This window comes from Flavobacterium sp. ZB4R12 (assembly GCF_048276375.1).
Lineage (GTDB): Bacteria > Bacteroidota > Bacteroidia > Flavobacteriales > Flavobacteriaceae > Flavobacterium > Flavobacterium gawalongense.
Genome location: NZ_JBLNKS010000021.1, coordinates 1 through 56,130, shown reverse-complemented (window position 1 = coordinate 56,130; position 56,130 = coordinate 1). Strand labels below are relative to the sequence as shown.

Sequence of the window (56,130 nt, the reverse complement as noted above, 5' to 3'; positions counted from 1 at the left end):
GCAAATGGGAATGATTGCCGTTTTGCATACTTGGGGACAGCAATTGAGCTTGCATCCGCATCTGCATTGCATTGTTCCGGGCGGTGGCGTGGACAAAAACGGACAATGGAAAAATAGTCGAACCGATGGTAAATTTCTGTTTCCAGTCAAGGCGTTGTCTAAAGTTTTTAGGACAAAATATTGTGAAAAGCTCAAGGCAAAAAACCCGATCGGCTACGAGCAAATCCGTCAGGAATTATGGCAGAAACCGTGGGTCGTTTTTGCCAAACGTCCTTTTGGAAGTCCAAAATCGGTGGTGGAATATTTGGGAAGATACACTCACAAAATTGCCATTAGTAACCACCGAATCAAAAATATTGATGGGCAGAATGTCACTTTTGACTACAAGGATTATCGAATGGCGGGAGCTAAAAAGCAAATGACACTTACGCATCGGGAGTTTATCAGGCGGTTTGCATTGCATATTTTGCCCAAGGGATTTGTCAAGATTCGTCATTACGGTTTTTTGAGCAGTACTTGGAAACGACAAAAACTCAAACTTTTGCAGGAGAAACTCCAAGTGAAAGTACTGGAAAAAGCAGAAAGAAAGCCTTTTTTACCCAAATGTCCTTGTTGTAAAACAGGCAATTTACACCGAATAGCGGTTTTTGATCAGCGCGGTCCGCCTGCTTGGTATCTTGGCGGTAGCCAAAACCCAATTACCTGTAAAAGCTAAATTATGGGTAAGGGCAATTGTGCCCAAAAGTGAAGGAAAACACCAAAAAAACCAATCTGAAACCACTCCAAAAAAAAAGGATGCAAAATCCTTTTGATATTCTATCCAAAAACTTTACGAAAACTCCATAGTGTTAATGGCAGGTACTCCGGTTCCGTTCAACACGGGTTCCTATGTAAAGCAACTAAAGTTATCAACAACTTTTATAAACTGAGCGATATGTCGTTATTTTTTGAGTATAAAAATGCCGTTTCAACAGCTTGTTGAAAAAGTTGGAAACAACTTTTTGTCCGCCGAAGGCTTAGGACATGAAAAAGTTGTTCTAACTTTTTCAATAATGCCACGAATAATTTTCTACTCTTTTATTCCATATTTTTTCTTTTGGTAATCTTAAATCTCAAGCTCCTATTTGTGGTCTAAACTAATAGCCACCAGCACCGGTTTGGTTGTAAGATTGATAAAAAATAGCTGCCTGCTTCATGATGTAGCTTGTCTATTTTGCAACTACCACCTGTGTTTTGCAGTCTATTTCTCTTGTTGTATTGTGAGACTTTTAAGATGATTTTGTATTATCTTTTTAGTTTTTAGTTTTTTTTAAAGAAAATCAGCTACCTGCTTGGCGATGCGGCTTCCAATGGAGTTGGATCGGCACCGTGTTTTGAAGTTGAATTTTCTGGTGTTTTAGGCTGACTTTTTTTCATTTTTTTCTAAAACTAAATTCACATTTACTTGATAGGGTGTTTGTTTTTTGATGACCGACAAAATTCTTCGAGTCATTTTATGACTCACTTTCACAATAATATTTTTTACGTTTTTTCCGTGATGTTTCCTATAATACTGTTGCATCTCGGCATCTTTCCGTATCGCTATCCATGCGGCTTCTATAAGATAACTTCTCAGTTGTGAGCGACTTCTAGGAGTTATTCCTAAACATTTTTCGCCTCCGCCACTGTTGTACATTCCAGGAACAATACCCACAAAACTGGCAAATTGTCCTTCAGTATTAAAGCGTCGCAAATCGCCACATTCGGCAATAATTACCGCTGACAAATAGCCTCCAATTCCCGGAATACTTTTCAATAAATAATAATCTGTTTTATGTTCTTTGCGACAATAAGCACGCATTTGATTCGCTATTTCTAAATATTCAGATTTGATAAATTTGAACATTCTTATTTTTCCTTGCATTGCCAAATCACCGCAATTAGTGCTGAATTTCAAATTTTCAAGCCATTCTATAAATCCATTTGCCCAATTAGAATTGTCATATTCTGCTGGAATTTCGATACCATGGAAAAGCAATAAACTCTTGATATGGGACTTTGTTTGACGCAATTTTTTTGTAACTTGAGTACGATGACGCGCCAAGGAAGTAAACTGATCTTCGGCTTCGGTTGGAATATTTATACCAATTAAAGTGGCTGCTTTGAGTTGATTAGATAAATTTTTAGCGTCAAGAGCATCTGTTTTTTGGTATTTTTGCTTGTCGCCTGTTTTTACGTCAGCAGGATTTACAACCAATACATTCCAGCCCAAATTCAAGAAATAGCGAGCCACGGAAAAGCCACAACAGCCTGCTTCATAAACCAAATTCACTTCATGTTTTGGGAAATTCTTCTCTACATAATCAAACAAATCCGATGATTTTGATGGCATAGAATAAGTTTTATGGAAAAAAATATCCGTTTGAATAGAAACAGTCCATGTTTTTTTGTGGATATCCAAACCAATATATATCTTTGGATTTGCAGTAATTTGAGTATTCATAATGATTAAAGATTTGGCAGCCATTTTTTGGACTGCAGTTAATATTTAACGATTTTTATTTGATGCTCAAATTTACTGCTTTTACATAGGTGCTTCTTTGTTCGTGCTTCGCACGCAACGAAACCCTAGCTGTTCTAGCTGTTCTAGCTGTTGTAGGTAGTGTTTTTATTAATATAGTTTTGGTTCTTTCATTCCTTGTTTTAAAAAATAATCTTTATTCATTTCAAAATGACTTGTCGTCATCCAATTATAATATTCTTTAAACGGAGGTAAATTATATTTAATTCTCAAATTATCAACATTTAATGAATCAAGTAATCCGTTCTTTGGAATTGCTTGTCCTACTTTATTGTAAGTAACTTGCGAACCAAATCTCTGCTTTTGGTTTAGGTTAATTGAAATTCTGTCTTCAAGCATTGCATAATTAGATTTTTCTGCGTTATTTTTCTCGATTTCTTTTCCTAATTCTTTAAGCATTTTCTGTTGGAACTTAATATCATTGTCAGCGTGTTGGATAGTAATCCAAAATTTTTTCGAGTATTCTTTACCAATCTTATCATATCCAAAATAACCATATTCTGAATATAATTTTTTAATTTTTTTTTGATTATCAAGACCAACACTATCTCTTTTCATTTCAAAAATTTTCCACGCTTCTTTTTTCTCAAATTTTTTAAATAGGTCTTCAGAAGGAGTTCCTGTACTATATTTTTGGTCAATATTAAATATGTAATCCAGTTCGGAAGTTATTTTTTCTTTTTCTAAATTCGATATTTCTTTAGTTGAATTACAACTAATCATAACTAAAATTAAGAAAATTAATGCTTTTTTCATATAATTCGATTTTTTTGGCAACATTGCCTACAACTTGTATATATACGCCACTCGCTTACTCATATACAGCTAATTTGGACGTATACACGCCATAAGAGGCTTTTTTATTGTTGCGCTAATTTATAATTTTAATCCCTATAGTGTGTCAAATGGCGAAATTATTTTCTGAATACTTTTCGTACTTACATGGGTGTATATTTCGGTAGTTTTACTGCTGCTATGCCCTAAAATTTCTTGAATGTATCTCAAATCGGTTCCCGCTTCCAGTAAATGGGTTGCATAGCTATGGCGTAACCAGTGTAATGTTACCGGTTTATTAATTTTAGTTTTCTCTAAAGCTTGTTTTAATACGTTTTGTAAACTTCTCGCAGTATAGGCTTCTCCTGCTATTTGTCCTTCAAAAAGATATTTTGTTGGTTTAAATTCTTTGTAATAGTCACGAAGCATTGCTATAATAAGTAAACTCAAAGGGGCAATTCTGTCTTTATTGCCCTTTCCTGATTTTATTATGAGCACGCCTCTTTTTGAATCGATGTTTTCTGGTTTTAAATTTAATAAATCGCCACATCTTAAACCACAACTATAGATTAAGCAAAGCATTGCTTTATGTTTCTTGTTATTTAATGCATAAAGTAAATCTTTAATTTCCTCTTTACTTAAAACATTCGGCAAAATGTGTCCTCTTTTTGGTCGATGAATTTTATCGACTTCCATTTTAATATTTTGTATCGTTCTGAAAAATAGTTTAATGGCATTAACAATTTGGTTTTGATACGATGCCGATAAATTGTTCTTTAAAATAAATTCATTATTGTAAATAATCACATCCTCGTTTGTAATTTCGGTAATTTGCTTTTCACGGTAAAATATTAAAAATGATTTTAGCGCTTCGCTATAGGTTTTTATCGTGCTGGGGCTATATCTTTTGGACGATAGCCATTGGATGAATTTTTCTATATGAGCAATTCCTTCGGTTGAAGGGAACGAATTTGCAAGCGACTCTATTTTAAAGCGTTCTCTGTTTTCGATTGTATCGGGAATATGCCAAACAGTTTTTTGTTGGCTCCATCGGGCACCATCCACTTGTTTGATTCGTGCAATTAAGTCAGTATTTTTTTTCAAAATAAACAGCGATTCTGTTCTCGTTATTGTGTTTAATGGGTTTTGCTGTCCAGATCATATTATTAATTTTGTGAACTAAAGATAATTATTATTTTAATAAGGGATGTTTTATTATAGTATTGATTATTGGGTTATTGAAGCTATCATTATTATTATATGACAGTCCGCAATATGTTCCAAAGGATAAAATAGGACACACAGATAACACGGATTGAACGGATTTTGCACAGATTTAAATAACAGTTTGATTCACCAAGTAAAAAAATCCGTGTAAATCGGTATAATCTGTACAATCTGTGGGCTAATATTTATGCTTTATAAATGTACAAACGACGAAAATTGTATTCGAAATGATTTTAGTCCGCATTACGGATAGTCATATATTATTATTGCGTGAAGGATGGCAGTGAAAATCCTCCCGATTTTTCTTCGGGAGATTACTTCACCTAGTCGTTATTTTTAATAGGTGTTCAGTGAACTTCGTTTGCAACGTACAGCCTGACCTTGTTGCTGAAAAAACAGTGTGTTTTATACAATAGTACTGCAACGAGGGCACGCCCATAAAAAAAATCGTATTGTAAAATAACGAGACAAATTTTGCTTGAATGTTGTTCGGTTGCTATTCTATTGCTGAAACAGATTTGAACTTTTTCATATGATGATTGGAGATCATTTCATTGATGATTGGGGGCAACAACTTGTCTGCCAGCAAAAATAATTTGTTGATTCGTCCGGGTATAATAATCTCTTTTCGGTTTAATAAACCTTTAATGGCTATTGGCGCGACGTCTTCCGGGTCCATTATTGACATGCGCAACAACCAGTTATTTGATTTATTGGTCGCCATAACGGATGCATTTGTGTTCATACCGCCAGGGCAAATTACACTTACATTTATACCATCAGATCTCAATTCCCTACGCAGGCTTTTTGAAAAGAAATAGATATACGATTTGGTGGCTCCATACACTTGTTTTTTTGCCAGAAAAAAGAAACTGCACAGGCTGCCTACATTTAAAATATGGGAAGGTTTATTACTCTTTAACATGTCAAGAAACAGGCTGGTGAGCAGGGTAGTGGCAATCACATTTAATTTTAGCTGCTTTTGATAAAAAGAGACACTTCCTTCGCTGAATAACATGGTGCTTCCTATTCCTACATTATTGATGAGCATATTTACGGAGAGCCGAAGTTGCTCTACTTCTTTAAATACCCAAATGCAATTCTCTTCAATTGTAAGGTCTTTTTCAAGAGCTATTACATCAACTTTGTATTTTTGTTTTATGAATTCGGCCAGCGCATAAAGTTTAGAGTCGGGTAGTGCCACAAGGATTAGATTCATCTTTCTATTGGCACACTCTATTGCCAATGCTTTTCCAAATCCTTCACTGGCTCCCGTTATCAAAGTATAAAAATGGTTATGCATGGGATTGATTTTTTAAAAATTGGATTGTTTCTTGAAGCCCTTCTCTTAAAGGAGTAATTTGATATCCCAATTGACGGATTGCTTTCTCACTGCTAAAAATTTTGTTGCAGAAAATTTGTCGGATGCCTTTTTCTGTCACATAAGGTTCTTTATTGGTTGTTTTGTACTGTATCCATTGTAGCGCAGCCCATGTTTTTATAAAAAATTCATGTGTCTCTATAAGTCTGGCTTTTGTTCCCGAAAGAGAACGAACGGTTTGAAAAAAATCCAAAAAAGATATATTTTCTCCCCCCAGTATATATTTTTCTCCTCCTGTCCCATTAGCCATCGCAAGAATATGACCATTGACTACATCGTCAATATAACAGTAATTGGCTGTCAGGCTGCCTGGTTTGGGAATGAAGGTGAGATTCCCTTTGATGAATTTTTTTATTACCGTGTTTACACTGATAGGATGGGTTTCAATACCGGGACCAAATACTTTTGAAGGGGACACAATGACCGTAAACAATCCTTTATGGACATAATCAGTAACGAGGTTTTCGGCCAGGAATTTTGTGATATCATAGTCATTATCAAACGAAGTAATACGTGAATTATCTTCGCACATAGGCTCTTTCAAGGATGGTCCTATTACACTGCAACTACTGGTGAATACAAATTTTTTAACGCCCGTTTCAAGGGATTTTTCCAGCATATTACGAGTTCCCTCTACGTTTATTTCATGAAAAAGGCTGGGGTCTTTATCAAATATTTTTACCAGAGCAGCCGTATGATATACTTGTTCGCATTCCTTAATAGCAGCTGTGATGGATTGTTTGTCAGTAATGTCACCAGTAAAGGCCCGAATGTTTTTATGCATAGGAACATGGACTGAATCAGGGTTTCTGACCAATACATTTATGTCATTTCCACGTTCGGCCAGGGTAAGTGCAAGTTGATGTCCAACAAATCCTGTTGCGCCTGTTATTAAAATTTTCATAGTCTTGCTATTTTAGAGGGATATAAATAAGACCGATAAATAGTAAGTTCGTAAACTAATGAAACACCAATATGAAGAATGATAGCTGGCCATGCGGCATTAAATAGGATACTTAAAAAACAAACCAATATTCCAAAAGGGATGCAAGCTAACATCTCTTTTTTGCTGTTAAAAATGTGTAGTAATACATAAAGAAAAACATTTCCCGTAACAGCTGCATTTATTCCTATCCAACCGATACTGTCAAAAAGTAAAAAACCTCTAAACCATAATTCATAAACAAACAGGAATAAAACCCGGACGATGAAATAACTGATAAAAAAAGAGGAAGATAAATGAACAGTGCTTTTAGAGGGCTCTTGTGTTTTTTGGGAAGCATATTTACTTTGTTTGAATACAATGGTTAGGATTAGTATAAAAATTAAAATGTATAAGAAAACAAAAGAGCGGTCCAAGATTTCATTACCGATTAAAACTTTCCAAATGGAATGTTTCAACAGTACGATAGGAATAATCCCGATCCAAATTATTCCCATGATGTGAAAGCCGATAAGATTCCTTGGATTTGACGTGAAGATCCCTTCATCATTAATTAATCTTTGGCTATTGTTAATTTTACTTATCCAACTGAATAAAAAAAACGTAACATAACAAAAGAGATATACCATAATGTTTGTTGTTTGCATGGGAATTTTTTTAAGGTTCATGAATTATTTCAATTGAATAAAACGAATTGTTGATCTTTATTTTGGTGCAAATTCCACCTTCGTAATAAAAGCTATTACTGTTACCATCCGGAAGCTTGATTTTATATCCGCCATCATGCGTTTTCGTTACTTTGGTAAAGCATTGTTGTTTGTCACAATACACTAATTGTGTATCTATTGGTTCTAAAAAATACATGCTTAACAGGTTTGTACCAATAAAAGGGAAGCTTAGTTTTTCCTTTTCACCATTTTCCATTACTTCGTATTTATCCGTTACAAAGCTTGTTTGTTTATCCAGTTTTGTTATGCCGTTGGTTTTTCGGAATTGGGAAGAATGAATAAGTTTTCCATTTTCAAAAGTTGATGATTCTTTTACCGATACAGTAATCAAAAAAAAGAGATGGGTTTTTATTTCAGAAATCAATAGTAGGTTTGATTTATTGCCAACAATTTTTTTTTCAAGTTGCAATCTGCCAATATCATTTCCACCCCGTATTATTTTATAATTCAATTGTAGATTTTGAGCTTTTGATACTATTGAAACAAGGAACAAAAGACTTAACATAAAAATCGAAAAATTCCTATGGATATGGGTTTTTAAAAATTCGTTTATTTGTAAAATTTTCTTTACCCAAGTTTGGTTGTGGTATTTTTTTAATAAAATATAAATCAGAAACGGTATCATGACTGCTATTTTAAGTTGATGAATGATGTCTAACCTTTCAGCAAGACTAAAGAAGGTAACAATCGTTACAAATTTCATTCAATTCTAAAATTTCACTACTCATATGGCATTTGGTTATGCTTCCTTTTTTTTAGTAGCCGATGGTCGTCTACTATTTTGTGAGTTGGAATTGTCAAAAGCGGTTTGTCTGAATTAGTATTACTTTTGCTTGTCCATCTCCGCTATGTGTTTTTAAACGAGTATTTGCCCTGTTATAAGGACCATTAGTTTTGCTAATCAATCCGTTTTTTGAATAAGAAAGGACAAAAAATACACGTCTTAAACTATACTGCTAATTTACTAAAAAATAAATTTAAAAAACTCAAATAAAAATATTTTTAATTATTAAAGTATTGTTTATTAATGTCTTATGATTTGTTTTCGAGTGAATGTTAATACTGATAAAATCATTATTGTCCGATATAAATTTGGTATAGTCCCTACGGACAATTTATGGGTTTATAATTATTTTACTACCAATATATAACCCCTACGGGGTATGCTCCGTTAGGAGCTAAATGTTGGTAGAAAAATAATTGGGCCCCACCGTATGAAAATGTCCCGTAGAGACTATACTTGTTGAGATGTAACATCATTTACAGTTTATTACCGGACAACAATGTAACAAAACGCCAAAAATCAGTACTCATCAAAAATCCGTTTTGCCTCATTTTTTGGAATAAGACAAAACGGATTTAGTCTTTCAATTCATAATCAGCGCCCATCCTCAATAACTATCGGGTTGATCCCATTATTATTATTATTATTATTATTATTATTATTATTTAGGATTGAAGTTTAAAGGCTGAAAACGGGTCTATTGAATTTTAAATATTGATTCAATAGTAAAGTCTTCATTTTGTAATTGTTTTATTGTACGTAGCAGTTCGTTTTGTTAGCTAACCAAGTTTTTAATTTTTACTAAATGTTAATAAGTCTGTTCTGCCATTGACACCGATAACATCTCTTAATTTAATATAACTTTGAGATTTATCAATGACTTCCCATTCATTTATTGTTTCTACAAAATTTATTGGGGACGTTAAAGTAATATCGAATTTTAAATCTGATAAATTCTCGATATAACCATTAGTGTCTGTAATTGACCAGGTTCCGTTATAAGTATTTGTTCCGTCAGTGGCAGTTAACATGTTATTTGCTTCAAAACTAAAATTTAATCCGTTGAAATTAATTGTTTCATTGAAATCAGTGTCCCAATAAAAAGTTATTTTCAGAGTTCCATCAGTAACAACAATAGTAACATTATTTTTGTTGTCTATTGGAGTTATACCATTTAAATGATTACCGGTCTCTAAACCATCTAAACTGGGAGCGCAAGCAGGAGTAATTAAAATAATGATCAATACCGGCTTTAAGCTGAATTGTCTTAGTGTTTTCATAGTAAATAAATTAAATGATTAAATTTTAACATATTTCCATATAAATAGCGCGCAATACAATCAAATTTACGAATTAATATTAATTTATTTGTTAAAATATTAATATTTTTTTAATAGGATTGATGTTTTTTTATTTGATTAAAAAGCATAAAAAAATCCGACTTGCTTACACAAATCGGATTTTATAATAATGTAAAGACGCACTGCAGTGCGTCTCTACGCGTTGTTTATTTACAAATGAATTACTTCACCATACGCATCAGCCACAGCTTCCATAACGGCTTCGCTCATCGTTGGGTGTGGGTGAATTGATTTTAGGATTTCGTGTCCTGTAGTTTCCAGTTTTCGTGCCACAACTGCCTCAGCAATCATATCGGTAACACCAGCCCCAATCATGTGACAACCCAACCATTCGCCATATTTTGCATCAAAAATTACTTTTACAAAACCATCGGGTGTTCCGGCAGCTTTCGCTTTTCCTGAAGCTGAGAATGGGAATTTACCAATTTTCAATTCGTATCCTTTTTCTTTAGCTTGTTTTTCAGTCAAACCTACTGAAGCAATTTCAGGAGTCGCATAGGTACATCCCGGGACATTTCCGTAATCGATAGGTTCTACGTGAAGTCCCGCGATTTTTTCTACACAATTGATTCCTTCAGCCGAAGCCACGTGAGCCAATGCTTGTCCTGGTGTAACATCACCAATGGCATAATAACCCGGAATATTGGTTTGATTGTATGCGTTTACTAATATTTTATCTCTGTCAGTAGCAATTCCTACTTCTTCCAGTCCTATGTTTTCAATATTGGTTTTAATCCCAACAGCCGAAAGTAAAATCTCTGCTTCCAAAACTTCTTCTCCTTTGGCCGTTTTCACAAATGCTTTTACACCTGCTCCGGTAGTGTCAATTTTCTCTACGTTAGCGTTTGTCATGATTTTGATACCTGCTTTTTTCAATGAACGTTCCATTTGTTTTGAAATGTCTTCGTCTTCTACAGGAACTACGTTTGGCATGAATTCTACAATGGTAACCTCAGTTCCCATCGAGTTATAGAAATGTGCAAATTCTACTCCAATCGCTCCAGAACCTACAATAATCATAGATTTAGGTTGTGTAGGTAAAGTCATTGCTTGACGATATCCTATTACTTTTATACCATCCTGTGGTAAGTTTGGCAACTCACGAGAACGGGCTCCAGTTGCAATGATTATATGATCTGCACTGTATTCGGTAACTTTATTGTCTTTGTCTGTAACATCAACTTTTTTTCCTGGTTTTAGTTTTCCAAAACCATCAATCACGTCGATTTTATTTTTTTTCATCAAGAATTGAACCCCTTTGCTCATTCCGTCAGCTACACTTCGACTGCGTTGTACAACAGCTGGGAAGTCTTTATCAAATGATGAAACAGTCAATCCGTAATCAGAAGCGTGTTTTAGATAATCAAAAACCTGAGCTGATTTTAGTAACGCTTTGGTTGGGATACAACCCCAGTTCAAGCATACTCCGCCTAAGTTTTCTTTTTCAATCACGGCTACTTTAAAGCCTAATTGTGATGCTCTAATGGCTGTAACATAACCGCCTGGGCCACTTCCTAAAACTATAATATCGTATTTCATTTTTTAAGTATTTATTTTTTAGTTGTAAAAATGGAATTAGCAAAAGCCTATTTCATTTTTGTGTGTTTCTCTTATTTAATTGATTGGGCGAATTTAAGGATTTATTCTGTTTTGAGAAAGTTTCAATGAAATAAAGTAGTAAACTAACAAATTTTCAAAAAAACACCGTTATTTTAAATCGAATTATAGGATTGTTAATATTAGTATCTAACTTATTTTTTGCCACGAATTACACTAATTTGTCACGAATTTTTAATTAAAATTAAAAAATAATTAGTGATAATTAGTGTAATTTGTGGCTGTATTTTGGTTTAGGTCGTTAAAGGATAAGCATAAAAAACTTAATTAGCCACGAATTTAAAGAAAGTTGGGTACTTTGACAAATAGTTGCTAACTCAGAAAAACGTTGTCAACCGTAAGCAGATGAAATAGGTTCGCTAAAGCGAAATACTGATAAAAAACAGATTTTCCACAACACTAATCTGCTGAATCTGCAAAATCTGCGTGAAAAATTTTTAGCACGCAGATTCAGCAGATTTTATAGTGCCGTAATACTATTTCGAATTCTTAATACCAACCATTTGAAAAGAGTTAGATAGAATTCACGAATTTTTAATTGAATTTATAAAATTAGCGCCTTATCAACAAAAAAAACTTAGCGTCTTAGCGGCAAAAAAAACTTAACGGTAAAAAAAAATTACGCTCCTTACGTCAAAAACTTAGCGCCTTTGTGTCTTAGCGGCAAAAAACCTTTATAATCTTAGCAGTAAAAAAAACTTAGCGGTAAAAAAAACTTAATTAGCCACTGAGAACTGGGAATCATACAAGTTCTTGTAATACCCACTTTCACGGTTGATTAACTCTTGATGCGTGCCTTGCTCCACAATCAATCCTTTGTCCATCACCACAATTTTATCTGCATTGACAATGGTTGCCAGACGGTGTGCTATTACAATGGATGTCCTGCCTTTGGTAATGGTTTCGGTGGCACGTTGAATCAATTCTTCGGAATACGTGTCTATTGATGAAGTGGCTTCGTCCAGAATCAAAATACTTGGATTACTTACATACGCTCTCAAAAAGGCAATTAACTGGCGCTGTCCTGACGATAGCATTACACCGCGTTCTTTTACATCAAAATCATAATTATCAGGTAAACTCATGATAAAATCATGGACGCCAATTTTTTTGGCTGCGACCAAAACCTGTTCCCGACTTATAGCTGGATTATTTAATGTGATATTATTGAAAATAGTATCGGCAAAAAGGAAAACATCCTGTAAAACCACCGCAATTTGTGTGCGTAGGGAGCTTAAAGTGTAATGTTCGATGTTGTGATTGTCTATATAAATGGAACCGCTGTTGATTTCATAAAAACGGTTTAACAAGTTGATAATCGTTGATTTACCTGCGCCCGTAGAACCCACAATGGCGATAGTTTGTCCGGCATTTACCTGAAGGTCAATTCCTTTGATAACATCTTCTTCAGGAATATAACCAAAACGAACGTTTTCAAATTTTATATTTCCCTTAAAAATTGGCGCTTCAATAGTTCCTGTATCCTGAATTTGATCTTGGGTATCCAAAATATCAAAAACACGATTAGCAGCAATCATTCCCAGTTGCATCTCGTTGAATTTATCCGCAATTTGACGTAACGGATTAAAAAGCATTCCTATAAACATGGTATAAGAAAATAAATCTCCAAAAGTGGTAAAATTATCTCCGTTTAATATCTTGATTCCGCCATATAAGACAATAAATCCTAATGTCAGAGATGAAATAATATCAGCAATAGGGAAGAAGATGGAGTTGTAAAGAATGGTTTTTATCCAGGCTTTTTTGTGTTTGTCGTTGATGCTTTTAAATTTTTCATACTCAATATCTTCTCTGTTAAAGAGTTGTACAATTTTCATTCCTGTAACACGCTCTTGTACAAAGGAGTTCATGTTGGCAATTTGTGTACGCACTTCCTCAAAAGCCACTTGCATTTTCTTTTGGAATATTCGGGTGAAGAAAACCAGAATAGGCATAGCCACAATTACAATCCAAGTCAGCGTCCAGTTCATGTAAAACATAAAAATAAGCACAACAAACATTTTCATCAAGTCACTGATAATCATAAACAATCCCTGACTGAAAATTCGGGCGATAGATTCAATATCCGAAACGGAACGGGTTACCAGTTGGCCCACGGGAACATGATCAAAATATTTCATTCGGAAACTCAACAAGTGTTTGAATAATTTTGTTCGAATGTCTTTCACAATATCCTGACCCAGCCAGTTCGCCCAATACACAAAGTAAAATTGGGAGAATACTTCGAGTAAAAGTACTATTCCCATCAAGATTACATACATTAATAATCCCTGTTGGTCTTGGGTTGCAATGTAGCCATCGACCGTTTGTTTCAATAAATACGGACGCAATGCCGCAAAGATAGACAACGAGATGGCGAAAATTATTACACCGTTAAAACGCCATTGGTACGGTTTTGTGTATTGTAATATTCGTTTGAATAATCGGGTATCAAATGCTTTTGCTTTCATTTTTTTTTCTTTAAGCCTTATGCTTTATGCTTTAGGCATAATGCTTAAAGCTTGTAGCCTAAAGCTATAAATAATCGTACTCTATTTTGGTTAAATATAAGCCATGTGCCGGAACCGAAAAACCAGCTTTGTCTCTGTTTTTGCCTTCTATAATGGCAGTAAAATCCGCCAATGTAATCTTATATAAACCTATGTTAACCAATGTTCCCACAATGGCACGAACCATATTGCGTAAGAAACGATTTGCCGAAATCGTGAAAATCAGATTGCCGTTTTCTTGTTTCCAATAGGCTTCAAAAATCGTGCAGTCAAAAGTATTCACATCCGTATTTACTTTAGAGAAACATTGAAAATCAGTATGATTAAATAATAATTTTGCGGCTTCGTTCATTAAATCTACATCTAATTTTTGATGGAAATACCAACTTTGTTCTTGCAAAAACACATCTTTAAACGTGTTGATCTGGTATTCGTACGTTCTTTTTACAGCGTCAAAACGAGTGTGTGCTTCATCAGATACGGGAATTATGTCATAAACAACAATGTCTTTGGGTAAGTAGGAGTTGAGTTTGTGAACTAAATTTGGAATATCAAATGGCGTTTCAAAATCAAAATGAGCATACATTTCCTTAGCATGAACACCGGTATCTGTGCGTCCGGCTCCCATGAGATTGATCTCCGTATTCAATAACACCGAAAACGCTTTGTTCATCGTTTCCTGCACTGACGCAGCATTGGGTTGGTATTGCCAGCCGTGATAATGGGTTCCGTTGTATGCTAATTTTATGAAATATCTCAAGGTTTGTTTGTCGCAAAGTTTCAAAGTAGCAAAGGTACAAAGTTTTTATGTGGAGTAAAGGTTAAAAGTTTAGGTTGTAATTGGTTTTGTTTTAATAATAGGAGACTAAACTCAGCAACTTTGTACCTTTGCTACCTTGTACCTTTAAAATAATGAAAAAAATACTGCTCCTTTCGGATACGCACAGTCACATTGACGATACCATTTTAAAATATGTTGCGCAGGCTGACGAAGTTTGGCATGCGGGTGATATTGGTGATTTAGCTGTAACTGATGCGATAAAAAAATTAAAACCGTTGCGTTGTGTTTATGGCAATATTGATGACGCAAAAGCCAGATTGGAATTTCCTTTGCACAACCGGTTTATGTGTGAAGGTGTTGATGTTTGGATTACGCATATTGGCGGTTATCCGGGGAAATACAATCCCAATATTAAAGCGGAGATGGATGCGAATCCTCCAAAACTATTTATTTGCGGGCATTCTCATATCCTGAAAGTGATATTTGATAAAAAGCATAATTTATTACACATGAATCCCGGTGCGGCAGGAAAAAGCGGTTTTCATCAGGTGCGCACGATGTTGCGTTTTGTGATTGATGGGGACAAAATAAAGGATTTGGAAATTATAGAAATTGAAAAAAAGGGGTGATTTTTATTTATGTGCTATAGGCACAACGATATAAATCGAGGTTCCGGATTTTTGCTTGGAATCGATAGAAATGCCTCCTTTTAAGTTGTTTATCCTCGCCTGAATCTGATTGAGTCCAAAACCCTCAAGGATATGAAAATGAGCGGGATCAAAACCTTTTCCGTTGTCATAGACATGAATTTGCAATGTACTATTGTTTTCCTGAATGGTAATCTTTGCAGTGTTTGCCTGACTGTGTTTGGTTATATTATTCAATAGTTCGCTGATGATAAAATAAATTTTCATTTCAAATTCTTCATTATAACGCTTTTTTGTCGGTACCGGACTTGAATATTTAAATTGAATTACAGAGTTTGAATTTTTTTCGCATAAATCTTCCAGGGCATAAAACAAACCAAACCGTGCCAAAAGTGTAGGCATAAGTTCATGTGATAGATCACGAACTTTATCATGTGCTTCTACTAATATCGCTTTAGTTTTTAATATTTCTTGTGGTGGGGATTGATTTTGGGAAGTAAAAACATTTAAATGTAATCCGGCAGAAGACAGCAAAGCACTAATGTTATCATGTAAAAAAGAAGCAATTTTTTTTCTTTCCAATTCCTGTCCATTTATAGACGCGTTGATTATGTTTTCCTGAATTTTGCTTTGCAGGTCTTTGAGTTTATTGTTTTGTTTTAGTTTGGTATTCTGAAATAAAAAGTAAAAGAGAATGATGATTAAAAGCAATAACGAAATGACTACAAGGCTAATTTTTTTATTTTTAGACTGCTTTTCTAATAATAAATATTGTTTGGTTTTGTATTTGGTTTCTATGTTGTCAATCTCTCTTTTGTACCCATCGATTTCGAGATTAATTCCTGCAACATTGGCTTTTTTTAGTTTCTCTTCATAATTAAGTTCGGCTGTAATGGAGTTGTAAAGCGCCAGATTTTCATATGCTTTTTGAAATTTACCATTTTTTAATAAAAATTTGGAATATTCTTGGTGCGAAAAGGATAAATCTGATTTCTCATTCCCTTCATTTCCTAATCGTATAGCATTCTGGAAAAAGAAGTTGGCTTTTTCGATATCATTTTTATAACCATGATACATGCCGTTAAGCATGTTTAGTGCCACTAGAGTAGATGCATCACCATATTTTTTGTGGTATTGATTAATGTAATTTAAATAAGGTATTCCCTTGTCAAAATCACCAATGTCAAAATAGGCCCAAGCTATATTGAGTTTTGTAAAAACAGTTTGGCTAAAATCACTTGTTTTTTTACTGTATTCCAGTGATTTTTTATAACAAACAATTCCTTTTTCATATTGTTTTTTATCAAAGCAATAAATGTTCCCTAAATTATTATAAAGCCAGTTTTTTAATTGATTATTATTGGTTTTATTAGCATAAATTAAGCCTTTGTTGTAGTAAAAAAAGGCTTTGTCAAATTCAGTTAATTCATCAAAATTGGCGCCAATTGTGTTGTAAATTGAGGCTATAAGATTATCATCCTTAATAGCAATGGCATAATGTAAAGCGATTCTGGCTTTTATCAGAGATTTTTCAAAATGGCCCTTCTTCATGTATTGATTTGCCTCTTTTGCCAATTGCGTGATTTCTTTTTTAGAAGGCGTTTTTTCTTGAGCAAAAAAAACAGTACTAAAAAAAAGTAGCAGTAAAATGGACACTATATTAATTCGAAATTGAGACATAAAAAAGGACTTTTACTGCTTAATTTATGATTTAATCAAATTGTTTTTAATGGCATATTTGACTATGCTGATAGTATTCTTTGCTTTTAGTTTTTTCATTATGTTTTTGCGGTGCGTTTCAACGGTATTTGTACTGATAAACAGTTGCTCGCTAATTTCCTTACCGCTGTATTCTAATGAAATCAAAGTGATGATTTCCAATTCGCGTCCTGTCAAAATCGAATTTGAAACCGGCTCGTATTTGTTTAGTTTTGGATTGTTCTTTGTGAAAGAATTAAATATTTTTTCTCGAACTGGTTTGCAAAAATATTCTTCTCCTCTCGAAATTGCCTCAATGGCTTCGACGATATTTTCACCGGCACATTGTTTTGTTAAATAACCACTAGCACCAAGTTTCATGATTTCTTTTATCAATTTCAAGTCGTCATAACTGGAAAGAATAATAACCTTACAAGGAAATCCTTTTTCTGCGAATTCTTTAATGACCTCAATTCCATCTTTTTCAGGCATATTAATGTCCAATATGAGAATGTCAGATTTATTATTCGTAACATCATCATAAATGGTGCTTCCATTTAGCGAGAAACCCACCACTTCATAATTAGGAATGGTTTGCAGTAAAGTAGAGATTCCATCAATAAGTATTTGATGGTCGTCTGCTAGATGGATTCTGATTTTTGTTTTCATAATGGAATTACTAGGTCCAAATTTATAAAAATTAACGAGTCATTTAACAAGGTTTTTATTATTTTTAGAATATTATATGCATAAAAAAACCCGAACTGTTACATTCGGGCTTTCTCCGCACTAATAAATTAAGTTTATAGGTTTACCTCAATCTGTCCACAGATTTTACAAGATCTTCATCCTTTTTGATGGCCTTATTAGCCAAGACTAATAATACGATAGCAACTATAGGTAGAAACATCCCAATACCTTTCTCCGAAACAGCTAGTGTTTCTCCAGATAAATTTAGTGAACGATATACAAACAATCCTAATAAAATTAAATTTAATATGATGTTCAATCTGCCAATAACAAATTGATTTTGTCTTTTCTTATAAGATACAATACTCAATAAAGTCAGCGTAGTGCTTAACCCGAATAATACAACATACACTTGGTCTTGCATAAAAAAATAATCCGAACCGTTATTCATTGTCCATAAAGGAATGAAAAATGGTAAAATTCCTGTAACTACAAAAGCAAGAAATAAATAAATGGTTTGAATTCTTTGTATCATGGTTTGAATTTGTTCTACAAAAATATATTTTCTTTTTTATAAATGCTATTGTATGATTAAATTTTATTCGTATTATTGCATAACAATTCCGTAAGCACTTCATACTGCGGTTGATTCAAAATAAAAAAGTTTACTACCTATCTTTACAATTTTCCAAATTAATTAAACTCAAAGAACATTCATGTTTGATATTTCTGCATTAAAAGAAATGAAGCTATCTGAGCTTCAAGAAATAGCTAAATCAGCTAAAACCATAAAGTTTAACGGTGTAAAAAAAGAGACATTAATTAGTCATATTTTAGAGCATCAAGCGGCTAACGTTGATTCGATATTAGAAACAAAAAAGGAAAGTAACGTTGAAGACGATAAGCCTAAAAGAGCTCGAATCGTTCCTGTTAAAAAAGCAGCGATTCAAAAAACGGTAACAAATTCTCTTTTCGAAAAAGAAGAAACTGTAGTAGAAATAAGTACTCCAGTTGAAGCAAACCATCCGGTTGAAGTAATTACACCAGTTGAGGAAGTAAGTGAAATTACTGAAGCAGTAGATGCAGGAAAAAAAGTAGGTAAGATTATTAAATTTAATAAATCGGCCTACGAAAAGAAAATTGCTTTAAAAAAGGATAAGGATGAAGTAAAAGAAGCAACCAAAGAAAATGTAGAGGTTATAGATGTAGCAACTGAAGAAAAAACAGAAATTTCTGCTGCACCGGTAAAAAAAATAAACCCAAATCAATTGCATAAGCAGAATCCTAACCAGAACCAAAACGGGAGCGGAAATGGGAATCAAAATCCGAATTTTAAAAATAAGAAAAGTAATTTTGCTGCTTCTGATTTTGAATTTGACGGAATTATAGAAAGTGAAGGCGTTCTTGAAATGATGCCTGATGGATATGGTTTCTTACGTTCTTCAGATTATAATTATTTGGCTTCGCCAGATGATATTTATTTATCAACTTCTCAAATTAGATTGTTCGGTCTTAAAACCGGAGATACCGTAAAAGGAGTGGTTCGTCCACCAAAAGAAGGAGAAAAATTTTTCCCATTAGTAAGAGTTTTAAAAATAAACGGACACGATCCTCAAGTGGTTCGTGATAGGGTTTCATTCGAACATTTAACGCCTGTTTTTCCTTCAGAAAAATTCAAATTGGCTGAAAAGCAAAGCACTATTTCAACGCGAATTATCGATTTGTTTTCACCAATAGGAAAAGGACAACGTGGAATGATTGTGGCACAACCTAAAACAGGTAAAACCATGTTGCTTAAGGAAATTGCCAATGCAATTGCAGCGAATCATCCTGAAGTTTATTTGATTGTTTTATTGATAGATGAACGCCCGGAAGAGGTTACAGACATGCAACGTAGTGTGCGTGGTGAAGTAATTGCTTCCACATTTGACAGAGAACCACAAGAGCACGTTAAAATTGCTAATATCGTTCTTGAAAAAGCAAAACGCTTGGTAGAATGTGGTCATGATGTAGTGATTCTATTGGATTCGATTACGCGTTTGGCGAGAGCATATAATACGGTTCAACCAGCATCTGGTAAAGTATTAAGTGGTGGTGTTGATGCAAATGCATTGCAAAAACCAAAACGTTTCTTTGGAGCTGCCCGTAATGTAGAAAATGGAGGTTCGTTAAGTATAATCGCTACTGCTCTGACAGAAACTGGTTCGAAAATGGACGAAGTTATTTTTGAAGAATTTAAAGGTACTGGTAATATGGAGTTGCAATTGGATAGAAAAATTGCTAACAAACGTATTTTTCCAGCTATCGATTTAACTTCTTCAAGTACAAGACGTGATGATATGTTATTGGATCAAAAAACATTACAGCGCATGTGGATTATGCGAAAATACCTTTCGGATATGAACCCGGTGGAAGCGATGGATTTTATCAATGACCGTTTCAAGAAAACCAAGAATAATGAAGAGTTTTTAATCTCAATGAATGATTAATAATTTAGTTTAACGTTTTTTTAGTTTAAGGTTTGAAGTTGAAAAAAGATTGAACTAAGAAAATAATCCCATAAAAAAGTCCTCGATTTCGAGGACTTTTTTATGGGATTATTTTCTTAACCTTAAACCTTAAACCTTTTTAACTTCTTCTTTTCGTTCTAACAATGCCATATAGAATCCATCAAAACCAGATTCTGAAGCCAAGATTTTTTGGTCTTTAACAAAGTTGAATTGTTTACCGATATCAGTAGTCAAAAAACGGGCAATTTGTTCTTGATTTTCTGATGGTAATATGGAACAAGTGGCATACACTAATTTACCACCGGGTTTTACAATTTTAGAATAACTTTCTAAAACTTCCGATTGTACTTTACGGATGTTATCGATAAACTCTGGTTTTAATTTCCATTTGGCATCCGGATTTCTTTTCAAAACTCCTAATCCGCTGCAAGGGGCATCAATTAAAACACGGTCTGCTTTTTCGTGTAATTTTTTGATAATTTTAGTGGAGTCAATAATACGGTATTCAATATTGAAAGCACCGTCTCTTTTGGCCCTGATTTTTAATTGCTTCAATTTGCTTTCATACAAATCCATAGCGATTAACTGTCCTTTGTTTTCCATCAAAGAGGCAATATGCAATGTTTTTCCACCTGCACCGGCGCATGTATCAACGACACGCATTCCTGGTTTTACATCAAGGAAAGCAGCCACTAATTGGGAATTGGCATCTTGAACTTCAAAAAAACCTTGTTTAAAAGCGTCAGTTAGGAAAACGTTGGCTCTTTCTTTTAAAACTAAAGCATCTGGCTGATTTTTAAGCGTTTCTGTTTCAATGTTTAAATCCATTAAAATGGCGCGCAGCGCTTCTCTTGTTGTTTTAAGTGTGTTGACTCTTAGGATAACTTTGGCTGGTTGATTTTGAGCTGTTATTTCAGTTGCCCAAACTTTCTCACCTAATTCTTTAACTCCCAATTCATCCATCCAATCCGGAATAGATTCTTTTAAGGCTCTCACTTTTGAAAGCTCGTCAAAACGTCCTTTTATTTTTCTTTCCGGAGTTCCTTCCAGTTGACGCCAATCAGGAATAGGGTAGCCTCTTAAAACTGCCCATACAGAAAACATTCTCCAAAGATTGTCTCTGTCAAAAGGTTCTTTTACTTCGGCTATTTCTGCGTATAATCTTTTCCAACGTACAATTTCGTAGATGGTTTCGGCAACAAATTTTCTGTCAGAGCTTCCCCAACGTTTGTCTTTTTTTAAGGATCTTGCTACCACTTTGTCAGCATATTCGCCTTCGTTAAAAATGGCATTTAAAGCGTCGATGGTAGTATAAACTAAATTTCTGTGTAATCTCATTTTAAATAATTGAGGTGCAAAGGTACTATTAATTGATTGAATGTTATATTTTTAATAATGAATGTTGTTTTTAAATCTTTTGGCATAAAAAAACACTGTAATCAAAACAGTGTTTTTTAAAAATTTTTAAATGTAAAAAGGTTATTTAACTCTTGTTAATCCTATATTTTCCGGAGCATGAAGCACCATTGGAAATTTTTCTATTTTAACAGAGCTGCTGTCCAAACCAAAGGCTCTTTCTTCAGATAAACTTAGTTTTTTAATAAAGAAATAGGAGTTCATGATTAATTTTTCATACCATCTTAAGTCACTATCATTAGAAAGGAACTTTTCAGATAATACAAATTTGAAATCACCTATGATATTATTTTTATTCAAAGATTCATATCTGCTGGTTATATCTACTTCTCCTTTTTGTACCATGTCTTTAATTACTTCTTTAAACATCAAGTTTATTTTTGTAGGTTCTCTAAACCCTAAATTAAAGTCAACTCGATACAAATCATCTTTGACCATTTCGGTTACTTTATATTCCGTTTTATAAGGTTCCGTTAATATGTTTACGTGTACAAACCAATAAATATCGGCTCTTTTGGGTCTTTTTTGTAAAATGGAATACATTACTTTTTCTTCTATCTCATCCGTTCTGCCGGCATTAGTCATGTAAACTAAATGTGTAGCATATTTGGGTATAGATAAATCAGCACTTAATTCGACAAGTACTTTTTTGTAATCTTCAATTTTGACAATTTTTGTGTAACTCTTGTTGATTTTCTTCGCTAAATACCAAATTGTCATAATTGATATTAGTATTATGGCTATAAAAAGGGTTACATAACCACCATCTATAAATTTTGGTAGAATAGCAAAAAGAAAACAAAATTCAATAATCAGATAAACGGTAATTGTGGGGATCATAAAATATAGTTTTACTCTTTTCATAATTAAATAAAAATTAAGTAAAATGGTGGTCATAATCATACATAAAACGATTGCTAAACCATAAGCATGTTCCATATTACTGGATTCTTCAAAGTGCAATACAATACCAACACACCCCAAAAACAACAACCAGTTTATGGACGGAATATACAATTGTCCCTTTAGTTCAGTAGGATATTTAATTTTAACTTTCGGCCAAAAATTTAATCGCATGGCTTCATTTATTAAAGTAAACGAACCACTAATCAATGCTTGTGATGCAATTACGGCAGCCGAAGTTGCAATTACAATTCCAATAGGCTGAAACCAATCAGCCATTATTAAATAGAATGGGTTTCCATTTTTTCCGCCTAAACTTAACAATGTTTCCCCTTCATGATGAATCAAATAGGCTGCTTGACCAAAATAGTTTAGAACCAAAGTACTTTTTACAAATATCCAGCTAATTCTAATATTTTTTCGTCCGCAATGTCCCATATCTGAGTACAATGCTTCGGCACCTGTGGTACATAAAAATACGGCACCTAACACAAAAAAACCTTCAGGATGAATACTCAATAGATGATAGGCATAATACGGATTTAGGGCTTTAAAAACTTCGGGATGTTTTGTAATCTGTATTAGTCCAAGAATTCCAAGCATACTAAACCAGATTAGCATCATTGGAGCAAAAAATCGACCAACAAGTTTGGTTCCAAACTGCTGTATAGTAAAAAGTATGAATAAAATTCCAATAACTATAGGAATAGTATTTATTTCTGGGTAAAAAATTCTCATACCTTCAACGGCAGAGGATACTGATATAGGGGGGGTTATAATTCCATCGGCCAATAAGGCACTTCCTCCAATAATGGCGGGAACAATCAGCCATTGAATTTTTGTTTTTTTGACTAAGGCATATAATGCAAAAATTCCACCTTCACCGTGATTATCAGCACTCAAGGTAATGATTACGTATTTAATAGTGGTTTGTAGCGTAAGTGTCCAAAATACAGCTGAAATGCCTCCTAAAACAACTTCGGCATTAATAATGTGATCACCCAGTATGGCTCTCATTACATATAATGGTGAAGTTCCTATATCACCGTAAATTATTCCTAATGAAACTAATAACCCGCCTAATGTCAATTTAGTATGCAAGTCTTTGTGCGATGCGCTCATGTATATTTTTTAAAAAACTTGTCAAATTTACACTTTTAAAATAAATTAGGGCTGTTTATTTAATAAAATGACAAAAAAAAGCACGGCTGTCACAGCCGTGTTTTTGATTTAATGCAGAATTTTTTTATGATCTTCTGTTGTCATTTCTTGAAGAAGAATTACCTCTTTGATTTTCTGTTCTTTGCGGAGCTGATTCTCTTGAAGAGTTACCTCTGTTTTGAGATTCTGCTCTTTGTGGGGCAGCTTCTCTGGAAGGATTCGCTCTGTTTTGAGAATAGTCTCTTTGTGATTCTGCTCTTTGTGGGGCAGCTTCTCTGGAAGGATTCGCTCTGTTTTGAGAATAGTCTCTTTGAGATTCTGCTCTTTGTGGGGCAGCTTCTCTGGAAGGATTTGTTCTGTTTTGAGAATAATCTCTTTGTGAATTAGTTTTTTGTGGCGCTGCTTCTCTGGAAGGATTTGTTCTGTTTTGAGAATAATCTCTTTGTGAATTAGTTCTTTGTGGGGCTGCTTCTCTGGAAGGATTTGTTCTGTTTTGAGAATAGTCTCTTTGTGAATTAGTTCTTTGTGGGGCTGCTTCTCTTGAAGGACTTGTTCTGTTTTGAGAATAGTCTCTTTGTGAATTAGCTCTTTGTGGCACTGCTTCTCTGGAAGGATTTGTTCTGTTTTGAGAATAATCTCTTTGTGAATTAGTTCTTTGTGGCGCTGCTTCTCTGGAAGGATTCGTTCTGCTTTGAGAATACCCTTTTTCGTTTCTTGTATCAACATTTCTAACACCTCTTCTTTGGTCTAATTCATAACGATTTGTTACTTGAGAATTTCTTCTTGAAAAAGCATGATTTGGATGTTGTCTTTCATAGCCATTTGAACGTCTGGTGCTATATAATTCTACCGCTCGATTACTTCTTCTGTAGTTAACATAATTGTAATTGTTATTTATGTTTAAACTAATGTTGATGTTATTTCTATATCTGAAAACCGGGAATGGATTCCATGCATAATAATAAGAAGGATAATATCCCCAATTCCAAGTTGAATAATAAGGACGGTAATTAGAACTCCAGAAAGAAGCATAAATAAGCGGTGTGCTGTAATACACAGGCTCGTAAATGTAATTTTGACCATACATGTACACATCGCCTACAACTTGTACGTGAATATTGTTGTATCTGTCTTTCTCAACGTCAATTGTAGCAACATCTTGATATACCTCGCGATCAAGAACAGATTGAATGATGATTACGTGAGTTCGATTTTCTACGGTTTCAATTACGCGTAAATAATCAACTTCATTGTCATTATTTAAATCCAAATTTGATATTTGAAGCTTTGGGTCATTTAACCGTCTTTCGAAATCCTGAAGATCTCTCGAATCCCCAAAAATTGATGCAACCGCACGTAAATCTAAGTTATCACTAATCTCAGAATTCATGGCATTTATTGTTGTTCTATCTTGCGCTTGTATTTGTGTTGCGAAAACAGAAGTCAATAGACTTAAAAGGAGTAGTTTCGTTTTCATAATTAATGTTATTAAGTTTAATGTTTTCTGAATATTCAATTACTGTGCCAATAAATTAAACGTCCATTGGTATTAACATTTTTAATTGTAAATTCGTCATAAAAATCATATAAAATGAGAAATATTTTTTTAATTGTGTTGTTTTTAATTGTTTTTATGTCTTGTAAAACAGGTGGTTATGTTGCTGAGAAATTAAATAACACAAGTTTTCAGTCCATTCAAATTGACACACTGTTTCAAGATAAAATGAGCATTAGAGCCATTCTTATTGATGCAAATAAAGTTTGGTATGCTGCTGATGAATCAAGATTTGGTTTTTATGATTTGGAGAAAGATAAAAAAAATGAAAACAGGATTGAGAATGATAGTTTGAAGTTTGAATTTAGAAGTATTGCACAAACGTCTTCAGCTGTTTTTATCCTTAATGTTTCCAATCCGGCTTTGCTATATAGAATTTCTAAAGATGGTTCAGAAATAAAATTGGTCTATCAGGAAAATCACGAAAAAGTATTTTATGATAGTATGCAATTTTGGAATGATAAAGAAGGAATAGCTATAGGAGATCCAATATCCGATTGTCTTTCAATACTAATCACTCGTGACGGTGGAAATTCATGGAATAAAATTCCGTCGAGCAAATTGCCAAAAGTGACTGACGGGGAAGCAGCTTTTGCGGCAAGCAATACAAATATTGTTACAAAAGGAGATAAAGCATGGGTTGTTTCTGGAGGAAAAAAAGCCAGAGTTTTTTACTCACCTGATAAAGGAAAGACTTGGGAAGTTTATGATACACCAATTGTTCAAGGAAAAACCATGACTGGAATTTTCACCGCCGATTTTTATGATTTCAAAAAAGGATTTGTCGCTGGTGGAAATTATGAAGTTCCGGAACAAAATTCTGGAAATAAAGCATCCACAACGAATGGAGGAAAAACTTGGGAATTAATTGCTGAAAATCTAGGTTTTGGATCTGCTTCCTGTGTACAATATGTTCCAAATAGTAATGGGACGGAATTAGTTTCAGTAGGTGCATCCGGATTATATTATTCTTCGGATAGTGGTAATTCATGGAAACAGTTATCTGCGGATTCCAGTCTTTTTACGATTCGGTTTATGGATGAAAATACTGCTATTGCAGCAGGAAAAAATAAAATGATTCGCTTAAATTTCAAAAAATAAAAACACCCGAAATGCTTTTTGTTTAGTACTTAGGGTGTTTTTTTTGAACTAATAAATAAAAAGATATTATCTTTTTGGACCTTTGCTGCGATATTGTTGTAACAATTTTCTATTGAAATCCTCTTCAGCTTTTCTAAGTTTTATGATTTTCACAGCAGGAAATATTCCTTTCAAATTTTGCATGAATTTTTTTCTTAGCAGAAATAACTCTTCCTCAGTACTTTCCATTTGAGTCAAAAAAGTATTTGCTTCTTTTTCAGTCATTTTATCCAAAGAACCATCATTCATTTTTCTCATGAAAGTCTTCATTTTTTGATGTCTCAATTCAAATTGTTTATCATCAAATGTATTGTAGATTGGCCAGAATTTCTCTGCTTCATTAGCTGTTAAATCTAATTCGGTGGTCAGAAAAGCTACTTTCAAAGCTTTAATTTGTTCTTTTTTTTCTTTCATTTTTTCGCCTTGTGCGTAAAAATTAAAAGAAACGAATAGTAGCAGTATTGGGAATAGTTTTTTAAAGTTCATTTTTTTATTTTTTGTTTAATTTTAACTTGGAAAAAAGCATTTTTTTATTCTAAAATAAGATGTTCTAAGTTGGAATTTGTAGTTAAAAGATCTTCTAAGGCTTCATCTTCTAAAACAACAGTTGAGTTAATGTTATTAATATCTTCGGGCTCTAATACACTAATCAAATCATATTGATTCATATTAGATTGATACGCTATGTAATTTTCTAAAGTAGTTGAATCCAGCTCTTTTGTGTTTGTTGAAGAGGGGGTCAAAATTGGAATCATCAATGCAAGTACTAATACTGCTGCAACCATCATAATTAGAGTTTTTCTTTTTTGAAAAATAGAAATTACTTTCGGCTCGCTTACAGGCAATTGCTCCATCATTTTGGTTGAAAAATTTTCAAAATAATGATCTGGAGTTTTAAATCCTGACTCAATTTTAGGTTCGTTTTCTAATTTAAATGCTTTCATAATACTCATTAGACTTAATTAAATATAAAAGGTTTAATTTGCCGTTACAAAGGCTTCAATTTTTTTTACGGCATGATGATAAGATGCTTTCAAAGCACCTACTGATGTTCCTAGAATTTCTGATATTTCTTCATATTTTAATTCTTCAAAATATTTCATTTTGAAAACTAATTGTTGTTTTTCGGGTAAAACGGCAATGGCTTTTTGTAATTTTATTTGAATTTCATTTCCGTCAAAAAATACATCGGCTTTTAGATTGTCAATGGCTTTGTTTTGTAATGTTTCAGACGATATTCCGTTAATTTTTGCTTTTTGATTCAAAAAAGTTAGCGCTTCATTAGTGGCAATGCGATACATCCATGAAAAAAGTTTGCTGTCGCCTTTGAAGTTTTTTAAATGTTGAAATACTTTTATAAAAGTATTTTGCAAAATATCATCGGCATCATCATGACTCAAGACGATATTACGAATGTGGTTGTACAGCGGTCTTTGATAGTCCTGCAAGAGTTGTTGAAACGCATCATTTTGCGTTTTAGGGTTCAATAGTTTTTGAATAAATTCCTTTTCCTCTTGCAAAGCTATTGTTTATCTGATTAGAATAGAATTTATCAAATAGGTTTAATCTGTTATCAAAAAAATATTAAAATTCAGATTGTTCCTCTTCTTTTTTTATTGGAGTTGGTTTTTTTATAACCTGTTTAGGTTTTACAACTGGTTCCGTTTTTATAGCTTCATTAGTTTTTACAACCGGTTCTGTTTTTATTACTTCATCAGCTTTTATAACTGCTGGTTTATAAATTTTAACTGCTTCGACTTTTGGTTTTATTGGATAATAAATTTCAGTAACCCATTTTGATGGATTTTTTATTTCAGTTTTGCTTGTGGAGTACATTTCGAGATGTGAAAATGCGGCGTCATGTGCCAGTCGATTGGCGTTAAGATACTGGGATGTTTTATCCAAAGCTTTTTGCCTGTGGGAATAGTCGCCAGTTAAAATGGTTTTTACCGCTTCGAATGCTTCTAATTTTCCGGAATAAAGATCACTCCCTTCGCTTGTGAAAATTTGATCTTTAATTGGTACACAAATAGATATTTTGGCAAGTCCGTTTACCACATCATAAGTGTGGTATAGTATAAAGGGTTTTCCTGTGATTGTAAGATTATTTTTTTCACAGAAGAGTATTATTTTTGGAGAAACGATTTTGTAATTTTTAATAATACTAGAAATTTTGCTGGTAAAAGTTTGATGCAAATAAAAAGTCTCGGGTTTTTTTACCAAACCTTCCACTTTTACTGAATAAGTATTTATTTCATAATCAAGAGTTTTGTCTAAGTTGGCTAAGCTTTTTTCATATAGGCCACCGATAATTTTTTCAACACCACCATTGAAAGCAGAATATATTTTAAAAAGAAAGCTCATTTTTCCTTTTGTTCTCCAAGTTACTTTAGTTCCTCCGACAGTGTCTTTAAAACTCCAAAAAACATCAGACATCGTACCATCAGAATTCATTTTTTGAGAAATGCTGTCATTTTCTTTTACAAAAATTGTTTTGATTTCACCACTGCCACTTTTTCCTTCCCATGAATAAGAGGCGCCTTTTCCAATAGTATTTTGAGGATACGTTATTTTTATCTCAGGATCTTCTACGGCCCATGAACCAAAGTCTTCCCAATTTTTAAAATCATTGACAAAATTAAACACTGCTGATTTTGGGGAATTAATGACTTTGCTTCTTTCTACAGTAAAATCTCCTTTTTGTGTTGCAATAAAAATGGATAGTGCAACTAAGCTAAGTAATAGTAAAAGAAATAGATATTTTAAAATCCTCATGGTAATAGGCTGTTTTAACTTGTAAAGTTAAAAATTTTATTAATATAGTTGAATAAGTATCAAAAAATTATAAAAGAGGTTCTTTTAGTTCGTTGTAATTTGAATAATTTTTTTGAAACTTAATTTCCATTTTATAAACTCTGAATTCAAAAAAATATTGGATTGAAAGTATAATGGCTATTTTAGTTGCATCGTAATAACGAAAATTTGGGAGATGGTTTTTTATTATTTATTTAAAGAATCTGTATATTTGTTGAATAATAGTTCATTTAACCCCTAAATATAATTAATAATGAAATTACTTAAAATTTCAAGTGTTTTAATTACTCTTGCTATTTCTGCTATTTGTAGTGCACAAATAACAAAAAAAGTTGAAGTAAAAATGACAGAAAAGGACTCTTTTGATTATGTTGTAGAGCAATTTGCAGACATTAAAGTGTTGCGTTATCAAATTCCAGGTTGGGAAAATCTTACCCTAAAAGAGCAAAGATTAGTTTATTATTTGACACAAGCCGGAACTTCGGGTCGTGATATAATGTGGGACCAAAATTATAAATACAATCTAAAAATCAGAAAAGCGTTAGAGAATATTTACAAAAATTATAAAGGGGATAAAACCTCCGAAGACTGGAAAAATTTTGAAATTTATCTTAAAAGGGTTTGGTTTTCAAATGGAATACACCATCATTATTCCAGTGATAAAATTAAGCCAGGTTTTTCTGCAGCCTATTTCGATGGTTTGATGAAAGCGACTAAAACAGCTTTGTCACCAACTATTGCAGCAATTATCTTTAATGATATTGATGCAAAAAAAGTTAATCTTGATGAATCGAAAGGTTTATTGGAAGGCTCCGCAATTAACTTTTACGGAAAAGGAATTTCATTAAAAGAAACGGAAGATTTCTATGCTAAGAAAAAAAGTCCAGATCCTAAAAAGCCATATTCTTATGGTTTGAATTCTAAATTAGTTCGCAATGCAAAAGGACAATTAGTAGAAAAAGTTTGGAAAAGTGGCGGTATGTATGGAGCGGCTATCGATAAAGTTATTTTTTGGTTAGAAAAAGCCAAAATTGTTGCCGAGAATAAAAAACAAGCGGATGCTTTAGGATTACTGATAAGTTATTACAAAACAGGTAGTTTGAAAACTTGGGATGACTATAACATTGCTTGGGTGCATGCAACTGAAGGAAATATAGACTACATCAATGGTTTTGTCGAAGTTTACAATGATCCGTTAGGATACAGAGGTTCTTATGAAGGAATCGTTCAGATAAAAGATTTTGACATGTCGGCAAAAATGGAAGTAGTGTCCAAAAACGCTCAATGGTTTGAAGATAATTCTCCATTGATGCCAGAACATAAAAAGAAAAATGTAGTAGGGGTTTCTTATAAAACGGTTATTGTAGCAGGAGAATCAGGTGATGCATCACCAAGTACACCTATTGGAGTAAATCTTCCTAATGCAGATTGGATTCGTGCTGAACATGGTTCGAAATCCGTTTCTTTAAGTAATATTATTGATTCGTACGCTAAAGCTGCCGGAAAAGGAAAATTAGAGGAATTTGCAAATGACGAAGAAGAAATTGTCTTGGCAAAAAAATATGGAGAAATAGGAGGTAAGATGCATACTGCTTTACACGAAGTAGTTGGTCATGCCTCAGGACAAATTAATCCGGGAGTGGGAACTCCAAAAGAATCGTTGAAAAGCTATGCCTCAACACTTGAAGAAGGAAGAGCGGATCTAGTGGGATTATATTATTTGTATAACCCAAAATTACAAGAATTAGGATTAGTTGATGATTGGAAAAAACTGGGGATGGAGTCTTATAATAATTATATCAGAAATGGATTAATGATGCAATTGGTACGTTTAGAATTAGGTGCTAATATTGAAGAATCACATATGAGAAATCGCCAGTGGGTTAGTGCCTGGGTTTTTGAAAAAGGAAAAAATGACAATGTTATTGAGAAAATTACTCGCGATGGAAAAACGTATTTCAATATTACGGATTATGAAAAACTACATGATTTATTTGGGCAATTGCTAAGAGAAGTGCAACGAATCAAATCAGAAGGTGATTTTAACGCAGGAAAAGCATTAGTGGAAAATTATGGTGTAAAAGTAGATCAGAAATTGCATGCCGAAGTTTTAGCGCGTAATAAACAATTTGCTCCTGCTGCTTATAGTGGTTTTGTAAATCCAGTATTGGTTCCAAAGTTAGATAAAAAAGGTAGAATTATTTCGATAGAAGTACAGCAACCGAAAACATTTGCGGAACAAATGTTGAAATATTCTAAAACCTTTGGGTTTTTGCCTTCGGAAAACTAGAAGTATAGTGTAAATAAAAAATGCTCATTTTGAATTGACCCCAAAAAGTTAGACGCTATTTGGGGTTATTTTTTATTCCAAAATAAAGATTTTAACGTTTAAAAAATATTTTTATCATAAACAGAATTCCAATAAAAATTAAGAAACCTACTAATATCTTGTAATTACCTTTATAAAACTCTTTATGTATTCTTAAATCTTTTCGGTAGGCATAAATTGCTGCAATAACAAAAGCAACAAAAAAACAGCCTGCAAACACTAATTGTCCTTGACTAAACATATTTTAAATTATTTCAGGCAAATTTAGTTAATTGTTTAGAAATAGTTGCTAATTTGCCTTTTCATTTAATAAAATAAAAATATGCAAAAACAAATAAACTCAGTTAAGGAATTTCATACTGCATTTAAAATAGGGCATAGTGAAATTCCTACTGCTAATTTAGGAGAAAGTAAGTACACTCTTCGATACAACCTGATGAAAGAGGAAAACGAAGAATATCTGGAAGCAGTTCAAAATAATGACTTAGTAGAAATTGCAGACGCACTAGGAGATATGATGTATATTCTATGTGGAACTATTATTGAGCATGGCTTGCAACATAAAATTGAAGAAGTTTTTGACGAAATTCAACGCAGTAATATGAGTAAGTTAGACGAAGATGGAAAACCTATTTACCGTGAAGACGGTAAGGTAATGAAAGGGCCTAATTATTTCAAACCAGATTTTTCTAAAATATTGGAGAATGGATAACGGTTCAAATAAGACATAAAAAAAGCGATTTTCAGTATGAAAATCGCTTTTTTTATAATCTAGAAATCAGGAAATTTACACTTTAACAGTCCAACCAAAAGTATCTTCCTCCAATTTATTTTGGATATTGGTCAATTTATCTTTTAATTGTAATGCTATAGCGTTTTCAATTTTTGGTAATTCATGATAAACATCTTTATAAGAGAATCCAGAAATTGGACTTACCACCGCAGCGGTTCCGGCTCCAAATATTTCTTTCAAAGTTCCATTTTCAGAAGCTTCAACAAGTTCTGAAACTAAAACGGGACGAATTTCTACATTTATGCCTTCACTTTTTGCTAAATCAATTAGCGTTTTTCGGGTTACACCATCAAGAATTCTTTCGCTTACAGGAGCAGTTAGTAAAGTGTCGTTTATTCTAAAAAATACATTCATTGTACCTGCTTCTTCAAGTTTGGTATGCGTTGCATCATCAGTCCAAATTACTTGTTGAAATCCTTCTTTATTAGCTAAGTCGGTAGGGTAAAACTGCGCAGCATAATTTCCGGCAGCTTTTGCAGCTCCTATTCCTCCATTTGCAGCTCTACTAAAATGTTCCGCAATAAGTACTTTAACATCACCAGAATAATAAGCTGATACAGGAGACAAAATAATCATGAATTTATAATCATCTGATGGATTTGCAATTACTCCAGTGCCTGTAGCAATCATAAACGGTCTAATATACATGGAATTTCCTTTTCCTTTTTTTATCCAAGCTTCATCTAATTGTAACAATTGATTTAGACCATTCATAAATACATCTTCCGGAACTTCTGGCATAGCCATTCTTACAGCAGATTTATTGAAACGGTTGTAATTTTCATCAGGTCTAAAAAGCCAAATGTCATTATTGTCATCTTTGTATGCTTTCATACCTTCAAAAATAGCTTGGCCATAATGAAAAACTCTTGTAGACGGATCTAACAAAAAAGGAGCGTAAGGCTTAATGACCGGTTTTTGCCATTCCCCATTTTTAAAATCACATTCGAATAAATGATCTGTAAAAACAGAACCAAAGCTTAAGTTTTCAAAATCTACTTCATTTATTTTTGAAGTAGGAGCTTTAATTATTTCAATTTTGCTAGTTTGAGTTGTACTCATAATAAGGTATTGTTTATTTTTATTTTTTATAAGTGATATGCTTGAGTATTAAAATCTTTGGTTTTTTACAAAGCGAACTTTAATGTTTGCAAAATTAAATAAAAATCACTGAAATACTTATGATTATTCCATTAATTATAGCATTTAACTGTGATTTGTTTATATTTTAAAAAATGGAAATAAATAGAGTCAATTTATATGAAATTTATAAAAAATATAGATTTTTTGAGACTATTACGTTTTAGTTTTGATTAAATTTGACCGTCTGATAAAGCTATTAAACTAAGAACAACCTCAAATTATAATTTTGAAAAGAGAAATAATCCAAACACTTGACGGTTCCACAACTATTCATTTACAGGAATGGGATGAATGTTATCATTCTAAACACGGGGCAATACAGGAAGCGCAACACGTTTTTATCAAAAATGGATTGTCTTTATTTCAAAACAGACAAATTTCTATTTTAGAAATTGGTTTTGGAACAGGTTTGAATGCGTTTATCACTTTTCTGGAAGCACGAAAAATGAATCAATCGATCGATTATGTAGGAGTGGAGGCCTATCCGATATCAGCAGAGGAAGTTGTATCTATGAATTATGTTGATGAGCTGAATGCGGGCAGTGAAAGTGCTGTGTTTAAAAAAATGCATGAAAGTAATTGGGGAGAACAGATTGTTTTGAGCAATGATTTTTTATTGACAAAAAGAAAACAATTTTTTGAAGAAATTGATGATTTAGAAAAATTTGATTTAATCTATTTTGACGCTTTTGGATATAGAGTCCAGCCGGAATTATGGAGTACCGCAATTTTTGAAAAAATGTATAATAGCCTTAAACCAAAAGGAGTTTTGGTTACTTATGCAGCTCGAGGTGTTGTAAAAAGGAGTATGATAGAAGTAGGCTTTACTGTCGAGAAACTAGAAGGCCCTCCTGGGAAAAGAGAAATGTTTCGTGCCAAAAAAAAATAATAAAACACGGAGATTTATAGTTTATAAATTGCTTTTTTATAGTTGAAAAAAAAAATAAAAAAGAATGTTAATTAGTCATGTTGTGTATTAAAAAAATGTATTTTTACAATAGTTAATAAAAATTGATAACCCAAATCTTAATTTATTATGTCGAAAATTATGTTCGATTACACAAAATCAGTACTTGAAAGAGTAAGTTTTGACCCGATGCTTTTTTGCAAAGAATTAGAAAAAGCGATTAAAACGTTATTACCATACGAAATGGAACAATTACGAGAATGGTTGTTAAATTTCACGATTGGAAAACCAGAATTAAAACAATGTTTACTAATCGTAAATTCATAAATAAAAAAAGGAACCTTAAATCGGTTCCTTTTTTTATTTTATTTTTTTTGAAGTGGACTAATAATTTGGACATTTTGAAAAACAATTGCTCCTTTTATAACACCTGCAATTGTACTTCTAAGTGCATTAATTATCTGAATTTTCAATTCGCTTTTTGGGAAAATCAAGCTGACTTCTCGTGCAGGTTTTGGTTCCTTAAAATGGCGTAGCTTTATTTTGTCAGATTCTTTCAAATCTAAAGTATGCAAATAGGGTAGTAATGTAGTTCCTAAACCTTCATCGGCCAATTTTATTAAAGTTTCAAAACTTCCGCTTTCTATTTGAAAATGATTGATTTCATTTTTACCGGTATTTTTGCATAAGTTCAAAATTCCATCGCGAAAACAATGTCCGTCCTGCAATAGTAGAATCTCATCTAAGTTTAAATCGGAGACTTCTATTTCTTCTTTTTGGAAATTATGATGACTCTCCGGAATGTAAGCTACAAAAGGTTCAAAGTACAAAACAATTTCTTTAATTTTTTCTTCCAACAAAGGAGTTGCCGCAATGGCAGCATCAAGATGTCCGTTATTGAGTTTTGTAATAATCTCTTCCGTGTTTAACTCTTCGATGATGAGCTTTACTTTGGGATATTTTTTTATAAAATTACTCAAAAACATGGGTAATAAGGTAGGCATAATAGTAGGAATTATTCCTAATCTAAATTCGCCGCCAATAAACCCTTTTTGTTGTTCAACGATGTCTTGAATTCTATCCGCTTCATTAACAATGTTTTTAGCTTGATTGACAATTTTTTGTCCAATATCCGTGAGCTGAATTGGTTTTTTTGTACGATCGAATATTTGAATGCTTAATTCTTCCTCTATTTTCTGAATTTGCATGCTCAAAGTAGGCTGAGTTACAAAACATTTTTCGGCAGCAAGAGTGAAATTTTTATGTTCGGCTACAGCCAAAACATATTTTAATTGAGTGATTGTCATGTTTATAATAATTTCTGATGTAAATTTAGTAAAACTATAACTTTTTACTATAGTGTTTTCTATTAAAAACTTATGCTAAATTTACATTTGAAAGAAATTATATAAAAAACTCAATATTAATGAAAATAAATATTTTAGGATTACCCGTTAAAGAATCTGAATTAATTGTAACAATACTAAAGTATATGTGAAATAATCAATAAAATTGAGAATGATTTTTTTTAAGTAAATAAAACGATTAATTTTATTTTACATTTGATTCAACAAAGACAGTATTCTTTATGAGCGATTTTTATAAAAAAATATTAGAAAATAATAAAAAATGGGTCGAAACTTCTTTAGCTAGTGATCCAAATTATTTTGAAGATTTAGCCAAAGGACAAACACCACCATTATTATGGATAGGTTGTTCGGATAGTAGGGTTCCAGCAAATGAAATCGTTGGTGCAAAACCAGGAGAGGTTTTTGTTCATCGAAACATTGCCAATATGGTAATCCATTCCGACATGAATATGTTAAGTGTTTTGGATTATGCCGTGAATGTTTTGAAAGTAAAACATGTACTTGTTTGTGGTCATTATGGCTGTGGTGGTATAAAAGCTGCTATGGGTAATGAATCTATTGGGATTATTGACAATTGGATTCGACATATAAAAGATGTATATCGTTTGCATAACGAATATTTGGATTCGATTACTGATGAAAATGAGCGATTTAATGCTTTTGTAGAAATTAATGTGAAGGAGCAAGTATTTGATTTGGCTAAAACTTCTATTGTGCAATCAGCTTGGAAAAACGGACAAGAATTAACATTACACGGTTGGGCATACGGATTGAATTCTGGATTTGTAACTGATTTGGATGTCAATGTCAGTTCCGATAAAGATTTGGATAATGTATACCAATTAAAATTTTAAAAAAAATCGCTTTCGGGCGATTTTTTTATTCATTTTCGTCTAGATTTTCATTAAAAGCTGACGGCAAAAGTGTAGGGATAAATTTTATCAAAATCGGCAATAATAAACTACCACCCGGAAGTAAAAATATAGTCAAGGAAGGAATCGTTTTGCAAATCTCCAACAACTGTTTTTTTACTTTTTTCTTTTCTTTCTCATCCAAATCTCTTCGGGTAGAATAGGCTAAAAGAAGCATTAATTCTTTGCTTTGAACAATTTCCTTTATCAATCGGCTTTTATTACGGCTTACTAAAGTAACAACACTTTGAGTGGTTTGGTCATAAAAGTGTTTGACAGGATTCGAGTAATTGAAGTAAGGAATTTCTTTTTTATGTTTGGTTATAAATTCATTAGTACTGTTTATACTCTGATCTACAAAATCATCTGAAATCGATAACGTTTCAGCTAATGAATGTAAAAAATAGGCTTCATTATTTTCAATTATTCCATCACTCCACAAAGCCATTCCGGCAATATCTATCAAATAATATTTTTCTAATTCATTTGTAAAATAATCCAGTTGAAGTGTTTCCAGACTTTGAACGGAAACTCTGGAAAATTTACTGTAACGTATGGAAGCTTCAAAAAGTTTAATCAACAGATCATCATACTGCGATTTGTTGGACTTAATTTTCAGGGCAAGTGTTACAATATTTACAATTGTTTCTTCAATTTTCTTTAGGTATTTTTCAGGAATTGTCCCATGTATTAAGTATTGACGAAAAGCTAGTATATCTATAAACAATAAAGCATTCGTTACAAGATGGGAGAAACTTTTACTGATGACAGTATCATTGGTTTGGACACGTTCATCAATTATTTTTTCCAGTGTTAAGGAAAGAGAATGTTTAGGCATTATTTTTTTAAATAAATTAAATCCTTGGGGATTCATTTGATTATAAAAAGTAACGGCCTGCTTAATGAAATTTTCAGCACTAATTTCTTCGTTGGTTAGACAAAAAACGTCGTATAAAGTATTTAATAAGGCAACTTTAGAAATCTCTTCCTTAAACCAACCTTTGGTATTAATTGTATTTACGGTTTCAAATGTAATTATATGGCCATAGATAAAACCGGTATTTCTGACCTTATGATAAAATGAATCAGTAGTTTTAGAAACAGTTTCCTTAGAAAATTTTTGTTCTATAAAAAATTTATCTATCCAACCTGATGCCGAAGGGTTAATCATTGTTTTAATTTGAAGCTACAAAGCTATGTTTTTTTATGGTTTTGTCATTAAATTAAAATTAAAAAAACCGTCTCGTATTTGTAACGAAACGGTTTTTTGCCTATAATTTAAATCTTATTTAATTATAGCTGAACAGGCTACTCTTGCACCAGCATTACCGGCAGGTTGAGAAACATAATCATCAGTTCCTTGATGAACAATTAATCCTTTTCCCAGTATATCCTTAGTCGCATCTCCACAACCTATACACCATTCATCAGTTGATAATGTAATGGTGCCATTTCCTTTTTCATCAGCAGTGAAATTTCCGATATCGCCTTTGTGATATTCACCAATTCCCCATTTTCCATGTTTTTTAAACGTTGGGTTCCAATGTCCTCCTGCGGAACTTCCATCAGCGGCCGTACAATCTGATTTCTCATGGATGTGTATAGCATGAACACCAGGTTTTAGTCCGGCTAACTTTGCAACGAAAGTCACTTCTTCATTTTTTTCTACAAAAGTTGCCGTTCCAGAAACTGTACTGTTGCTTTTAGATTCAAAAACAATGTTCAGTTTTTTTGAATTACTTGAATCGCTGCTAGTTTTACAACCTATAATCACAACAACAATTAGGACAATTGATAGAAATATTTTTTTCATGGCACGTTTTATTTCAAAGGTAAGAAAATTTTGGGTTGCTGATAATAGAATTAGGTTTTTATAATTCAATTTAGTAGGAATTATACAATATTCATTTTAAATTCTTAGTCTATTTATTTGTAGTTTTGAATGCAGTAGCAATTGATCTAAAAGTGATTACCAACGATGCTTTCGAATCAAATAAAACCAACAATCTGAAATTTTTCTTATAGAAGAATATAAAAATAGTTTTAAAATGAAGCACAAAGAATTAGCCAAAACAAGTTGGGGTTTGTTGAAGCGAACCTACCAGGAATTTGAGGATGATAACGGCATAAAGTTAAGCGCCTCATTGTCCTATTATACTATATTTTCATTGCCTCCATTATTAATTATTATTTTGTCTATTTTTAGTTTTTTCTTTGGAAGAGAAGCGGTTACAGGAAGGTTTTTTGGTCAAATTAATGGAATGGTTGGTAATGAAGCTGCGATTCAAATTCAGGAAACCATTAAGAATATTGAATTGTCTGATAGTGTAACATTTGCAACAATATTAGGAGGAATTATGTTGCTAATAGGCGCCTCGGGTGATGGGCTTGAGATACGATTTTTAAAACTCTCTTTTTTGTAATATTTTTGTTTAAAAATTGAATATTGGCAATATTTTTGTTTTACTTCCGAAAGAATAAAATTTGATCATATGAAAAAAATAATTTTGTCGCTAACCATTTTATGTTTAGTATTTATCTCTTGCAATTCATTTAAAACAACAATGGGTAAAACAGCTTCACTTGAAGGAACTTGGGAGTTAAATTATGTATCAGGAGCGAGAATCGCTTTTGAGGGATTGTATCCAAATAAAAGGCCTACCATCACTTTCGATTTGAAAGGGAACAGCATTTCAGGAAGCAACAGTTGCAACCGTTATTCCGGAAAATTAAATGCAGACGGAAATAAAATCAGTTTCAAAGAACCAATGGCAGTAACCAAAATGTTTTGTCCCGGAGAAGGGGAGAATATTTACATGGCAACGCTTCAAAAAATTGATTCCTATTCCGTTTCAGAAGATGGAAAAACATTGAATTTCATCATGGGCGATATCGCGATGATGCGTTTTGAGAAAAAGTAAATTCAGAATTTTTAAATTGAATTTTAGAAATTTTGAAAGTGTATTTAAATGATGCGGAATTATAAAGTCGTTATAGCTTATAATATTAAAAATGGGTATTATGAAAAAGAAAACAGCAATTTTAGTAATTTTTATTTCACTGCTTGTAACAGCAAGCTATGCTCAGGAAAAAAGTAAGAAACAATTAAGAGCGGAGCGTAAAATCGAAAAAGAGAAACAAATAGCATCTTTGGTTGATTCTAAAGAGTTTGTTTTTATTGGAAAAACAGCCTTGGGGCAAGGCTTTAGAAGTATAGATTTGACCACTAATTCAAATTGTGTGGAATTTAAGCCAGATAAAATTAAGAGTGAAATGCCTTTTTTTGGTAGAGGGTACAGTAGTGTTGCCTATGGCAGCAGGGATGGTGGCTTGAATTTTGAGGGAAGCCCAAAAGAATTTACTGTTGAAAAAGGGAGAAAAGCCTATCAGATAAAAGCGACTGTCAAGGGAGATACGGATGTATACCAACTATTTCTTTCCGTTTCTTTTGGAGGCAGCGCAACACTTACAATTAATTCTAATAATCGAAGTACGATTTCCTATAATGGAGAAATCAGACCTATAGAAAAAAAGAAAGTCGAGTGATTTTCGATTAAGTAAAAAAACCGTCTTGTTTCAGGAACAAGGCGGTTTTTTAACAAATAAATAAACTAAAAAATAGTTTTGTATTCTAGAAACAATATTCGTTTTTAGCTACTAATTTTGTAGTGATTGTTTCTCTTAATCCTACAATATTGGGCATGTTAGTGTATTTTGTAAAACGGCGTAAACCCATTAACATCATACGTTGTTCATCCCCTTCCGCAAAAGAGATTACACTTTCTTTTCCTTTTTGAGTAACGGTGTCTACTGCTTTATATAAGTATAATTTTGCCATGGCAATTTGCTCCTGTACTTTGGCTTCTCCTTCTTTTTTGGCTAATTTTTCGGTTCTGAGAATAGTACTTTCTGCCATGTAAATTTCAATCAGAATATCGGAAGCTGCCATCAGTAACTGTTGGTGTGCATCTAAATCCGGACCATATTTTTGAACAGCTCCACCTGCAACCATTAAAAATGCTTTTTTCAATTTACCAATCATTTCTTTTTCTTCTGCAAATAATTCAGAATAATCAGGAGTGTCAAAAGAAGGAATTCCCATTAATTCTTCTTGTACTTTTGATGCTGGTCCAAGTAAATCAACGTGCCCTTTCATGGCTTTTTTGATTAACATTCCTACAGATAACATTCTGTTGATTTCGTTGGTTCCTTCGTAAATACGGGCAATTCTGGCATCTCTCCAAGCACTTTCCATTGGTGTATCTTCTGAAAATCCCATTCCTCCGAAGATTTGGATTCCTTCATCTGCACAATTTTGAATATCTTCAGAAACGGCCACTTTTAGAATAGAACATTCAATGGCATATTCTTCAATCCCTTTTAATTCGGCTTCCTGATGGGTAGCTCCTTCGGTTTCACGTGACGCAATTCGATCTTCAATATCTTTTGCTGCACGATAAGTAGCACTTTCTCCGGCATAACAGGAAGTTGCCATTTCAGCTAATTTTGCCCGGATGGCCCCAAACTGTGAAATAGCGGTATTGAATTGTATTCTTTCATTAGCGTATTTTGTTGCGTTTGAAATAACTCTGCGTTGTGCATCCAAACAGGCAGCGGCCAATTTAATTCGGCCTACATTCAAAGCATTCATGGCTATTTTGAAACCATTCCCTCTTTCGGATAACATGTTTTCAACAGGAACTTTTGTATCTGCAAAGAAAACCTGACGCGTAGAAGAGGAGCGAATTCCTAATTTGTGTTCTTCTTCGTTCATGGAAATACCATTATTTGGATCGTTTTCTACAATAAAGCCGGTTATATTTTTATCATCCCCTATACGGGCAAAAACAATAAAGACATTACAAAATCCTGCATTTGTGATCCACATTTTTTGCCCTGTGATTTTATAATGTGTTCCATCCTCAGATAATACCGCTTTTGTTTTTCCAGAATTGGCATCACTACCAGCGCCTGGTTCAGTCAAACAGTATGCTCCAAACCATTCGCCAGAGGCTAATTTTGTTACGTATTTTTGCTTTTGTTCTTCAGTTCCATACAGAGTGATTGGCATGGTTCCAATTCCGGTATGCGCTCCAAAAGCAGAAGAAAATGAACCCGTGGCTCCCGAAATATAATCGCAAACCAAAACAGAATTTACAAATCCCATTCCCATTCCGCCATAAGCTTCAGGAACTGCGATACTCAAAAAACCCATTTCAGCCGCCTTTTGCATACTTTCTACCGTTAAGGCAAAATCTCTTTTTTCAAAGCGATCTTTGTTGGGCCAGATTTCTTTGTCTACAAACTCTTTTACAGAGTCACGCATCATTAATTGTTCTTCATTGAAATCTTCTGGAGTGAAGATATCTTCGCACTTTGTTTCTTTTACCAGGAATTGACCTCCTCTTGTTTTGTCGCTCATGACTTATTATTTTAAATGATGAATTTTTAAATTATTTTGTATTTCCTTCCTGCGAAGTTCTTATTATTTATATTTTTTCCTCAATCTTGTCATTCCGACGAAGGAGGAATCTCAATAAACTATTCTGTAAAACTGTATGAGATTCCTCCTTCGTCGGAATGACAAAAAGAAGAATGTTTTATTTACATCAACTCGTAAATCCCCGCACTTCCTTGCCCAGTTCCAACACACATACTGACAATTCCGTATTTGCTTCCTCTGCGTTTCATTTCGTCAAATAATTGAACCGATAATTTTGCACCGGTACAACCAAGAGGATGGCCTAAAGCAATCGCTCCGCCATTTACGTTTACGATATCAGGATTTAATCCCAATTCACGAATTACGGCCAATGATTGCGAAGCAAATGCTTCATTCAGCTCAACTAAATCAATATCTTTCAATTGTAATCCAGCTTGTTTCAACGCTTTTGGAATCGCTTTTACAGGTCCAATTCCCATGATTCTTGGTTCCACTCCAGCCGAAGCAAAGTTTACCAAACGAGCAATAGGAGTAAGGTTTAATTCTTTCACCATTTCTTCGCTCATGATTAAAACAAAAGCGGCTCCATCACTCATTTGGGATGAATTACCGGCAGTCACACTTCCATCAGCAGCAAATACAGGTCTTAAACCAGCTAATGCTTCTACCGAAGTTCCTGCTCTTGGACCTTCGTCTTTATTTACGATATAGGATTTGGTTTCTTTTTTACCATTTTCATTGATAAACGTTTGTTCAATTGTAATTGGAACAATTTGTTTATCAAATCTACCTTCAGCTTGTGCTTTTAAGGCTTTCATATGAGAGTTGTAAGCAAACTCATCTTGATCCGCTCTTGATACATTGTATTGTTTAGCAACGGCTTCTGCAGTCAGTCCCATTCCCCAATAATAATCTTCGTTTCCAGCTTTTGCGACAGCATAATCCGGAGTCGGTTTGTAACCTCCCATTGGAATAAAACTCATGCTTTCGGCACCACCGGCAATAATACAATCGGCCATTCCGGACTGGATTTTAGCGGTGGCTATCCCGATGGTTTCTAATCCCGAAGCACAATAACGGTTAATAGTCACACCCGGAACATCTTCGATTTTTAATCCCATTAAAGAAATCAATCGTCCCACGTTCAGTCCTTGTTCTGCTTCCGGCATGGCATTTCCTACCATAACGTCGTCAATTCGTTTTTTGTCGAAATCAGGCAACTCATTCATCATAAACTGAATGGTTTCTGCTGCCAACTCATCAGGACGTTTAAATCTAAACACGCCTTTCGGTGCTTTACCAACGGCTGTTCTGTATGCTTTAACTATATAGGCTGTTTTCATTGGATATTGTATTTAGTAAATTGTATACTGTATATTGTACTTGTAAAATGAACTATTTGTTCTCTAATGTGCTTTGTAACTTAATAATCATATTTTGTATATGTTGTATTTCTGCTTCTAGAAAATTAAAATCTTCTTGTTTTATAAAGTCTAGATTTTTGCAAATTATCAATTGAGTTTCAAATTCAAATGCAGAACCAAGTGAAATACCTAAAAAGTTACTAAAATCTTTGTTTGTTTTTCTTCCACAACCTTCTGCTATATTTGATGGAATTGAAACGGCACATCTTCTTATTTGGGAAGTCAATCCATAAATTTCTTCTTTTGGAAAACTCGTTGTTTTTAAATAGGTCTCGGTTACAAGTTCAATTGCTTTTTGCCAAACTTTTAATTCCTTAAAATAATTCATCTTTTATAATTTTATAATGTATTACTGTAAAATTGTATATTGGAATGTTATAAATGAAGTCTGTAAATACAATATACATTTTACAGTATGCAACTAGTTACGAAGCGGTTTCCCTTTGGTTAGCATAAACTGAATTCTTTCCAATGTTTTTCTTTCGGTACAAAGCGACAAGAAAGCTTCACGTTCTAAATCCAATAAATATTGTTCCGTTACTAATGTTGGTTCCGATAAATCACCACCAGCCATTACATAAGCTAGTTTATTTGCAATTTTTTTGTCGTGTTCTGATATGTATTTTCCGGCTTGCATTTGGTCAGTTCCCACTAAGAACATTCCTAAAGCTTGTTTTCCTAATACTTTTACATCATTTCTGCGAATCGGTTGTGTGTAACCCGCTTCGGCCATTAATAAAGCATGTTTTTTAGCTTCAGCAATCTGACGGTCTTTATTCACTACAATACTATCTTTTCCATGTTGTAAAAGACCAGTATCAAAAGCTTCGTAACCAGAAGTGGATACTTTTGCCATAGCAACAGTCAAGAAATATTCTTGCAATACGTTCAATTCCACATCGTTTTTATGGAATAAATCAGCTGCACGCAATGTCATTTCTTTCGATCCGCCGCCGCCAGGAATTACTCCAACACCAAATTCCACTAATCCCATATACGTTTCAGCTGCAGCAACTACTTTATCCGCATGCAAACTCATTTCGCAACCACCGCCAAAAGTCATTCCGTGTGGTGCAACCACCACTGGAATTCCAGAATAACGGATGCGCATCATCGTGTCTTGGAACATTTTGATTGCCATATTCAACTCATCGTACTCTTGTTCGACTGCCATCATAAATATCATTCCGATATTGGCTCCGACTGAGAAATTTGCTGCTTGATTTCCAATAACCAAACCTTGATATTCTTTTTCGGATAAATCAATTGCTTTATTGATGGCTGCCAAAACATCGCCACCGATCGTATTCATTTTTGATTGGAATTCTAAATTTAAAATGCCGTCTCCTAAATCTTGTATAATTGCTCCACTATTGCTCCACACTTTTTTGCTTTCGCGAATGTTGTTCAGAATTATAAAGGCATCCTGACCCGGAACTTTAGTTTGAGATTTTGTAGGGATATTGTAGAAAAAAGTAGCGCCTTCTTTTACAGAATAAAAACTAGAACTTCCAGAAGCCAACATGTCGTTTACCCAAGCAGCTGGTGCTAAACCTTCGGTTTTCATGATTTCGATTCCTTTTTCGACACCAATGGCATCCCAAATTTCGAACGGACCATTTTCCCATCCAAAACCGGCTTTCATCGCATCGTCAATTTTGTATAATTCATCTGAGATTTCAGGTATTCTGTTCGAAACGTAAGCAAACATTCCCGAAAAACTTTTTCGGTAGAATTCTCCCGCTTTATCTGTTCCTTTTACCAGAACTTTGAAACGATCAATAGGTTTATCAATGGTTTTTGTCAGTTCTAATGTCGCAAAAGAAGCTCTTTTAGCCGGACGGTATTCTAAAGTATCTAAATCTAAAGACAAAATATCCTTGTCGACTTTTTTATAGAAACCTTGACCTGTTTTGCTTCCAAACCATTTTTTTTCCATCATTTTGTTGACGAAATCTGGCAATTTGAACAAATCGTGTTGTTCATCATTCGGGCAGTTTTCGTAGATTCCGTTGGCAACATGTACCAAAGTATCCAGTCCAACAACGTCAACCGTTCTGAAAGTGGCTGATTTTGGTCTTCCAATAACTGGACCTGTCAATTTATCCACTTCTTCAATTGTTAATCCCATTTCTTTTACCAAATGAAATAAACTCTGAATACCGTAAATTCCAACTCGGTTTCCGATGAATGCCGGAGTATCTTTGGCAACGACCGAAGTTTTGCCTAGGAATTTCTCTCCATATATAGTTAGAAAATCCAAAACTTCAGTTGCAGTTTGCGGACCAGGTATGATTTCGAATAATTTTAAATAACGCGCAGGGTTGAAAAAGTGTGTGCCACAGAAATGTTTTTGAAAATCTTTACTTCGTCCTTCACTCATAAAGTGAATAGGAATTCCAGAAGTATTTGAAGTAACTAAAGTTTCCGGTTTTCTAAATTTTTCAATTTGTTCGAAAACCATTTTTTTGATGTCTAAACGTTCCACCACTACTTCAATAATCCAATCGACACTGGCAATTTTCGCCATATCATCCGTTGTGTTTCCCGTAGTAATTCTACCGGCAAATTTGGGATTGTAAATAGGGGATGGTTTCGATTTTAGAGAATTAGCTAAATGCTCATTCACCAATCGGTTTCTGACAATTTTGCTTTCTAAAGTAAGCCCTTTTTTAGCTTCAGCTTCGGTGAGTTCTGTTGGAACAATGTCCAAAAGTAAAACTTCAACTCCAATGTTGGCAAAATGGCAAGCAATTCCTGAACCCATAATTCCGGATCCAATTACTGCAACTTTTTTAATTGTGCGTTTCATACGTAGTTTATATTTGTTTTTTATAGGAATATGGTATCGCCATTTTTAATTATTGATTATTTTTTTGAATCGTGGCGATTTCATACGTAGTTAATATTTGTTTTTTATTGGAATGTGGTATCGCCATTCTTCATTATTTTTTATGGTTTTGAATCGTGGCGATGTCATTTTCTGGTTTTTCAGTTTGCTCCGCCAGTTCGCTGACGCTCGTGTGATTAAATATATTTTTATCTTGAATTAATTCATTGATGGTTTCTGCCACTTCAATAAAATGTTGCAATTTTTCCTCAGAGATATGCTTTCTTACTGTTTCATTGAATTTTAAAACAGTGTTTTTTGATAATTCTCTTTTCTCTTTACCAAATTCTGTCAGGTAAATCAAAACACCGCGACCATCATAAGGATTTTTCTTTCTGATAATCAATCCTTTATCTTCCATTGATTTTAAGGTTCTGGTAAGACTTGTGGCTTCCATTCCCATTTTTGGTCCCAAAGAAGTGGAAGGAGTTCCTTTTTCTTTATCCATACTGAGCAGGGCAAAACCTGTTGCCATGGTTGCACCGTATTTAGCCGCTTCTTCATTGTACATTCTTGAAACTGCCTGCCAAGTGGCGCGTAAAATATAATCTATTGTTTTATCTTTCATATCTAACTATATCGATTTCAAATATAATAAAAAATAGTATGCACGCATAATAAATTAAATTATTTTTTTAAATTTTTGTCTAAACTAAAAAACTCCCCTTAAAATGAGGAGTTTTTTTGTAAGAATTTGCATTTATTTTAGTTTTCCATTAACAAGTGCGATAACTGAACCGGCTAATGCTGACATTACAACAGTGATTGCAATATCTAATGCCATAATCTGAATGTTGATTTCATGTGTTAATTTCATTGAATTGGCAAAGAAATTCATGTAAAAAGCCATAAATAATCCAAGTATAGCACCGGCACCAAAACCAGTTATCCAATTTGAAATCCCTGCCCATTTTGTAAAAATATAGGCTGTAAATAATCCAAACGTAAGGCACCCTAAAAAAATCATTACATAATTTTCATTTCCATTGGAAGGAAATGCGTCTTTAAATAGAATTCCGTAAAACAACCATCCTAAAAGGAAGTAGATTATACCGCCTACAATACCTGAAACTAAAAAATTTTTCACCTTCATAATTTTTTGATTTTATGGGTTGACACAATAAAGGTATTAAAAAATAACAAAATAATAGCTAAAGTGTTAAATAACAATTAAATATGAAATAGTTGTTGGTCTGGATGAGTTTGTTGTGTTTTTTGGGCGTGTCCCTCACGCAAACCAGATGCTGGAGAATAATGGAGATTTGTAGTTTAATTGGTGGGATTATGGGTTTTCGTAATTGTAAGTAGTTTATTATAATTATATTTGAGGAAAACTAAAACAAACATATTTAATCAGAGTGATGCAAGTAAATGTTGGATTATGAATAGAACGTGTTTACACTTTGATATTTTTTAAGGAATGATTATCTAAAGCTGTAGAATATTCAATAGAATTATTATATTTTTGTTCAATAAATAAAATAGTAATGGCAGCAGCAGACCAAATAAAATCCTTGATTAAGTCTTTTGGAGATGATGATGAAAGTCGTTTCTTTTCAATTGCTTTGCAAATTGCTGCCACAGAGGCAAAACAAGGGCATTCAACTTTTGCTCAAGAATTAAAGAAATTAATTGACCAAGCAAAAAAAGAAAGGTCAATAAATGTAATTCAACAAAAAGCTCTTCCTTTAAATCTACCTAAACGAGAATTACAAGAATTAATTGAGGTTTTTCAACCGAAAATTAATTTAAGTGATATGGTATTAGATGATAATATTAAAAAATCACTTTATAAAGTAATTAAAGAGCAAGAAAAGTGGCAAGTTCTAAAATCGCATAATTTAGAGCCAAAACGGAAACTGTTACTAACTGGTGCACCTGGAACTGGGAAAACAATGACTGCGCAAGCAATTGCGGGTGAATTAGGTATTACTGTATATATAATTAGATTAGATGGTTTGATGTCAAAATATCTAGGTGAGTCTATTGCAAAACTTAGATTGATTTTTGATGCTATGAATGATCAAAGAGCAGTTTACCTTTTTGATGAATTTGATTCTATTGGATCACATAGAAATCAAAGTCAGGACATTGGAGAGGTGAAAAGAGTTCTAAATTCTTTCTTGATTAATATTGAAAAAGACCAAAGTAATAGTATAATAATTGCAGCAACCAATTTGCCGGAATCTTTGGATAAAGCTCTTTTTAGAAGATTTGATGAAATTTTAGCTTATCCATTACCAGACGGGAACCATATAATTGAAATCATTAAAAAACATATGAAAGCATATTCTTTTTCTACAAAAGTTGATTATAAGAGTCTTTCAAAATTAGCATTGGGTCTAAATTATTCTGAAATTGTTAGAATATGTAATGATACTATTAAAGAAATGATTTTAAATGATTTGAATAAATTAGAATTACCAACATTGAAAAATTTATTAAAATTGAGAAATGTTGTAAATGAAAAATAAGTCACACATTTTAATAAAAGGGAATTACAATAAAAACCCTTACAAAACTCCAAAAAACAACCCAATAACTCCTCCTCCAATTTCTAGAGATAGAATGATTCATGGGGGTTTTTTGTTGGAAAAAATTGGGGAAATTAAGAAGATATTTGATCTTAAAGAAATTAAAACAGCAGATCTTATTAGTGAAGAATCTGTTTATGTTGAATTTACTTCTGAATGGGGGACAAAATTAGATTTTGATAAATTTGATAAAGATGGAGTTAGAAAAAATAAGATTTTATTCCAGCTTTTAAAAATTAATGAAGAATTAAGAGTTAGTTTTAATAAAGATGAATTTAGATATTCATTATTAGTTGTTGTAAATGAAGGTGGAGTTTCTGAATTTATTAATAAGATTAAAGAATTCCTTAATCCTGCAAAAGATACTAAATCAGGAAATTTTAGTAATCAGGCTTTACTGAACAATATTAGCAATATAGAAATCGCCACTTTAAAATCTTTTTGGGTAGATGCTCCAGAAATACCATTTCCCAAAGAAGATGAAAACATTTGGTGGGAAGTTTGGTTCCGTAAATCAGAAGATTACATTGATAAATTCAAGAGTGTTTATAACAATTTAGATGTAATAGGTTGTAAAATTGGACAATCACAAATAGAATTAGCTGAATACATTGTTAAATTAGTTAAAGGAACTTCAAAGCAGCTCTCAGATTCATTATTACTTCTTGATAATTTAGCCGAGTTAAGAAACCCTCAAGAAGTTCCTAATTTTATAACTCATAAGGATATTACTTTTGAAACTAAAAAAGAGTATTTAGAAGACTTGAAAAAAAGAACAGAGAATAATTTTGACGAGAACAGCGTTTTAATATGCTTATTAGATACTGGAATAAACAATAAACATCCATTATTAGAGCAGTTTGTTAGTAATGATAATTTGTTTTCTTACAACGAGTCTTGGGGATTACAAGATAGTTATCCTAACGGTGGCCATGGAACCGGTGTAGCTGGACTAGCATTATATGGAGATTTAACTGAAGCGTTGAATTCTTCTGAAAATATTCAAATTTATCATGGTTTAGAATCATTCAAAATATTTGGTAATCTTCAAGAGGAGGAAAAATTTGATGGACCAAAATTTGAAAATGCTATAAGTATTCCTTCAATCTATAAACCAAATAATTTGAGAGTTTATTGTTTAACTATTTTGAGGAAAAATGTATTTAAAGGCAGGCCTTCATCAAGTTCGGCTACAATTGATAAAATTTGTTTTGGTAAAGAATTAGGACAACAATTATTTATTGTAAGTAGTGGTAATGTTGAGATAAATAGACATGAAGATTACCCAGCTCTAAATGAAATAGAATGTATTAATGATCCTGCTCAAGCTTACAATGCACTAACTATCGGTACTTACACGCGAAAAGATAAAATTGATATATCAACTAGGCATATGGCATTAGCTGAAAATGGTGCTATGGCTCCTAGCAATTCAACTTCTCTTTTATTTGATAATAATTGGCCGAATAAACCAGATTTAGTTTTTGAAGGAGGAAATAGATCAACAGACGGGGTTTTAACTTCAGATCATTCTGAATTAAGGCTTTTAACTACAGATGCTGATTTCGCAAATGATATGTTTATTTCTTTTGGTGACACAAGTGGAGCAGCAGGTTTAGCAGCAAAAATGGCTGCTGAATTAAGAACAATGTATCCAAATTATTGGGTTGAAACAATAAGAGGATTAATGGTTCATTCTGCAGGTTGGACAGAGAAAATGATTGAAAATGCCGAAAAAATGCGACATCGTTTAAGAACCGTTGGGTATGGTGTCCCAAATCTTCAAAAAGCATTGTTTAGTCTTGAAAATTCATTAACTCTTATAGCAGAAAGAGAAATTCAACCCTATAAATTTGAAAAATCTAAAGGTCAATATAACGAATATCATTTATTTAGTCTTCCTTGGCCAAAAGAAGCTTTAGAAATTTTAGATGATAAGTCAGTAAAATTAATAGTAACATTATCATATTATATTGAGCCCAATCCTGGCAGTAGAAAATTAGCAACTCATTATTCGTACCATTCACATCAATTAGATTTTGAAATAATTAACAGGAATGAAGATGTTAAAGATTTTCAGATAAGGATTTCAAAGCCTGAAACTGAAACTAAAGAAAATAGACCTTCTAGGAAAGGTGTTAGTTGGGAAGTAGGTAATACTGTAAGTTCGAAAGGGTCTTTAAGAAAAGACTTCATTACCTTGACAGGTAGAGAAATGTCAGAAAGGAATATATTAGCAGTTTTTCCGAAAAATGGTTGGTATAAAAATTTAAAAAGACAAAATAAATTTAATGAAAAAGTTCGTTATAGTTTGATTATTAGCTTAGAAACTGAAGAAGTCAATGTAGATTTATATACACCAGTATTGAATCAGTTGGCTATTCCTTTATAAGTCGTCCCATGCGAAGATTTGTTTAATACTTTTACTAAAAACAGAAAAACCACGAACATCAATTCGTGGTTTTCTGTTAAATATTTGTTGTTATGACTTATTAAACTCCCCATTATTTAAGCAAGTCCTAATCGCTGTAAATTTGTTTTTTTTCTATAATTACATATAGTATTGCCTTGTATTTTTATAAAAAATCGCTCTTTATTGCCTTGTATTTTTATCATTTTCCACTAAAAACCAAAAAACCACAAACATTCATTCGTGGTTTTTTGTTTAAATTATTCTATTTTAAGACTTCTTAAACTCCCCATTATCTACATCTTTCAAAAACTTGATCACACCCGTAAAATAGGTTTTTGGGTCATCGTATTGCGAAAGGTGACTTCCGTTAGGACAAAACAAGAAGCGTCCGTTTTGTACTTCATTAGCAATCCATTTCATGTGTTCGGGATCCATAGTGTCGTATTTTGAACCAATACTAAGTGTAGGAACTGTAATGGTTTTTAGTCTGGCTTTGACATCCCAATTTTTTAAAGAAGCGTTTCCTGTGATGCCAAATTCGCTATGGCCTTGCATAAACACATATACATCAGGATTGATGTGTTTGAAACATCTGTTGATGGATTCCGGCCATTCTTCCAGCGGTTTTCTTAAAATGTGTTCCGTATAGTAATATTTGAAAAGTAATTCGCTGTATTTTGGATTGTCAAAATCATTATTTTTCTCGATATCCTGCAATTGCTTTAGGATTTTCGGATCCATTTGAGGCGCCAGAACTTCTTTTGCGTAGGCATTATATTCCGGAATGCTCGCCATCATATTGGAGATAATCAAGCCTTTTAGATTTTTTTGATATTTCAAAGCGTATTCCATCGCGAGGATTCCACCCCAAGATTGTCCCATCAAGTAAAAGTTAGAGCTGTCTAAACCTAATGCGATGCGTACTTGCTCAACTTCCTCCACAAAACGTTCATTGGTCCATAAACTATTGTCATTGGGTTGGTCGCTGTAATACGAACCCAATTGGTCGTAATAAATATATTCGATACTTTCGTTAGGAAAATAACCGTCAAAACATTCATACAATTCGTGTGTAAGACCAGGTCCACCATGAAGCAATAAGACTTTTATGGTTGGATTGTTTCCAACCCTTTTCGTCCATACTTTGAAAGTCCCTTTTGGCGTTTTTATCGGAATCATTTTGATACCGCCAGTCAGCTGATCATCCCGTTTTGAAAAATCTAAATAATTTGCTTTTATAGAATCGTCTTTGGTTTTTTCTTGACAATTAGAAAAAAAGAACACACTTATAACGGAGCAAATTAGGGCTTTTAGTTTCATAACGGAGCGGTTTTTATCAAAGGCTAATTGTAGATTTTATGAAACAAATCAATATATTTCTCCATTACTATTTTTCGTTTTAGTTTTAGAGTAGGAGTAAGCTGCCCGCCTTCAATAGACCAAATATCCGGAGTCAATTCAAAACGTTTTATTTTCTCCCAATTTCCAAATTTTTCATTTAAGGTGTCTATTTCTTCTTGAATTCGTGCAATAACTTTTTCGTTTGAAACGATTTCTTCATTGCTTTTTCCAACATTAATTCCATGAATAACAGCCCATTCTTTAATAAAATCGAAACTTGGCTGGATAAAGGCTGCCGGCATTTTTTGTCCGTCACCAATCACCATTATTTGTTCAATGAAACGGGATTGTTTCATGGTGTTTTCGATTAACTGTGGTGCAATGTATTTTCCTCCGGAAGTTTTGAACATTTCTTTCTTACGATCCGTAATTTTAAGGAAACCTTCTTCATCAAATATTCCGATATCGCCCGTGTGGAAATAGCCATCTTGAAGTGCTTCGGCCGTTTTTTCGGGATCTTTGTAATAGCCCATCATCACGTTAGGTCCTTTACAAAGAATTTCCCCGTCTTCGGCAATTTTCACTTCTACATTATCGATTACTTTCCCTACAGTTCCTATTTTGAAACCGTGATTTCTCGTGTCGTTTACGGATATTACAGGAGAAGTTTCGGTCAAGCCATAGCCTTCCATTACCGGGATTTCTGCGGCAGCAAAAATCCTGGCTAATCTAGGTTGTAAAGCAGCACTTCCTGAAACCATCAGATCTAAATTGCCTCCCAAACCTTCTTTCCATTTGCTGAAAATCAATTTGCGTGCTATTTTGAGTTGCAATTCATACCAAAAACCATTGGCTCCATAAGGTTCATATTTTAATCCTAAATCAATGGCCCAAAAGAAAAGTTTCTTTTTGACACCTGTTAATTCGGTACCTTTTGCATAGATTTTATCATATACTTTTTCAAGAAGTCTGGGAACAGCTGTGATTACATGTGGTTTTACTTCTCTGATATTGTCGCCAACTTTATCTATGGATTCGCCAAAATATACCGAAACACCGTAATATTGGTATAAATACAAAATCATTCTTTCGAAAATATGGCAGATAGGAAGGAAGCTCAATGCGCGAGTTTTTCCCGCTTTAAAAGGAATTCTGGAAGCACTGTCCAAAACATTTGAGACAATATTTTTATGTGAAAGCATGACTCCTTTCGGTCTTCCTGTTGTTCCCGAAGTATAAATAATGGTCGCTAAATCTTCTGTTTTTACGTTGCTTTTTCGGTCTTCAACAACATCTTGATTGCTTAGGTCTTCACCAAGGGTAAGCAATTCAGTCCAATTTTTGCAGCCTTCAATTTCGTTGAACGAATAGACTTCTTTAAGCGTAGGTACTTTATGTTTAATCAAATTTATTTTTCGAAGCACTTCCGCATCCGATACAAAACAATACATGGCACCAGAATGATTAAGAATATATTCATAATCATCTTCAGAAATCGTTGGGTAAATAGGAACCGTTTGTGCGCCTGTTTGCAACACACCAATATCCATAATATTCCATTCGGTTCTATTATTAGTAGAAATGATGGCAATTTTATCGTCTATTTGAACTCCTAATTTTAGTAATGCTCTTGATACAGCATTGGCTTTAGCAATGTATTCTTGTGTAGAAGTCTTTACCCAAACCCCATTTTGCTTTGTAGTTAAAGCATCCGGAATTGTGTTAAATTTTTCTTGCTGATAATAGGGAAAATCGAAAAGTCTGGTTATTGAAGTCATTATTCGAAGATTAAATTTTAACGCAAATTAAATAAAAATTAATGATAATTATTATTTTTCAAAAATTAAATGGAAATTAAACCAGAATTATTCCATTTAACGAAATCGTTTTCTTTAAATTAAGTTTAAGAGGTTGATTTTAAGCTAAAAAGTCGTTTACTTATAAATTTACTAATTTATAGATTACTCTATATAGTCTTTGCTTCTTTCTCCTAAGATGAACATTTTCTTTTTTTGAAAATGGATTGAAAAATGGGCGTTTCTCCAGTCTTCTTTGGCATCCGCTTCTGAATTTACTTCTCTGTTTTTATACCAAAGCGAGTAAACGGCATAATTAAACCCTTTTTTGTATTTTGGAGTGCCGTTTTCAAAACATTCCATCCCCCAAACGATAGTTGTTTTTGATAAATCATGTAACTGAAAAATACCAGTTCCATCGGGATCTAATTGTGCAATAGGTTCCGTTCCACCTTCAAAGAGATAGGTTCCGGTTATAGGATAATCAATGGTTGTGGTAATGTAATGGATTCCGTCTTTAGCGGTGATTTTTTCAACTTTATTCTGGGTATAAGAATGAGTTACAGATAGCAATAGGGTGAAAAATAGTAAATTAAGGGATTTCATTATTGTAGGTTATTTATGTTTGTTGAATAGCTAAAAGTAAGAGCATGCTTTTTAGAATAGTTTTGTTTTTTGCCTAATGGCTCGATTTTCAATAAAAAAAGTAAATCTAATAAAATTAGTTATAAGAATTTATAATAAGCCTTGTAATGTACTTTTTCTAATTAATTGGGCAGTATTTCTAGAGCTGGATTTCTTTAAAATATTTTTGCGATGTTGTTTTACGGTATTAACACTGATAAAAAGTGTATTGGCAATTTCATTGTTATCAAAACCTTCTGCAATTAGCTTAATAATATCAATTTCTCTTTTTGAAAATTCTGAAAAACATTGTACATCTTCAAAAACATCAATATTCATATAGGAGGGTTCTTCTTTTAGTCCTATTAAGGAATATTGATAGGTATTGTTTTTTGTTAAATGATCAATTCGGGTATGAATATTCAGTGATTTTCCAAATCCGCCGTTAGAGTCTAAAGTCAGTACTATTGCTTGATGATTGAGCATGCAATACTCCCCATTTTTCATTCGACTTCTAAAGCTGTAATTTACTTTATAGTTGGTCATTTTTTCTTTACCCAATTTAGTATAGAAAAAATTTGCAATAGAGGCTTCGGCTTTTGCTATAAATTCGATATCGTCCGGATGGATTGTTCCAAGAATGTCATTAAAAGTAACGGTTTCGGAAGGAAAACCATGGATATCTGTTATTTCTGAACTGATATTAGACAATGACATATCGTAAAAATCAATGATGTAAAAATAAAAAGGCCCTGTACTTATTATCGAACTGGCAATTTCATCAAATTTTATTTGTGATAATAAAGTGTTTTCGTTGGCTCTTTTTTGAGTACTAATCCAAACCGAATGAAGTTTTTGTAATTCTTGGGTCATGTCTTAGGTTTTTTAACATAAAATTTTATGACAGTCCGCAATATGTTCCAAAGGATAAAATATGGCACACAGATAACACGGATTGAACGGATTTTGCACAGATTTAAATAACTGTCTTGTCCTAAAATAGGTTTACACA

The 56,130-nt window shown here is 33.2% G+C and carries 50 protein-coding genes; 14 read left to right on the top strand and 36 right to left on the bottom strand.

The features are described from left to right. Nucleotides 1-715 (top strand): transposase (locus ACNO7W_RS14855; protein ID WP_417938714.1); only part of this gene is annotated, 715 nt, incomplete at its 5' end. Nucleotides 716-1,396: 681 nt separating this feature from the next. On the opposite strand, the gene ACNO7W_RS14850 is transcribed toward ACNO7W_RS14855, so the two are convergent. From ACNO7W_RS14850 to truA, 11 genes are all read right to left on the bottom strand, one after another. Beyond that, nucleotides 1,397-2,506, bottom strand: a complete 1,110-nt coding sequence (locus ACNO7W_RS14850; protein ID WP_417938713.1) for an IS110 family transposase — start codon at nt 2,504-2,506, stop codon at nt 1,397-1,399. 144 nt (nt 2,507-2,650) lie between these two features. Further along, nucleotides 2,651-3,316, bottom strand: coding sequence for a DUF6624 domain-containing protein (locus ACNO7W_RS14845; protein WP_417938712.1), 666 nt, complete (start codon nt 3,314-3,316; stop codon nt 2,651-2,653). 135 nt (nt 3,317-3,451) lie between these two features. Further along, complete coding sequence (locus ACNO7W_RS14840; protein WP_417938711.1) at nt 3,452-4,438, bottom strand: tyrosine-type recombinase/integrase; 987 nt, start codon at nt 4,436-4,438, stop codon at nt 3,452-3,454. Between the two features lie 619 nt (nt 4,439-5,057). Then, nucleotides 5,058-5,864 (bottom strand): SDR family NAD(P)-dependent oxidoreductase, encoded by an 807-nt coding sequence (locus ACNO7W_RS14835; RefSeq protein ID WP_314895601.1) that lies wholly within the window; start codon nt 5,862-5,864, stop codon nt 5,058-5,060. After that, complete coding sequence (locus ACNO7W_RS14830) at nt 5,857-6,846, bottom strand: NAD-dependent epimerase/dehydratase family protein (RefSeq protein WP_417938710.1); 990 nt, start codon at nt 6,844-6,846, stop codon at nt 5,857-5,859. The genes ACNO7W_RS14835 and ACNO7W_RS14830 overlap by 8 nt, the downstream gene beginning before the upstream one ends. Beyond that, nucleotides 6,843-7,532: a CPBP family intramembrane glutamic endopeptidase gene (locus tag ACNO7W_RS14825; RefSeq protein WP_417938709.1), complete on the bottom strand. Its 690-nt coding sequence runs from the start codon at nt 7,530-7,532 to the stop codon at nt 6,843-6,845. The genes ACNO7W_RS14830 and ACNO7W_RS14825 overlap by 4 nt, the downstream gene beginning before the upstream one ends. Nucleotides 7,533-7,542: 10 nt before the next feature. After that, a complete protein-coding gene (locus ACNO7W_RS14820; RefSeq protein ID WP_417938708.1) occupies nt 7,543-8,316 on the bottom strand; it encodes a DUF6134 family protein in 774 nt (257 codons plus the stop codon). 872 nt (nt 8,317-9,188) lie between these two features. After that, on the bottom strand, nt 9,189-9,677 hold the full coding sequence (locus ACNO7W_RS14815; RefSeq protein ID WP_417938707.1) for a hypothetical protein: 489 nt from the start codon (nt 9,675-9,677) through the stop codon (nt 9,189-9,191). Between the two features lie 231 nt (nt 9,678-9,908). After that, nucleotides 9,909-11,297: a dihydrolipoyl dehydrogenase gene (gene lpdA, locus ACNO7W_RS14810; protein ID WP_417938706.1), complete on the bottom strand. Its 1,389-nt coding sequence runs from the start codon at nt 11,295-11,297 to the stop codon at nt 9,909-9,911. A gap of 794 nt (nt 11,298-12,091) precedes the next feature. Beyond that, on the bottom strand, nt 12,092-13,846 hold the full coding sequence (locus ACNO7W_RS14805; RefSeq protein ID WP_143388041.1) for an ABC transporter ATP-binding protein: 1,755 nt from the start codon (nt 13,844-13,846) through the stop codon (nt 12,092-12,094). A gap of 64 nt (nt 13,847-13,910) precedes the next feature. Beyond that, entirely contained in the window at nt 13,911-14,645 is a 735-nt protein-coding gene (gene truA, locus ACNO7W_RS14800; RefSeq protein WP_143388042.1) for a tRNA pseudouridine(38-40) synthase TruA, read from the bottom strand. A gap of 152 nt (nt 14,646-14,797) precedes the next feature. On the opposite strand from truA, the gene ACNO7W_RS14795 reads away from it, so the two are divergent. Beyond that, nucleotides 14,798-15,295, top strand: coding sequence for a metallophosphoesterase family protein (locus ACNO7W_RS14795; protein ID WP_417938705.1), 498 nt, complete (start codon nt 14,798-14,800; stop codon nt 15,293-15,295). 3 nt (nt 15,296-15,298) lie between these two features. Here ACNO7W_RS14795 and ACNO7W_RS14790 read toward each other — a convergent pair whose 3' ends face one another. From ACNO7W_RS14790 to ACNO7W_RS14780, 3 genes are all read right to left on the bottom strand, one after another. Further along, nucleotides 15,299-16,993 carry a tetratricopeptide repeat-containing sensor histidine kinase gene (locus ACNO7W_RS14790; protein ID WP_417938704.1) on the bottom strand — a complete coding sequence of 565 codons (1,695 nt, stop codon included), beginning with the start codon at nt 16,991-16,993 and terminating at the stop codon, nt 15,299-15,301. A gap of 24 nt (nt 16,994-17,017) precedes the next feature. Continuing rightward, a complete protein-coding gene (locus tag ACNO7W_RS14785; RefSeq protein ID WP_417938703.1) occupies nt 17,018-17,680 on the bottom strand; it encodes a response regulator in 663 nt (220 codons plus the stop codon). Nucleotides 17,681-17,822: 142 nt separating this feature from the next. Continuing rightward, complete coding sequence (locus ACNO7W_RS14780; protein ID WP_143388046.1) at nt 17,823-18,236, bottom strand: DUF4293 domain-containing protein; 414 nt, start codon at nt 18,234-18,236, stop codon at nt 17,823-17,825. 181 nt (nt 18,237-18,417) lie between these two features. On the opposite strand from ACNO7W_RS14780, the gene rho reads away from it, so the two are divergent. Further along, on the top strand, nt 18,418-20,190 hold the full coding sequence (rho, locus tag ACNO7W_RS14775; protein WP_417938702.1) for a transcription termination factor Rho: 1,773 nt from the start codon (nt 18,418-18,420) through the stop codon (nt 20,188-20,190). A gap of 129 nt (nt 20,191-20,319) precedes the next feature. Here rho and ACNO7W_RS14770 read toward each other — a convergent pair whose 3' ends face one another. The 3 genes from ACNO7W_RS14770 to ACNO7W_RS14760 form a co-directional block, all read right to left on the bottom strand. Beyond that, nucleotides 20,320-21,549 (bottom strand): RsmB/NOP family class I SAM-dependent RNA methyltransferase, encoded by a 1,230-nt coding sequence (locus ACNO7W_RS14770; protein WP_417938701.1) that lies wholly within the window; start codon nt 21,547-21,549, stop codon nt 20,320-20,322. Between the two features lie 141 nt (nt 21,550-21,690). Continuing rightward, entirely contained in the window at nt 21,691-23,652 is a 1,962-nt protein-coding gene (locus ACNO7W_RS14765) for a KUP/HAK/KT family potassium transporter (protein ID WP_417938700.1), read from the bottom strand. Between the two features lie 124 nt (nt 23,653-23,776). Beyond that, nucleotides 23,777-25,168 carry a hypothetical protein gene (locus ACNO7W_RS14760; RefSeq protein WP_417938699.1) on the bottom strand — a complete coding sequence of 464 codons (1,392 nt, stop codon included), beginning with the start codon at nt 25,166-25,168 and terminating at the stop codon, nt 23,777-23,779. A 114-nt stretch (nt 25,169-25,282) separates the two neighbouring features. Between ACNO7W_RS14760 and ACNO7W_RS14755 the strand changes: the two genes are divergently transcribed. Then, entirely contained in the window at nt 25,283-26,347 is a 1,065-nt protein-coding gene (locus ACNO7W_RS14755) for a WD40/YVTN/BNR-like repeat-containing protein (RefSeq protein ID WP_417938698.1), read from the top strand. Between the two features lie 66 nt (nt 26,348-26,413). Here ACNO7W_RS14755 and ACNO7W_RS14750 read toward each other — a convergent pair whose 3' ends face one another. The 4 genes from ACNO7W_RS14750 to ACNO7W_RS14735 form a co-directional block, all read right to left on the bottom strand. Then, entirely contained in the window at nt 26,414-26,872 is a 459-nt protein-coding gene (locus tag ACNO7W_RS14750) for a sensor of ECF-type sigma factor (RefSeq protein ID WP_417938697.1), read from the bottom strand. Between the two features lie 44 nt (nt 26,873-26,916). Beyond that, a complete protein-coding gene (locus tag ACNO7W_RS14745; protein ID WP_143388053.1) occupies nt 26,917-27,330 on the bottom strand; it encodes a hypothetical protein in 414 nt (137 codons plus the stop codon). Between the two features lie 33 nt (nt 27,331-27,363). Beyond that, nucleotides 27,364-27,906 carry an RNA polymerase sigma factor gene (locus ACNO7W_RS14740; RefSeq protein WP_143388054.1) on the bottom strand — a complete coding sequence of 181 codons (543 nt, stop codon included), beginning with the start codon at nt 27,904-27,906 and terminating at the stop codon, nt 27,364-27,366. 64 nt (nt 27,907-27,970) lie between these two features. Further along, nucleotides 27,971-29,161, bottom strand: a complete 1,191-nt coding sequence (locus tag ACNO7W_RS14735; RefSeq protein WP_417938696.1) for an SRPBCC family protein — start codon at nt 29,159-29,161, stop codon at nt 27,971-27,973. 292 nt (nt 29,162-29,453) lie between these two features. On the opposite strand from ACNO7W_RS14735, the gene ACNO7W_RS14730 reads away from it, so the two are divergent. After that, nucleotides 29,454-31,490, top strand: coding sequence for a dipeptidyl-peptidase 3 family protein (locus ACNO7W_RS14730; protein WP_417938695.1), 2,037 nt, complete (start codon nt 29,454-29,456; stop codon nt 31,488-31,490). Between the two features lie 91 nt (nt 31,491-31,581). On the opposite strand, the gene ACNO7W_RS14725 is transcribed toward ACNO7W_RS14730, so the two are convergent. Beyond that, on the bottom strand, nt 31,582-31,770 hold the full coding sequence (locus ACNO7W_RS14725; protein ID WP_143388057.1) for a hypothetical protein: 189 nt from the start codon (nt 31,768-31,770) through the stop codon (nt 31,582-31,584). A gap of 81 nt (nt 31,771-31,851) precedes the next feature. Here ACNO7W_RS14725 and ACNO7W_RS14720 point away from each other — a divergent pair, with 81 nt between their 5' ends. Beyond that, a complete protein-coding gene (locus ACNO7W_RS14720) occupies nt 31,852-32,241 on the top strand; it encodes a hypothetical protein (RefSeq protein WP_417938694.1) in 390 nt (129 codons plus the stop codon). A 75-nt stretch (nt 32,242-32,316) separates the two neighbouring features. Here ACNO7W_RS14720 and ACNO7W_RS14715 read toward each other — a convergent pair whose 3' ends face one another. Continuing rightward, nucleotides 32,317-33,384, bottom strand: a complete 1,068-nt coding sequence (locus ACNO7W_RS14715) for a branched-chain amino acid aminotransferase (RefSeq protein ID WP_143388059.1) — start codon at nt 33,382-33,384, stop codon at nt 32,317-32,319. Nucleotides 33,385-33,691: 307 nt separating this feature from the next. Here ACNO7W_RS14715 and mnmD point away from each other — a divergent pair, with 307 nt between their 5' ends. Next, nucleotides 33,692-34,354: a tRNA (5-methylaminomethyl-2-thiouridine)(34)-methyltransferase MnmD gene (gene mnmD / locus ACNO7W_RS14710; RefSeq protein ID WP_417938693.1), complete on the top strand. Its 663-nt coding sequence runs from the start codon at nt 33,692-33,694 to the stop codon at nt 34,352-34,354. Nucleotides 34,355-34,501: 147 nt separating this feature from the next. Further along, nucleotides 34,502-34,699: a hypothetical protein gene (locus ACNO7W_RS14705; protein WP_143388061.1), complete on the top strand. Its 198-nt coding sequence runs from the start codon at nt 34,502-34,504 to the stop codon at nt 34,697-34,699. Nucleotides 34,700-34,737: 38 nt separating this feature from the next. Here ACNO7W_RS14705 and ACNO7W_RS14700 read toward each other — a convergent pair whose 3' ends face one another. Then, nucleotides 34,738-35,679 carry a LysR substrate-binding domain-containing protein gene (locus tag ACNO7W_RS14700; RefSeq protein WP_143388062.1) on the bottom strand — a complete coding sequence of 314 codons (942 nt, stop codon included), beginning with the start codon at nt 35,677-35,679 and terminating at the stop codon, nt 34,738-34,740. A 281-nt stretch (nt 35,680-35,960) separates the two neighbouring features. Here ACNO7W_RS14700 and can point away from each other — a divergent pair, with 281 nt between their 5' ends. Continuing rightward, nucleotides 35,961-36,596 (top strand): carbonate dehydratase, encoded by a 636-nt coding sequence (can, locus tag ACNO7W_RS14695; RefSeq protein WP_143388063.1) that lies wholly within the window; start codon nt 35,961-35,963, stop codon nt 36,594-36,596. Between the two features lie 25 nt (nt 36,597-36,621). Here the strand turns inward: can and ACNO7W_RS14690 are convergent, their stop codons facing one another. Together ACNO7W_RS14690 and ACNO7W_RS14685 are read right to left on the bottom strand one after the other, a co-directional pair. Beyond that, the gene (locus ACNO7W_RS14690) at nt 36,622-37,824 is read right to left on the bottom strand and encodes an LETM1-related biofilm-associated protein (RefSeq protein WP_417938692.1); all 1,203 of its coding nucleotides are present in this window, start codon (nt 37,822-37,824) and stop codon (nt 36,622-36,624) included. A gap of 114 nt (nt 37,825-37,938) precedes the next feature. Next, on the bottom strand, nt 37,939-38,466 hold the full coding sequence (locus ACNO7W_RS14685) for a superoxide dismutase family protein (protein WP_417938691.1): 528 nt from the start codon (nt 38,464-38,466) through the stop codon (nt 37,939-37,941). Nucleotides 38,467-38,701: 235 nt separating this feature from the next. Here ACNO7W_RS14685 and ACNO7W_RS14680 point away from each other — a divergent pair, with 235 nt between their 5' ends. From ACNO7W_RS14680 to ACNO7W_RS14670, 3 genes are all read left to right on the top strand, one after another. Beyond that, a complete protein-coding gene (locus ACNO7W_RS14680; RefSeq protein WP_417938690.1) occupies nt 38,702-39,076 on the top strand; it encodes a YihY/virulence factor BrkB family protein in 375 nt (124 codons plus the stop codon). Between the two features lie 69 nt (nt 39,077-39,145). Continuing rightward, nucleotides 39,146-39,574 carry an META domain-containing protein gene (locus ACNO7W_RS14675; protein WP_417938689.1) on the top strand — a complete coding sequence of 143 codons (429 nt, stop codon included), beginning with the start codon at nt 39,146-39,148 and terminating at the stop codon, nt 39,572-39,574. A 100-nt stretch (nt 39,575-39,674) separates the two neighbouring features. Continuing rightward, nucleotides 39,675-40,199, top strand: a complete 525-nt coding sequence (locus ACNO7W_RS14670; protein WP_417938688.1) for a DUF4251 domain-containing protein — start codon at nt 39,675-39,677, stop codon at nt 40,197-40,199. Between the two features lie 85 nt (nt 40,200-40,284). Here ACNO7W_RS14670 and ACNO7W_RS14665 read toward each other — a convergent pair whose 3' ends face one another. From ACNO7W_RS14665 to ACNO7W_RS14640, 6 genes are all read right to left on the bottom strand, one after another. After that, complete coding sequence (locus ACNO7W_RS14665; RefSeq protein WP_417938687.1) at nt 40,285-42,075, bottom strand: acyl-CoA dehydrogenase family protein; 1,791 nt, start codon at nt 42,073-42,075, stop codon at nt 40,285-40,287. Nucleotides 42,076-42,257: 182 nt separating this feature from the next. Next, on the bottom strand, nt 42,258-43,439 hold the full coding sequence (locus ACNO7W_RS14660) for an acetyl-CoA C-acyltransferase (protein ID WP_417938686.1): 1,182 nt from the start codon (nt 43,437-43,439) through the stop codon (nt 42,258-42,260). A 52-nt stretch (nt 43,440-43,491) separates the two neighbouring features. After that, entirely contained in the window at nt 43,492-43,848 is a 357-nt protein-coding gene (locus ACNO7W_RS14655) for a four helix bundle protein (RefSeq protein WP_143388070.1), read from the bottom strand. Between the two features lie 93 nt (nt 43,849-43,941). Next, nucleotides 43,942-46,332, bottom strand: a complete 2,391-nt coding sequence (locus ACNO7W_RS14650; RefSeq protein ID WP_417938685.1) for a 3-hydroxyacyl-CoA dehydrogenase NAD-binding domain-containing protein — start codon at nt 46,330-46,332, stop codon at nt 43,942-43,944. A gap of 133 nt (nt 46,333-46,465) precedes the next feature. After that, the gene (locus ACNO7W_RS14645) at nt 46,466-46,978 is read right to left on the bottom strand and encodes a MarR family winged helix-turn-helix transcriptional regulator (RefSeq protein ID WP_417938684.1); all 513 of its coding nucleotides are present in this window, start codon (nt 46,976-46,978) and stop codon (nt 46,466-46,468) included. 132 nt (nt 46,979-47,110) lie between these two features. Further along, complete coding sequence (locus tag ACNO7W_RS14640; RefSeq protein ID WP_417938683.1) at nt 47,111-47,497, bottom strand: hypothetical protein; 387 nt, start codon at nt 47,495-47,497, stop codon at nt 47,111-47,113. A 400-nt stretch (nt 47,498-47,897) separates the two neighbouring features. Here ACNO7W_RS14640 and ACNO7W_RS14635 point away from each other — a divergent pair, with 400 nt between their 5' ends. Beyond that, nucleotides 47,898-48,884: an AAA family ATPase gene (locus ACNO7W_RS14635; RefSeq protein WP_417938682.1), complete on the top strand. Its 987-nt coding sequence runs from the start codon at nt 47,898-47,900 to the stop codon at nt 48,882-48,884. Further along, the gene (locus ACNO7W_RS14630) at nt 48,874-51,336 is read left to right on the top strand and encodes a S8 family peptidase (RefSeq protein ID WP_417938681.1); all 2,463 of its coding nucleotides are present in this window, start codon (nt 48,874-48,876) and stop codon (nt 51,334-51,336) included. The genes ACNO7W_RS14635 and ACNO7W_RS14630 overlap by 11 nt, the downstream gene beginning before the upstream one ends. Before the next feature lie 288 nt (nt 51,337-51,624). Here the strand turns inward: ACNO7W_RS14630 and ACNO7W_RS14625 are convergent, their stop codons facing one another. The 4 genes from ACNO7W_RS14625 to ACNO7W_RS14610 form a co-directional block, all read right to left on the bottom strand. Next, a complete protein-coding gene (locus ACNO7W_RS14625; RefSeq protein WP_417938680.1) occupies nt 51,625-52,677 on the bottom strand; it encodes a proline iminopeptidase-family hydrolase in 1,053 nt (350 codons plus the stop codon). Between the two features lie 23 nt (nt 52,678-52,700). Continuing rightward, a complete protein-coding gene (locus tag ACNO7W_RS14620) occupies nt 52,701-54,476 on the bottom strand; it encodes an AMP-dependent synthetase/ligase (protein WP_417938679.1) in 1,776 nt (591 codons plus the stop codon). Between the two features lie 183 nt (nt 54,477-54,659). Beyond that, nucleotides 54,660-55,100: a hypothetical protein gene (locus tag ACNO7W_RS14615; protein ID WP_417938678.1), complete on the bottom strand. Its 441-nt coding sequence runs from the start codon at nt 55,098-55,100 to the stop codon at nt 54,660-54,662. Nucleotides 55,101-55,229: 129 nt separating this feature from the next. Beyond that, nucleotides 55,230-55,991, bottom strand: coding sequence for a response regulator transcription factor (locus ACNO7W_RS14610; RefSeq protein ID WP_417938677.1), 762 nt, complete (start codon nt 55,989-55,991; stop codon nt 55,230-55,232). Nucleotides 55,992-56,130 lie beyond the last annotated feature (139 nt).

Coding starts and splice junctions, on each gene's coding strand:
- ACNO7W_RS14830 (WP_417938710.1), bottom strand. CDS start 6,846: ATGAAAATTTTAATAACAGGCGCAACAGGATTTGTTGGACATCAACTT.
- ACNO7W_RS14835 (WP_314895601.1), bottom strand. CDS start 5,864: ATGCATAACCATTTTTATACTTTGATAACGGGAGCCAGTGAAGGATTT.
- ACNO7W_RS14635 (WP_417938682.1), top strand. CDS start 47,898: ATGGCAGCAGCAGACCAAATAAAATCCTTGATTAAGTCTTTTGGAGAT.
- ACNO7W_RS14630 (WP_417938681.1), top strand. CDS start 48,874: ATGAAAAATAAGTCACACATTTTAATAAAAGGGAATTACAATAAAAAC.
- ACNO7W_RS14680 (WP_417938690.1), top strand. CDS start 38,702: ATGAAGCACAAAGAATTAGCCAAAACAAGTTGGGGTTTGTTGAAGCGA.
- ACNO7W_RS14730 (WP_417938695.1), top strand. CDS start 29,454: ATGAAATTACTTAAAATTTCAAGTGTTTTAATTACTCTTGCTATTTCT.
- ACNO7W_RS14745 (WP_143388053.1), bottom strand. CDS start 27,330: ATGAAAGCATTTAAATTAGAAAACGAACCTAAAATTGAGTCAGGATTT.
- ACNO7W_RS14820 (WP_417938708.1), bottom strand. CDS start 8,316: ATGAAATTTGTAACGATTGTTACCTTCTTTAGTCTTGCTGAAAGGTTA.
- ACNO7W_RS14665 (WP_417938687.1), bottom strand. CDS start 42,075: ATGAGCGACAAAACAAGAGGAGGTCAATTCCTGGTAAAAGAAACAAAG.
- rho (WP_417938702.1), top strand. CDS start 18,418: ATGTTTGATATTTCTGCATTAAAAGAAATGAAGCTATCTGAGCTTCAA.
- ACNO7W_RS14815 (WP_417938707.1), bottom strand. CDS start 9,677: ATGAAAACACTAAGACAATTCAGCTTAAAGCCGGTATTGATCATTATT.
- ACNO7W_RS14805 (WP_143388041.1), bottom strand. CDS start 13,846: ATGAAAGCAAAAGCATTTGATACCCGATTATTCAAACGAATATTACAA.
- ACNO7W_RS14690 (WP_417938692.1), bottom strand. CDS start 37,824: ATGATTAACCCTTCGGCATCAGGTTGGATAGATAAATTTTTTATAGAA.
- ACNO7W_RS14725 (WP_143388057.1), bottom strand. CDS start 31,770: ATGTTTAGTCAAGGACAATTAGTGTTTGCAGGCTGTTTTTTTGTTGCT.
- ACNO7W_RS14720 (WP_417938694.1), top strand. CDS start 31,852: ATGCAAAAACAAATAAACTCAGTTAAGGAATTTCATACTGCATTTAAA.
- ACNO7W_RS14655 (WP_143388070.1), bottom strand. CDS start 43,848: ATGAATTATTTTAAGGAATTAAAAGTTTGGCAAAAAGCAATTGAACTT.
- ACNO7W_RS14615 (WP_417938678.1), bottom strand. CDS start 55,100: ATGAAATCCCTTAATTTACTATTTTTCACCCTATTGCTATCTGTAACT.
- can (WP_143388063.1), top strand. CDS start 35,961: ATGAGCGATTTTTATAAAAAAATATTAGAAAATAATAAAAAATGGGTC.
- ACNO7W_RS14780 (WP_143388046.1), bottom strand. CDS start 18,236: ATGATACAAAGAATTCAAACCATTTATTTATTTCTTGCTTTTGTAGTT.
- ACNO7W_RS14845 (WP_417938712.1), bottom strand. CDS start 3,316: ATGAAAAAAGCATTAATTTTCTTAATTTTAGTTATGATTAGTTGTAAT.
- ACNO7W_RS14705 (WP_143388061.1), top strand. CDS start 34,502: ATGTCGAAAATTATGTTCGATTACACAAAATCAGTACTTGAAAGAGTA.
- ACNO7W_RS14750 (WP_417938697.1), bottom strand. CDS start 26,872: ATGAACTTTAAAAAACTATTCCCAATACTGCTACTATTCGTTTCTTTT.
- ACNO7W_RS14770 (WP_417938701.1), bottom strand. CDS start 21,549: ATGAGATTACACAGAAATTTAGTTTATACTACCATCGACGCTTTAAAT.
- ACNO7W_RS14760 (WP_417938699.1), bottom strand. CDS start 25,168: ATGAAAACGAAACTACTCCTTTTAAGTCTATTGACTTCTGTTTTCGCA.
- ACNO7W_RS14660 (WP_417938686.1), bottom strand. CDS start 43,439: ATGAAAACAGCCTATATAGTTAAAGCATACAGAACAGCCGTTGGTAAA.
- ACNO7W_RS14625 (WP_417938680.1), bottom strand. CDS start 52,677: ATGAAACTAAAAGCCCTAATTTGCTCCGTTATAAGTGTGTTCTTTTTT.
- ACNO7W_RS14825 (WP_417938709.1), bottom strand. CDS start 7,532: ATGCAAACAACAAACATTATGGTATATCTCTTTTGTTATGTTACGTTT.
- ACNO7W_RS14670 (WP_417938688.1), top strand. CDS start 39,675: ATGAAAAAGAAAACAGCAATTTTAGTAATTTTTATTTCACTGCTTGTA.
- ACNO7W_RS14715 (WP_143388059.1), bottom strand. CDS start 33,384: ATGAGTACAACTCAAACTAGCAAAATTGAAATAATTAAAGCTCCTACT.
- ACNO7W_RS14755 (WP_417938698.1), top strand. CDS start 25,283: ATGAGAAATATTTTTTTAATTGTGTTGTTTTTAATTGTTTTTATGTCT.
- lpdA (WP_417938706.1), bottom strand. CDS start 11,297: ATGAAATACGATATTATAGTTTTAGGAAGTGGCCCAGGCGGTTATGTT.
- ACNO7W_RS14765 (WP_417938700.1), bottom strand. CDS start 23,652: ATGAGCGCATCGCACAAAGACTTGCATACTAAATTGACATTAGGCGGG.
- ACNO7W_RS14735 (WP_417938696.1), bottom strand. CDS start 29,161: ATGAGGATTTTAAAATATCTATTTCTTTTACTATTACTTAGCTTAGTT.
- ACNO7W_RS14700 (WP_143388062.1), bottom strand. CDS start 35,679: ATGACAATCACTCAATTAAAATATGTTTTGGCTGTAGCCGAACATAAA.
- ACNO7W_RS14790 (WP_417938704.1), bottom strand. CDS start 16,993: ATGTCTCAATTTCGAATTAATATAGTGTCCATTTTACTGCTACTTTTT.
- ACNO7W_RS14650 (WP_417938685.1), bottom strand. CDS start 46,332: ATGAAACGCACAATTAAAAAAGTTGCAGTAATTGGATCCGGAATTATG.
- ACNO7W_RS14620 (WP_417938679.1), bottom strand. CDS start 54,476: ATGACTTCAATAACCAGACTTTTCGATTTTCCCTATTATCAGCAAGAA.
- ACNO7W_RS14785 (WP_417938703.1), bottom strand. CDS start 17,680: ATGAAAACAAAAATCAGAATCCATCTAGCAGACGACCATCAAATACTT.
- ACNO7W_RS14795 (WP_417938705.1), top strand. CDS start 14,798: ATGAAAAAAATACTGCTCCTTTCGGATACGCACAGTCACATTGACGAT.
- ACNO7W_RS14645 (WP_417938684.1), bottom strand. CDS start 46,978: ATGAAAGATAAAACAATAGATTATATTTTACGCGCCACTTGGCAGGCA.
- ACNO7W_RS14675 (WP_417938689.1), top strand. CDS start 39,146: ATGAAAAAAATAATTTTGTCGCTAACCATTTTATGTTTAGTATTTATC.
- ACNO7W_RS14850 (WP_417938713.1), bottom strand. CDS start 2,506: ATGGCTGCCAAATCTTTAATCATTATGAATACTCAAATTACTGCAAAT.
- ACNO7W_RS14610 (WP_417938677.1), bottom strand. CDS start 55,991: ATGACCCAAGAATTACAAAAACTTCATTCGGTTTGGATTAGTACTCAA.
- ACNO7W_RS14685 (WP_417938691.1), bottom strand. CDS start 38,466: ATGAAAAAAATATTTCTATCAATTGTCCTAATTGTTGTTGTGATTATA.